The following is a 57,671-nucleotide window of genomic DNA, read 5'->3' as shown; positions in this document are numbered from 1 at the left end:
GAGAATCTCTTATAAAAAACAATTTTGCAGTTGTGAGATATGGAGCGGACGAGTTTTTCGATATTTACGAAGGAAACCGCTATAATATGTATCCAAGTTTTGTTACTGTAGATTCCCTGATGCATACTTACCATCTATATTTTGCATATCTCATGAAGCAGTCTGAGAAAACTTATCTTAGCGATACATTAAAGACTCTGACCAGTGATATGCTTAACGAATTGGCAGATCAGTATGAACAGTTAAAAGGAACTGATTTTGAAAAAGCTGCCCTCAGAAATCTGGCGTTTTTCAATGTTGGAAATATGCTTCTGGATGAGAATGCGCAGGCTCCGATAAATAATGATGAATTCATAAGTATGTGTAAAGATGAGTATGATAAGATAATGAGCGCTCAGGGCATAGGCACATGTCTTTTGAATGATAAGGAAGAAGACTATACTCAGTATAAGCCAAGAGGATATTACGACGGTGACGAGCAGCTTGAGCACTATTTCCGTGCAATGATGTGGTACGGAAGAATTCCTTTCGTGCTTGATAATGAAGATATGGTAAAAAGTGCGCTTCTTCAGACTATAGCAATTTCCAAGCATAAAGAAAACTGGGAAAGCATATATAAGATAACAAGCTTTTTTGCCGGAAAATCAGATGATACAGGCTTTTATGAATTTTCAGAGCTTGTAAATGATATTTATGGAAAAGAACCTGAAGTTTCCGAGCTTTCAGATACCTCTAAAATTTCAGCATTATGTGAAAGCGCTAAAAAACTTAACCCTCCGGCTATAAACTCTATCCCGGTTGAGGACGGTGAAAATCCTGTTATTGTATCCTATAGATTTATGGGGCAGAGATTTACAATCGATGCAGCTATAATGCAGAGACTTGTATATAGCTCAGTTGGCGCAAATAGTAATGGCGATAACAGATATCTCCCTGATACACTTGATACAGCAGCAGCGCTTGGATCAGAGGCTGCTATGACTATTCTTGAGAAACAGGGTGATACTGAATATAAGAATTACACAGATAATCTTCAGCTTTTAAAAGAGCATTTTAATAACGATGAACCGTCTTTATGGAATGCTAGTCTATATGCAGGATGGCTCAACACATTGAGACCTCTTTTTGAGAAAAAAGGCGAAGGCTATCCATCATATATGCAGAATGATGAGTGGGAAAAGAAAAATCTTGAGACATTTGCAGGTTCATATGCAGAGTTAAAGCACGATACCATTCTTTATGCCAAGCAGGTAATGGCTGAGATGGGTGGCGGAGATGAAGAAGTTTATGATGACAGAGGATATGTTGACCCGCAGCCTGTAATCTACAGCAGATTCAAGTTCCTTTCAGAAAAGACTAAGGAAGGCCTTGAAGGCTTTGGAATGCTTGAAACTACAGCAAAAGAAGATCTGGAAAAATTATCAGAGATTGCAGGAACTCTTTTGACAATATCTGAAAAAGAGCTTAGAAATGAAGCTTTAACTGATGATGAGTATGAGTTTATCAGATGCTATGGCGGATATCTCGAACATTTCTGGATGGAAGTAAATAAGGATAAATATGATGGTAATCTTGTATACAGTTACCAGGCACCATGCCCTGTAGTTGCGGATATTGCGACAAATCCTAATGGAGAAGTTCTTGAGGTTGGTTCAGGGGATGTTGATCTAATATATGTTGTATTTCCAATTGATGGAGAATTGCATGTAGCTCGCGGAAGCGCATATTCGTTTTATCAGTTTACCGTGCCAATGGCAGATCGCATGACTGATGAAGAGTTTCAGAGAAGCCTTTCAGGCGGGTATATTGATGATGATTACAACTGGGTAGAATATGAAAATAAGCCTGAGCAGCCTGAATGGACTAATAGTTATCGTATAGGTAAAAGATGATAAAGATACAAAAAGTATCGATATTTAATAAAAATATCAGGTGGCTACTGCTATTCTTAGGAATAGTAGTAGCTATTTGTATTGGAAAAATTTTTATAAAAAACAATTCAATTCCCGGTTGGGTAAAATGGAATGATAAAGAGATAACATTCCAAAATAATGCTTTTACCATTAAGCTATTTGAAAAAAAAATTATTGTATTTGACACACAAAAAAATGAAGTATTTAAAACGGAAAATAAGCTGAAAGTGCAGGATGTAATTCTTTCTGATATAGATAGAGACGGAAAAGAAGAGATAATAGCACTTGTCTGGAAGAAAGGTAAATTTGGAAAACACAGGCCTTTTTGGATAGAAAAGGATGAAGAAAAATACTCTCAGCATCTTTTTATTTATAGAGAAAGTAATGACGAAAAAACAATTGTGCCCATGTGGTTTGCATCCGATACAGGGCTAAGGATTAAGAGAATAAAGCCTTTTGAAAAGAATAATTCCATAATAATGGTTGAAGATATTGATGATGAAACCACACTCTGGGCATGGGATAGCTGGGGACTTAAAAAAATTGACAACACAGTGGAAATTGTGGCTTTTGGCGATAACATCATTCACGAAGCAATTTATAGATATGCTGCAAATGAGAAAAATGGAAGTTTTGATTTTTTATATGAGCCATTTAAGGAGGAAATAAAGAATGCTGATATTGCAGCAGTTAACTGCGAGACAGTTCTTGTGGATAATAAGAATAGCGTGAGTGGATATCCCATATTTGGTTCACCTGTGGAAGTTGGAGAAGCCTTGATAAATGCAGGATTTAATGTTATTTCCTGTGCAAATAATCATGTGTTGGACAAGGGAAAGAATGGAATTGATCTTACAAAGACATTTTTTGATAATCATGGGATAACATGTATTGGAATTCAAAACAGCAATGATACTGAATACAGACCATATGAAATCATGCGTAAAAACGGTATCTCTATATCAATGTTTTCTTTTACCTATGGAACAAATCAGGGAGATACAAGTAAAAAATATCCGAATATGATTCATTATCTTCCAAGAACAGAAAACGAAGAAGAAAAGCTTTTGCAGGATTTAAGAGAAGCTAAAAAAGAATCAGACATTATAATGATATTCGTGCATTGGGGCGATGAGTACAAGGAAGAAATAACAGATTATCAGAAGCATTTCGCTGATCTTTTTGCAAAAGGCGGAGCTGACATTGTCATAGGAAGTCATCCGCATGTTGTACAGAAAGTAGAAACTCTTGAAAGAGAAAATGGTGGCAAAACAATTGTTTATTATTCTCTTGGTAATTTCAGAGCCAATCAGGGACAAAGTGATTCAACCAAAAAAGGAGCAGAGGCAAAGATAACGCTTTCTTATACATTTGATGGAGCCAGGATAACTGATAATGAACTGATTGAGATAAATTCTTATTGGAAGTAATATCTCTCGTAGTTTTACACAAAACAGCTAATTTGTTATACTCTTGATGTTTGCTTGGATGTATTAAGTTGTGATACATCATTTTTAATAAAATAAAAAATAAAGAATACAGCTAATGTTCAGACATAAATGGTTCAAAACAAAAATTGAAAATAAGGGGTTTGGTAATGGGGTTTAATTCCTTTAGATTTATACTTATATTTCTTCCTATTCTTTTATGTGGGTGGTACGGACTAAATAAGATAAAGTTTTATGAGGTTGCTGACTTATTTTTGGTAATGATGTCCATAATCTTTTATGATTCTTTTGGCGAAGGGCTTTATAAGATTCTTTTGCTGAGCATATTTGTAAACTATGGAATTAGCGTGCTTATTTATTATATTGATAACCGAAAGGCTGATTCTAAAGGAAAGGAATCCATAAAGAAGATTATCAAAGTAATCGGTGTTCTTGCTAATCTTTTACTGCTATTTTATTTTAAATATCTTGGATTTTTTACCGAGAATTTAAATGCTCTTACAGGGACGACATTTTCTGCAAAAGAAATACTGATGCCCATTGGAATAAGCTTTTTTACCTTCGGGCAGATATCTTTTATCATAGACAGAGCAAATGGAGAAGCTCCATGCTATTCATTTACTGAATACGCACTTTATACAGCCTATTTTCCTAAGCTTACTCAGGGACCAATTGCTTTTCATAAAGAAATGATAGATCAGTTTAAGGACAAATCATTAAGGCATTATGATGCTGATAAAATGGCTAAAGGAATAATGGCATTTATCATTGGATTGTCAAAAAAGGTACTTCTTGCAGATAACCTGGCGAAGGCTGTAAACTACGGTTTTACCCAGACTTATTATCTTGATACCATCACAGTAGCACTGGTTATGCTGGCCTATACTTTTGAGATATATCTGGATTTTTCAGGATATTGCGATATGGCGTATGGAGTAAGCCTTATGCTTGGATATAAGCTTCCTGTGAATTTTAATTCTCCTTATAAGGCTGCATCCTCCAAGGAATTATGGCAGCGCTGGCATATGACTCTTTCAAGATTTTTTATCAAATACGTGTACATTCCTCTTGGTGGAAGCAGAAAAGGAAAGCTGCGTACCATGTTAAATGTTCTGATTGTATTTGTTCTTAGCGGATTGTGGCATGGCGCCGGTTGGACTTATATATGTTGGGGACTTATGCAGGGATTATTGGTTGTATTTGATAATCTGGGAATAATCGGTATTTCAGATAAAAAGAGATCAGAAGATAATAATAATGTTAAAAAAGAAAAATATCTCTTGGGAGATAAAGCGCTGGTTACAATTCCGCGAGGACTGGGAAATGCAATTACTTTTGTTTTATTCCTGATATCGCTTGTTTTCTTTGGTTCAAAAAATATGACCTATGCACTTCAGATGTTTAAGAGATTTTTCTTCTGGACTTATCCGGGCTTCTTATATAGAACAGTTGAAAATCTGGCAATTCCGGAGAATTACGTTTTCAGACAGCTCCTTACTCAGCTTGGAATGCAAAACGCAGTGATATGGGTGTATATGATCACCTTTATACTACTTCTTGCAATTTGCGCAGTTGTTATGAGAATGAAGAATACTATGGAAATAATTGAAGAGACAACTTACAGCAAAAAAACAGTTGCCGCGTTTGTTATTTTGTTTGTGTGGTCATTCATTTCTTTATCAAATGTAAGTACATTTATTTATTTTCAGTTCTAAGAACAAAGAGTTTTGCCTGCAAAACTCTCGCGCCGAGCGCGGATGCTTTAGCATCACATTCATTTCGCGCGAGTGCGCATCCATAGCGGAGCGTTTTTTATTGAATAGGTATTTCCTATTCAATAAAAAGCCCTTCACTTTAATCGTGAGGGGCTTGATTTTTTATTCATATATTAGCATATCATCCTTTTCATAAGGAATAATATACTGATTTACTACTTTATCAGAGAAAGCTTTTACTTCGTTTAGCTTATCTTCATAATTGTCGGTAGTAAGCTCATTTTCACCGGCAATTATTTTATCCAGCATGTAGCGATTGATTTCCTGTGAAAAATGAATTGAGTCCATGTAATTGTCAAGATTTGTGGCAATCTCTTCCTCAGCCTGGAAACAGTAAATCTTTACATTAGGGTAACTAAGGAGAGCTTTGGTCATTTGTATCTCATTGTAAATGTAGGCATCTCTCTCACCTGTTCTTACTATTCCATCCCACCAAAGCATTGAATATACAGGGTAAAAGAAAATAAATTCAGTTTCAGGATGAGCTTCAACCTGAGATGCAAGGAGCTTTATGTTGGCATCAAGTTCTGACTGATATACAGTTTCAGGCATCATTGGAGTAACATCTTTTTTCCTGTAATAAATTGATAGTGCCTGCACTGTACTGAATGTCTTCCACTGAGCCCAGTTATAGGATGAACCTTCATCATAATTACCTATAAAAGAATTAGCAATCTCGTATGGAATCTTTTCAAAAAGGACATCCTTATTGAAAAGATACTGAACATCGTTAAGCGGATTTTTGTCATACAGGTACATAGGGCATCCGGTTGACTTATAGGTTGTCTCAGCTGAAGCGGACAGCGAAGACGGATCAATATTGTAGAAAACTCTTTTTATATTGTGATTTTCGTAAGCAATATCCATAAGGTAACACAGGTCAGCAGTTGCGCCATAGGATCGGATAGCCTTTATTGACTTAACACCGTAAGCATCATCATACCAGGCATTATTGTTATTCTCCATTACAGATGAACCTACCAAAAGCGCATCATAATCAAAATTTCTAAGTGTTCCTACGCATTGGTATTCTTTATCATTTAGTACTGCCTTTAGCCCAAACCAGGGTTTATGATAATGATAAAATGGATCAAAGATAAAGACTACAGAGGCTATTAGAACTGCAAATATAAGTATGGTACAAAGAAGTTTTTTTATAAAAAAAGTTGGATTATTTTTATTGGTCATTATTATATATCTTTCAAATTTATTTATTATTGGCCTGTTTATTACATGAAGTATGTAATGCTTTATTGATTTTAACACCAATTTCCACAATGCACAAAAAAATGATATACTTATACAGCGAATTATGTATTGTTAAAAAGCCTATCATTTTTTCAATACGAATCGGAGCTAAAAAGGAGTAATCAAATGATATACAAGACAAAAGGTACATGTTCAACTCAAATAGATATCGATGTTGAAGATGGAATAATAAAGCATGTCGAATTTACAAACGGCTGTAACGGAAATCTTCAGGGAGTTGCGAGACTTGTTGAAGGTATGAAAGGTGAAGATGCTATTTCAAAGCTTCGCGGAATTAAGTGCGGATTCAAGAATACTTCATGCCCGGATCAGCTCTCTTATGCAATAGAACAGGCAATGAAGGCAGAGAATTGATTGTGAAAGAAGGTTGAGATCGTGAGTGAATCATTGGCTAAGAAGATAGTTCTTACAGGTGGCGGAAGTGCAGGACATGTAACACCAAATATTGCCCTTATTCCAGCCCTTAAAAAAGCCGGATTTGATATTTATTACATCGGTTCCTATAGCGGAATCGAGAAAAAGCTTATTGAAGATTACAACATTCCTTATTTTGGGATTGCTACAGGTAAGCTTAGAAGATATTTCGATCCAAAGAATTTTTCAGATCCATTCAGAGTATTAAAGGGTTTCACTGAAGCATTAACTTTATTAAAAAAGATAAAACCGGATATCGTTTTTTCAAAAGGTGGTTTTGTAAGTGTCCCTGTTGTACGAGCAGCTGGAGTATTGCATATTCCGTATATTGTCCATGAATCAGATATGACACCGGGACTTGCAAATAAGCTTAGCATGACAGGCGCAAGAAAGATCTGCTGTAATTTCCCGGAAACTATGAGTCTTTTACCGGCTGACAAGGCTGTACTTACAGGAACTCCTATCAGAGACGAACTGGGAATGGGTTCAAGAGAAGCAGGCAAAAAGCTTTGCGGATTTACAGATGATAAGCCGGTTCTTATGGTAATTGGCGGAAGCCTTGGCGCACAGTCTGTAAATGAAACAGTTCGTTTTGCGCTTCCAAGACTTCTTCCGAACTTTAATGTTGTTCATATTTGTGGAAAAGAAAAAATGGATAACTTAAAGCTTTCTGTTCCTGGATACAAACAGTTTGAATATGTAAAGAACGAGTTAAAAGATATTTTTGCTATGGCTGATATTGTTGTATCAAGAGCAGGTGCTAATTCAATATGTGAATTACTTGCGCTTAGAAAACCTAATATCCTGATTCCACTTTCAACAAAATCGAGCAGAGGCGACCAGATGTTAAATGCCCGCTCATTTGAAAAGCAGGGATTTTCTCTTGTGATAGATAATGATGAGCTTGATGAGGATATTTTGGTAGAAACAATAGAAGATCTCTACGAAAACCGTGAGCAGTTCATCGAAAACATGCATCGCAGCAGCTTACATTCAGCAACTGATACAATTGTTGACATAATTGTTGAAGAAATGAATAAGTAATAGATAGCAAAGGTAAAAAGGAGGATTAAAATGGATTTAATACCTAGTTTTTCAGTTGATCACACAAAGATCGTTCCGGGTATTTTTGTCAGCAGACAGGATGTTCTCGGAGATAAGATTATTACAACTTATGATATAAGGGTTACAAGACCTAACAGAGAGCCTGCAGTGGATGTAGCTGCAATGCATACTCTTGAGCATTTGATCGCAACATTTCTTCGTAATGACCCTGATTGGAAGGACGAAGTAATCTACTGGGGACCAATGGGATGCCTTACAGGATTCTATCTTATCCTTAAAGGAAACCGCGCACCTAAGGAGATACATGATCTTCTTCTCAGAGCTTTCAGATCTGTAAAAGATGCTGACAGCGTTCCCGGTTCAAACGAAGAGAACTGCGGAAACTATCTTATGCATAACCTTTGGCTTGCTAAATGGCATGCTGAAAAGTTTGCAGATTATCTTGAGAAAAATGCTGATAATCAGGCTATTTTTGAGTATCCTCAGTCAGAGAGATTAGTTACTGATGATGGTCGTCAGTTCTTCGATTCATGATATTTTGTGATGACAGGGAAAAAGGTTTTTAATTTTACGACACACGAATAAACGATAATAAAAAGAGAATCAAAGGACAGTTGTCTATTGATTCTCTTTTGTTTATAGAATGATTGAGCGTTCTTAAGAACTCAGTGCATATTATACAAGCCAATTTGACTTGCATTTAATAGAGTTTTTATTATTTAAAATATCTGTCAAGAAGTCCCTTGAATGCCTTGCCGTGTCTTGCCTCGTCTCTTGCCATCTCATGAACTGTATCATGAATTGCATCAAGATCAAGAGCTTTAGCTCTCTTTGCAAGATCGAACTTGCCCTGAGTTGCGCCGTTCTCAGCATCTACACGCATCTCGAGATTCTTCTTGGTTGAATCTGTGAGAACTTCGCCAAGAAGTTCAGCGAACTTAGCAGCATGTTCAGCCTCTTCCCAGGCAGCCTTTGCATAATAATCGCCAACTTCAGGATAGCCTTCACGATAAGCCTGACGGCTCATTGCAAGATACATACCAACTTCTGAACACTCTCCGGTAAAGTTTGAACGAAGGTCCTCGATAATGTCATCAGGTGCTCCTTTTGCAACTCCTACAACATGCTCTGCAGCCCATACCAAATCTTCAGCCTGTTTGGTGAATTTGGATGCGGGAGCTTTACATACAGGACAAGCCTCCGGGGGCTGATCGCCTTCATGAACGTAACCACATACCTGACATACCCACTTCATAATCTAGTCTCCTTTCCTGCGCTATGCGCCAAGTGCAAATCTTTGCACAATAATGCCCATATTTAAAAGAAAATAAGAATATATAAAGAAACTCCTACTTCTAGTAGCATACCATAGAACGACAAAAAATAGAGGTCACTTTATAAATATTTTATAGTATCTTTTCAAATTGTTGAAAATTAATTTCGATACTGAAATTAGTTTTAATGTATACTAAATATGTAATTGATATTACGTTTTTAATTTATTGTTTAATTGCGAAAATGTAATATATCAGATCAGTTATTTAATGTAACTGTTATACCGTTCAGTGCGACAATTGCTTGCTAATTTCATAGGAGAGCGTTTATGAACATTGTCAGTGAAAAGATTAAGAGCTGTTACGACAATTTGCCGGCTGCAGAGAGAATGGTTGCAGATTTTGTTCTTGAGAGAAAGGATGACCTTTTTCAGTATCCGATAAAAGAACTTGCGAGATTATCAGGAACAACTCAGGCTGCATGGACAAGATTTGCTCAGGCTATAGGGTATTCCGGCCTTAAAGAATTAAAAAATGCCTATTATTCAGAAGCAAATGTATCTTTACAGCAGGCAGATAAAGGCGGTCCCAAGATTGCTTTTAAGGATGTGAACGAGTATACTTCATTACAGTCGATAGCTGATAATATTTGCGCGACCAGTGTCCAGGCGATTCAGACAACATATAGATTGTTTGATACAGGGACATTCAGTGAGGTTGTCACACGGATAGTTTCTGCCAGACAGATTCAGGTTTTCGGTGTTGGTACTGCCGGAGTTGCTGCATATGATTTTTACTGCAAACTTCTTAGGATACACTATAATGTGGTATTCAATCAGGATCATCATATGAACATGATGACTGTATCACAGATTGGGCCTGATGATGTTGCAATTTTCTTTGTCGACAATGCTAAGAATAAAGAAATCATGCAGATTTTTAACATTGCAAAAGAAAAGGAAGCAGTAACGCTTGCTGTTACTAAACTCGGAAATAATCCTCTTACTACCGGATGTGATTATGTTCTTTTTACAACTTCTCCTGAAATTGATAAAAAAAGCGGTGTAACAAGTTCAAGATTTGCGCAGCTTTTTATGGTTGATACACTCTATACAGCTATTGCCAATCGTGATTATGATAATATACGTGGTTATCTTCATGATTCTTATGAAGTATTCCATGAATCGGGCAGGGAATAAGAGGCCTATCAATATAAAAAAGAAAGTATAAAGGGAATAGTATGAAAATCGGAATTATCGGAGCAATGGAAGTCGAGGTTGAAACCCTCAAGAAAAATATGGAAGTAAAAAACACTGTTAAGAAAGCTTCCATGGAGTTTTATGAAGGAAAAATCGGAAATACAGAAGTAGTCGTTGTAAGAAGCGGAATCTGTAAAGTAAATGCAGGTATCTGTGTTCAGATACTTGTGGATACATTTGGAGTTACACATGTGATAAATACAGGAGCTGCAGGTTCTTTAGATGCAAGAATTAATATCGGAGATATAGTTCTTTCAACAGATGCCTGCTACCATGATGTGGATGCGACTATTTTTGGTTATAAAAAAGGAGAAATCCCGCAGCTTGGAGTACAGTCTTTTAAGGCTGATGATGAACTTAGAGGTAAAGCAAAAGCAGCAATCAGTATTGCAGCGCCTGATCTGGGGGTTTTTGAAGGAAGAGTTTGCAGCGGAGATCAGTTTATTTGTGACCCAAAAGTCAAAGATGCGATAATAAAAGACTTTTCCGGAATTTGCACAGAGATGGAAGGAGCAGGAATTGCTCAGGCATGTTTCCTCAATAATATTCCATTTCTTATTATCCGCGCAATTTCAGATAAAGCAGACGGAAGCGAGATAAAAGATTACGTCGAATTTGAAAATAAAGCAGCCAAAGATTGTGCCGCAGTAACTATGGAGCTTTTGAAATCTTTGTGATATTAAGTTCTATGGAATTGCACAGACAATTTATGAATGGTACACTTGATAAGGCACGGGATACGTTTTTTTATAAATTACATAACGTGAACCACACAGGAGGACTAGAAGATGGTAAATTGGAATAATCTTGACACACTTAAGTCTTATGACGAGCTTAAAAAAGTGGCAAAGGTTGATCTTGTAAGCGCTATGACAGGCGAAGGCGGAGCGGAGAGAGTTAAGAACTATTCAGTTCCTATGGCTGCAGGAATGGCTTTCAACTATGCTGCTAAAGAGGTTGATGACAATGTTCTTTCAGCACTTTCAGAACTTGCATCTGAGGCACAGCTCGTTGAAAAGTATGAAGCTCTTTACAATGGAGAAGTGATCAATACTGGTGAAAAGAGAATGGTTCTTCATCAGCTTACCAGAGGCCAGCTTGGAGAAAAGGTTGTAGCTGATGGTGTAGATAAGCGCGAGTTTTATGTTAAGGAACAGAAGAGAATTGCTGACTTTGCAAATAAAGTTCACTCAGGTGAGATTGCAAATGCAAAGGGAGAGAAATTCACAACTGTTGTTCAGATAGGTATCGGTGGTTCTGATCTTGGCCCAAGAGCTATGTATCTTGCACTTGAGAACTGGGCAAAGAGAACAGGCAATTTCAAAATGGAAGCAAAGTTCATCAGTAATGTAGATCCTGATGACGCATCTGCAGTTCTTAATTCAGTAGATGTTGCACATTCTATCTTTATTCTTGTTTCTAAGTCTGGAACAACTCTTGAAACACTTACAAACGAGTCTTTTGTAACAGACGCACTTAAGAAGGCAGGTCTTGATGCTTCAAAGCATATGATAGCTGTAACATCAGAGACTTCACCACTTGCAAAGAGTGATAACTACCTTGAAGCTTTCTTCATGGATGATTATATCGGTGGACGTTATTCTTCAACTTCAGGCGTTGGCGGAGCAGTTCTTTCACTTGCATTCGGACCAGAAGTATTTGCTCAGTTCCTTGATGGAGCAGCAGAAGAAGATAAGCTTGCAACCAACAAAGATTTGCTCAAGAATCCTGCAATGCTCGATGCAATGATCGGTGTTTATGAGAGAAATATCCTTGGTTATGGCAGCACAGCAGTTCTTCCATATTCTCAGGGACTTAGCCGTTTCCCTGCACATCTTCAGCAGCTTGATATGGAATCAAACGGTAAGAGCGTAAACCGTTTTGGTGATCCTATAAACTATGTAACTGGTCCTGTTATCTTTGGTGAGCCAGGAACAAACGGACAGCATTCATTCTATCAGCTCCTTCACCAGGGAACAGATATTATTCCGCTCCAGTTCATTGGATTTAAGAACAGTCAGCTTCAGAATGACGTTAATATCCAGGACAGCACAAGCCAGCAGAAACTCTGTGCTAATGTAGCTGCTCAGATTGTAGCTTTTGCCTGCGGAAAGAAGGATGATAACCTTAACAAGAACTTCAAGGGTGGAAGACCTTCAAGTATTATTATTGGAGATGAGCTTGATCCTAAGTCACTTGGCGCACTTCTTGCACACTTCGAGAACAAGGTCATGTTCCAGGGCTTTGTATGGAATATCAACAGCTTTGACCAGGAAGGCGTTCAGCTTGGTAAAGTTCTTGCAAAGAAAGTTCTTGCACATGAGACAGATGGAGCACTTGCTGAGTACAGCAAACTTTTGAACATTTGATTATGGAAATATAATGCATTTTTGTGCAACATTGAATGAGTAAGCAAATAGGCATTTAAAGTAATTGACTTCAAATGACTTATTTGAGTACAGGCTTGAGTTTCAAATCCAAGAATATATAAGATAATAAACAGAGACTGCAGTGTCATCTTGATTACAAATTGAGATGACAATACGGTCTCTTTATTTTCGTATAAAACTAGCCGATATATAAAATATATCTATATAAGATAAAAAATTTAAAAAAATTGAAAATTACTAAAATATAATTTAATAAGAAATAACGTATTAACAATCTGTTACATTTTTATGATATACTTATGTTAGGGGTATGGACATTTTGCACATAATACCTTGCTGGATATTACAGCATAGGGGGGAATAAATGCGTTTTCGTACTAAGCTTTTAATTACTTCATTGGCAATAGTCGTTATTCCCATCATACTAGCGATTGGTACATTTTTTGCGCTAGGAAGATATCTGGTATATCAGCAAAAGCTAAATGAATTATCAAAGGGATTTGATTACAGCATGGTTTCAGATCCCAGTGAATCTTTTGCAAATATGGCAGATGTTGTTACAACTGAAATAGAAGTAGCATTGACCTTAGATCCATATGTTTTAGAAGACAGACTTTTTTTAGAGAAGATTGATAGAGAACTTGCATCAAAGTATTCATATCTGTTAATTGTAAAAAATGGTTCGATTTTTTACGCAGCTAATCTTAATCGGGCATATGAAGTAATAGGTGAACTTCCAGGGTATGGTACGGATATTAACGGAATATATTACACTGCTTCCAAGCATTTGGTTAAGCAGCTTGATTATGGCCTTTCTACTGGAGACAGATGGAGTATTTACATTATTTCCGGAATAAGGACAGTTTTAACAGCATCACTATTCATTTATATGGGAATAGCGATAATCGTTATTCTTCTTATCACAAGCTTATTGCTGACAACGTGGATAGGAAACAGTTTCTTTAAGCCGATAGATGAACTTAATATTGCAATGCAGCATATTCAGGATGGTAACTTCGATTATATGCTTCCGACTGATGTCAAGGAAAAAGGCGAGATCGGAGCCATGTATCGTAACTACGAGGATATGAGACTTAGGCTTAAGGAATCAGCTGAGGAAAAGATAGAGAGAGAAAAGCAGAATAAAGAGCTTATCAGTAATATCTCCCACGATCTAAAGACGCCTATCACTGCGATAAAGGGTTATTCACAAGGTCTCCTTGAGGGAGTAGCTGATAATCCTGAGAAACAGATGAAATATGTCAGAATCATTTATAACAAGGCTAATGATATGAATAACCTTATAAATGAGTTGACTTTATATTCAAGTATTGATAATAACAGAATTCCTTATAATTTTATAAGGTTGAATGTAGGAGATTATTTTGGGGACTGTATTGAAGAAATCGGTGCAGATCTTGAAAGTAAATCAATAAAACTTAATTACTCTAATCTTACAGCACCGGATACACAGATTGTTGCAGACCCGGAACAGATAAAGAGAGTAATCAATAACGTAGTAAGTAATAGTGTTAAATATCTTGATAGAGACGACGGCTCCGGCCAGATCGATATCAGGATTTTGGATGAGATTGATTCCATAAGAGTAGAACTGGAAGATAACGGTAAAGGAATTGCACAGGCAGATATACCTAATATTTTCGACAGATTTTACAGAACAGATGCTTCCAGAAACTCCAAGCAGGGAGGAAGTGGAATTGGTCTATCAATTGTTAAAAAGATCATCGAAGATCATGGCGGCTATATTTGGGCTACAAGCCATGAGGGAGAAGGAACCTGCATGCACTTTGTATTACGTAAATATGTTGAGTATGCAGACACTCAGGAAGCAGTTACAGTAGAACATCAAGCAAACTAAATGTTGCACGCAGAACTATACTAAAGAAAGGTAAAGGACGTGTATGAGTAGAATTCTTATTGTTGAGGACGAAGAGGCTATTGCTGATCTTGAAAAGGATTATCTTGAATTAAGCGACTTTGAAGTTAAGATTGAGAACACTGGTGATGCAGGTCTTGAAACCGCGTTGGCTGAGGAATTTGACCTGGTAATTCTTGACCTTATGTTACCGGGGATGGATTTGAAGTATGTAAACACATACGAGAAAAAAAGGATGTTCCGATTCTTATGGTATCAGCAAAAAAAGATGATATCGATAAGATAAGAGGCCTGGGACTTGGTGCTGACGATTATATCACAAAGCCTTTCAGCCCTTCAGAACTTGTTGCAAGGGTTAAAGCACATATGGCAAGATATTCTAGACTTGTTGGTTCAGGCCATGAGAACAATGATTTTGTTGAAATCAGAGGCCTTAAGATCGATAAGACTGCAAGAAGAGTATATGTGGATGATGAGGAAAAGAGCTTCACAACCAAAGAGTTTGATCTTCTTACTTTCCTTGCAGAGAATCCAAACCACGTATTTACCAAGGAAGAACTTTTCAGGAAAATATGGAACATGGATTCAATCGGAGATATTGCGACAGTTACAGTGCATATCAAGAAAATCCGTGAGAAAATTGAATATGACACATCAAATCCGCAGTATATAGAAACTATCTGGGGTGTTGGTTACAGATTTAAAGTATGATAGGAACTCCTGTCCGGTTGATAGCTGGATAGGAGTTTTTTGAGGAATTATAATGAAAGAAATTAAGTACATTTATGAAGATGAAGATATTCTTGTCTGCCACAAGCCGGCTGGTATTGCAACTGAAGGGGCAAGAGCCTACAACATGGATGTGGTCAGCGCAGCAAGAAATTATCTTAGTCGTAAAAATAAGGACAAAAAAGCTACCGGAAAACCTGCATATGTTGTAACTGTTCACAGATTGGACCAGCCGGTGGAGGGAGTCCTTATCCTTGCAAAAACAAAGAAAGCAGCTACAGATATATCGGCACAGATAAAAAACAGAACTACTCAGAAATATTACTATGCACTATGCCATGGCGTGATAGAAGAAAATGAAGGATGTTTAGAAAACTATCTTGCAAGGACTGAAGATGGCTTGGCAAGAGTTGTTTCTGAAGAAGAGAAAAATAACTGCAAGGACAACTGCATAACAGGGGATAATGGCGAAAAGATAAGAATAATCGCAGGAGATATAAAGAAAGCAAAGTTAAACTATGAAGTTGTTGCAAGGGGCGAAGAGGAAACTCTTTTAAGAATAAAGCTGATAACGGGTCGCTTTCATCAGATAAGAGTACAGCTTGCAAATATAGGACATCCGATCCTGGGCGATAATAAGTATCCGACGGAGGCATCAAAGGCTTATTCAGAAGCTAGAGGTATAAACAGTGTCTGTCTTGTCAGTTACAGATTTGAGTTAAAGCATCCGTCCACCAAAAAGAGAATGGAATTTGAGATTGTTCCTGATAATACATTTATCAGGCGGTATCTCGAGGTATAAGAATGCAGTATCTTTTTTCATTATATGCTATTTTGCTTTGTACAGTTCTTCCGCTTTATATGAAGTCGGGGTATTATAACCTTGGAGAGGCAAAAGCTAAATGTTATTTTGCGCTGAGCATACCTTTTTTTATAATATTTTTGACTGGGTATGTTTATGAGTATGTAAAAAATAAGCGGAAAGAACAATGCAAAAATTCTGAAAAATTAACGACAGCTCAGTATTTTTTTTATGGAACTTTGGTGTCTTGTCTGATAACATATATGTTTTCAATTGATAAGAAAACAGCATTTTGGGGCTATGAAGGCTGGAGAACCGGTCTATTTTCAACAATTATGAGCCTTGCTTTTTGCTTCTTTTTTAGAAAGTGGAAAAGACAAGGAAAGCTTATTTTTTATATTGTAATGATAATTCCATTCTTGGAATTTATTTTATCTATACTTAATCGCTTCGGAAATTACCCATTTGCAATTGAAGGAAAGAATCCCTCATTTTTGGCTACTCTTGGAAATATAGGATGGTTTTCCGGATATTTGTCTATATGGGTTCCTGTTGGAATAGGTATCATGTATATTCAAAAAGAATTCTCAATGAATTTTTTTATTAGCGGGGGTTATACAATAGCAGGTCTGATAGCACTTTTAATACAAGGAAGTAATGGAGCAGCCCTTATTATTATGTCTTCCTACCTGCTGCTTTTATGGTGTTCATTATCTGACAGAGAAGCTATAAAAAGATTTCTAATTCAGTTATTGATTCTTGGAATATCAATGACAATAGTTGATATTCTATTACTCTTTTTCCATAAAAAATATAATTATGAAAACAATATTCTCATAGGTCTGTGCGAAAAACATGTCGGACTTGTGCTGATTGCTGTGGCATTTTTTGCTTACAGCCTCTTAAGATTATTTGAAGAAATAAACGTAGAATATAGTGAAAAACTCACAAAAAGAATATACTCTATTGGAATGATATCAGGGGCTGCTACAGCAATATTCTTTTTGCTCAATAATTTTAGTGATAGTTTTGGAAACGGAAGAGGTCTGATCCTTAGATTGAGTGCCAGGGTATTTGAGGGATTTTCCGGATGGCAGAGATTTGTCGGAATTGGACAGGACTGCCTTTATGTATATGCCTTGGAAAATGAAGAATTAAAGGGATTATTTATAGATGCTTTTGGCGGAAGCGCTCTTACAAATTCGCACTGTGAACTTTTTACTATACTGATTGAAAGAGGGATTCTTGGAGCGTTTTTGTATTTAGGGCTTTTTATAAGTATTTTGATAAAGCTTATAAAGGCAAGAAAAAGGGAGAGCGCAGCTATAATCTACGCACTCCCGATAATCTCTTATTTTGTTTATAATCAGGTTTCTTTTGCACAATTGACATCCACGCCATATATCTACCTTATAATTGGTATGGCGATGACAATATAGCATTAGACATTCATTGTTGCAAAAATGGTTAAAGTTCACTCGCTCCAGTAACTAAGTTGTGCAACATCAATTCAGATCAGGAATCTTTATTGATGGATCCAGATCATGGAAAAATGTTCTGGTTTCTATTATTCCGTACAATGCTTCATTGTATTCATAAAGAAATCTTTCATTTATATTCTCTTTTCCATACATCCGTACACGCCCAAGATATGCGTTTAGAATTGAACAATAGCGCTTATCAAGGTCAAATTTTTTGATAATTTCGTCCATTCTGCGACGCGGATGTTTAGACGCAAATTTTCTTATATCAATCTGCAAATCTACGGGTATTTCTTTTTCTCTTTCATGAACAGAATGAAGATAGCTGTCGTAGGTCTCTTCATCAATTGGTTCAAATCTGTCGGTGAACTCAAGACAGCAAGCATTGTCCGGGAGTAATAATCTTACCCTGTCCGGCCCGTAAACATCTTCGATTTCCGCAACAACGTGTGGAACCAAAGGTTTTCCATTATAATCCAAGATGATAACTTTATCGCCCTTTTTGTACATAAGCATCCTCCGGAAAAAAGAATTTTATGTAACTATTATACGATATACATCACGTTATAACCACTAAAAACAGCCTTTTTTACGAAAAAAACATGTATTTTTATTTCTTCTTTGGCGCTTGTATTGGCAATGTGACAACAAACCTGATAATTTTATCACCATCTTTAACTGCTTTGATATTTCCGCCATGGGAAATTGCTATCGCCCTTGCCACAGAAAGACCTATGCCATATCCGCCGGTATCACGGCTTCGCGATGAATCTGCCCGGTAAAATCTGTCAAATAATCTGTCAAGATTTCCTTCGGGAACTTTGTCACAGGTATTTGAAATATCAAGCACAATGTTTTTTTCTTTTGTGAGTGATAAACTAATGACTCCGTTTTCACTTGAATACTTCATGGCATTGTCAAGAAGCAGTGAGGTTAGCTGATTCATTGAGTTTTTGTCACCGGTAATATGAATATTATCAGTAATATCAAAAGTATATTTTTTATTTTTTGATTCAGCGATAGCCTGAAAAGAAATCGCAGTTTCTCTTACAGTGTTACTAAGATCAAAGTCGCTAAATACCACATGCATCCTCTCTTCATCCATTCTTGATAAAGTCAGGAGGTTTTTGACAAGACTGTTCATGCGTTTTATCTGATTTCTTACGCTGCTTGTCCATTCATTTTTACCGGATTCAAGTTCCAAAACATCTATGTTTGCAGAAATAACTGCAAGAGGAGTTTTAAGCTCATGTCCTGCATCAGTAATAAATTGCTTTTGCTTTTCAAGTGACTCAACAACAGGAGCAACAGCCTGACTTGAAAACAGGTAAACCAGTATGAACATGGCAACAAGCGCAACGGCACCGATAAAAAGCGTCTGAAGAAGAAGTTTAAAAGCACTTATCAGGGCGGAACTGAGGTCTACAAAAACAATCAGAATTGAGCCATTATCAGTTTCTTTTTTACTGTATCTGTATGAGTGGTAAAAACCGGAATTCTTTTTCCCATTAAATACAGCTGTTGCAATGGTACTTGCATCAGAGAGAGAGACAGCGGCAATATGTGTCAGGTTCTCCTCTGTGATCATGCCTTCAGAATTAAAACGGACAAAGAAATATCTGGACTGATAGGGCATTTCCATAGACCTGGTGTTATTTAGTCTGTCGAAAGTAAAAATTTTCTGTTTAATAAAATCATCAGAAATAGGAGGTGGAGCCTGAACCTCTGATAAATCCTGATTGTTGTCGTTATCTTTATTAAAGATTCTAGGATCAGTTGGCGCTATAAGTCCCGGAAAAAAACCATTATTGGAAGTCAGGGTATAAAGAATTTTATCGGCATCGCTTACCATGCTAAAAATATTTGCAGCATTTATGACACTGATCATTACGATGATTATTACTAAAAGAGACAACATTGCAGTTATTACAAATTTTTTCCTAAGCTTTTTTACCATAGAAAGACCTCTGCAAAAAAATGATCTGCCTTACAAGTTATTATTCTTTAATTGCATTGATAGAATATCCAAGTCCACGGGAAGCCTTGATTTCACAGCTAGCTTCCAGAGATGTAAGTTTTTTTCTTAAATTTGAGATGTAAACCCATACAACATTTACATCTGCTTCACCATCCGACCATATACGATCCATAAAAGTATCGACAGAAATAATTCTTCCGGGAGATGTCATCAGCATTTCAAGCATCTGAAATTCTCTTCCTGAAAGTCGGATATTGTCGTGATCAGGGGTAGATAATTCATATCCTGAACGGTCAAGAGTAAGATTTCCGCAGGTTAGTTTTGGCTGGGAAAAATCTGATTTTCTTCTGAGCATTGCGCGAATTCTTGCAAGAAGTTCTCCCATATCAAAGGGTTTTGGAATATAGTCATCTGCTCCAAGGTCAAGTCCCTTTATCCTGTCATCAACTTCTGTCTTGGCTGTTAGGAATAGTACCGGTGTAGAAATTCCTTTATCACGGAGCATCTTGAGAACTTCGGTTCCATCAAGACCGGGCATCATGATGTCAAGAATAATTCCGTCATAATTGCCGCTAAGAGCGTAATCCAAAGCATCTTTTCCGTTGTAAACAGCATCTACGGAGTAATTTGAATGTTTAAGTATTGCAACAAGAGCATTAACGAGTTCTACCTCGTCATCAGCCAGTAATAATCGCATAATATTGATCCTTCCATAATTATCTAATTATTTATATGTGTTTATTGTAACATATTCGTTTAAAAACAAGAGTGTACTAGTGTACGGACACATTCATGATTTAACAAATTCTTTATATATTAGTTATTGCACGTTCCAAAAACATGACAGAGTATTCTTTATCTTTTTTTGTTTATACATACAAGTACATATTCTATTTGATTTGTTAAATAACAAGCAGGTCAGGATAATTTTAATGTTGTGATAAATGTACAAAATGAAGATGAAATTAAATATAATAAACAGATAAACTACACTAAGAAAATATAATTTAAAATGAATTATACATTGAAAATGTATATAAATTGTGAATTATTTTCTTGTTTTTGTACATTATGCGTTCATATTTGGATTGTAAAATTATTTTGAGGGGATATTTGGGAGGGGTTTTATGGTAAAAGGAAAGAAAGCTTATTCTTTATGGGTTATTATAACAATCTTTTTATGTATTATTTTTAATCTTATCTCATGGATTAGTCAGGATTTTTCTGATTACTATGTCACACATATTTTTCCGGTGATAACAAGTATATATGGACGCATTACAAGCAGATTCCCATTTTCAGTGGGGGAAGTTATGCTTGTTGCTATTACTATATATTTAACATTTACAATTCTATTCATTGTTGTGCATACAATATTTATAGTTTATGACAAGGCAGCAAGAAGTCATAAGAAAGTTTTTTTCTCTGTGAAAAGAATTTTTTCTTCCATATCAGATGTTCTTTATATTCTGACACCAAGAATCCTTGCAATAACCTGTGTTGTCATGTCTCTCAATTGCTTTGTGTTATATCACTGTTCAAAACTTCATGTAATAAATACTTATGCCAAAGAAGATTATACATTGGAAGAGCTGGCGAATCTCAGAGATTATGTTGTAAAAAAATGCAATGAATTATCAGCACAGGTTCCACATGATGAAAACGGTAATGTAATGTTTGATGGGAACATGCAGCTTACCGCAATTGAGTCAATGTCAAAACTTTCAGATGATTACCCCAGACTTGGAGGATATTATGTGACGCCCAAGGCACTTTATTTTTCGGATTTTATGTGCCAGCAGTACATGCAGGGCTATTACTTCCCATTTTCAATGGAAGCAAATTATAACGATACTATGAATCTTATGAACAAGCCTTTTACCATGTGCCATGAACTTGCACATACTCATGGTTATATTTATGAAGATGAAGCAAATTTTTTTGGTTTTTTAGCCTGCATCAACTCTGATGACATTGTTTTTCAGTATAGTGGATATCTTGGGGTGCTAAATTATATAAACAATGATTTCTACAAGGCTGTAAGTAAAGAAGAATACGATTCACACGTAAAGATCTCAAAAAGAGTAAGGTATGATAATGAATTTCTTTCTCAGGATGGATGGAAGCAGGTTGAAGCTAAGGCAGTGCTTAAGACTGAGGTCGTAAAAAAAGCAGCAGATGCTTTTATAGACACTAACCTGAAAGTAAATGGAGTATCCTCTGGAAAAGTAAGTTATACACATGTTGTTGGACTTATCATGGATTACTATTATCTTAGCAATTGTTTGTTGGCAGATGCAGATTAAAGGTTATAATAGGACTAGACTTAATAAAAATTGGAGGACTAAATGAAAAAGAAAAGACTAGTACTATTGCTGCTTTTGACCATGGTAACCATGCTTGCCGGCTGTAAGCCATCTGAGGAAAAATTAAGCGAAGCTGAAGATGCAAGAAATAAACTAAGTACCGTTAGAGAAGCTGCAGAGGAAAGATATCTTGATATAGCTGATACTTCGTTAAGATCTGAGCTTGATGCCCTTGGTGTTAAGTATTCAGAAATTTTGGCGATAGACTTTACAAATATGAGCAACAAAAAGATTGATGAAGTATTGCCTTCAATAACAGAACTTATCGCAGACTATGGCGTTGTACAATCAAAACTCGATGGAACTTATAAGCAGGAGTCTCAGAAGAATGCTGAGGAAGCAAAAAATATCTTAGTTGACGCATATGTAGTAAATAAGATGGGTGTAGATATTACAAGCATTATGCTTCATGATGTGACTGCGGGTACATATTCAGATAACTATCTGAGTGATGGAGAAATATTGCAGGCGGGATATACCCTTATGGGAGTGAAGATACAGATCCATGCTGACAGCGATACATGGGAATTTGTTTTAAAAGATTCTAATGATATATCCTACAATGTGTTAGCTGAAAATCTTAAAGACGTTTCAGAAAATGGAGTTTCATTAGTGTTTGGAATGGACTCTGAAACAGGTTCTGCAACTATGAGTTACGGTGGATATTTTTCGGAATAGAATAAAAAACAAAGAATTTTTGTGAAAATCTGACAAAAAAAAGAGAAAATGTTCTGATAATATGCACAACTTTATTCGTGACATTGACTAATTCGGAGTATATAATCTTATTCGTACTGAAGCAATTGGCTTGCAATCAGGATTGCAAAGTATATGTAAGAAGAGGAGATTATATATTATGAAGAAGAATATCGTAACATTACTTTCAGCTTTAACACTTTCAGTAGCAGTTCTTGCTGGATGCGGTGAAGCAGCAGTAGAGACACCTGCAGAGGAGACATCAGTAGAAGCAACTGTTGAGACATCAACAGAAGAGACAGCAGCTGAAGCATCTTCAGAAGAAGTTGCTACAGAAGCTACAACAGAAGAAGCAGCTGAAGAAGCTACAGAAGCAACAACTGAGGAATCAGCAGAGGCTTCAACAGAAGCTACAACAAAAGAAGAGGCAGCTACAGAGGCTTCTTCAGATGAGAAGGCTACAGAAGCTACAACAGAAGAGTCTACAGAGACTACAACTGAAGCATCAACAGAAGCTACATCAGAAGCTTCTAAAAACTAATTCAATTAGATTTTTAACATTAGTTTATAATCAATTGCTTTAGTCAGTACATAAATAAAGCCATCGCACGCTGATGCGTGCGGTGGCTTTTCTGTTATATCTATAATTATTCTGATTTACAGTCATTACAATATCCATATATTTCCAGGGAATGACCTGTGACTTCAAAACCCGGAACGGTATCTTCTATATCATGCATAATGTCATGCAAAGGACATGTCTTTATAGGTATTCTTTTGTGACATTTAAGACAAATAATAAAATGACGGTGTTTTCCACTTTTTAATTCATAAAGAGCATTTTCTTCGGTTGATGAAACTGTCTTTGTGACCACGCCTGCTTTTTCAAAGGCAATAAGATTTCTGTAAATTGTGGAAAAAGCATATTTTTCTGAAGGATGTTCCTTTATCAGAGTATCATAAATATCAGCTGCGGAAATGGGCAGATCTTCTTTGTAAAGAATTTTAAATATATCAATTCGCTGATGAGTTTTCTTTATTCCTTCAGGCCAGTTTCTTTCAATGATGTCGTCATAAGATTCGGGATGAATTTTTTGATTCATGATAATTTTCCTCATTAAGCTATCAAATTGTAATATTCAGAAGATCCATCAAAAGACCTGAAATAGTTCCGATCACAAACAACAAAACAGTAATGTTTACATTTTCTTTTTTATCATCATTAACTCTGAATAATACAAGCAGTCCTATTCCGGCTCCGACAAGAAGTCCGGACATCATTGTTCCAAGAGTGATCATCTGATCCAAATAAAGCTTTGTAATTATTACAGATGCGGCACAATTGGGGATAAGCCCTATGAGACCTGCAAGTATATGACTGATAACAGGACTTGTCTTTAGCAAACGAGAAAGATTATCTTCTCCTACAATAGTAATAGCCGCATTTAAAAAGAGTGTAAGAACAAGTACAAATATAAAAATGTGAATTGTGTGAACTAAAGCTGATTTAATGATTCCGAAAGCTCCGGAGGATTCTTCATCGTCGCAATGACAATGCTCTTTTTCACATAATGCCTCAATCCTTACAGGGTCATTTGCAGTCTTTGAATGAGCTTTGTGATAAGCATGAACGATAAGGTCGATCGCAAAACCTGTGATGATTCCAATAAGTGCTTTAATTGCAAGAATCTGAATAAGTGTAGAGATTGGAACCTGTTCGGAAATAAATAAAGGGACCATCTCATCTGAAGTTGAAAGGAAGATGGCAATGAGTGTTCCTAATGTGATAACTCTTCCTGCATATAGGTTTGAAGCAGCCGCAGAAAAACCACATTGAGGGAAAACACCGATCAGACCGCCCCATAAAGGACCAAAATGCTCTGTCTTTTCAACTATTGAAGATGTAAAATCCTGAGTTTTGTGTTCAAGATATTCCATAATCAGGTATGTTATGAACAAAAATGGTAATATTTTGAGTGAGTCGATAAGAGCATCAATTACAATATCAAAAATAATTTCCATGGTACCTCCTTTAATAAGTATTAAATGCAAATGCAATTCATTTGCATTTAGAAAAAATGCAAAAAAAATATCAGAAAAGCGGGTGATGGGAATCGAACCCACGTATCCAGCTTGGAAGGCTGGTGTTCTACCATTGAACTACACCCGCGTGTTACTGACAAGATTGTATTTTACTCACTTTTATATGGTATGTCAAGTCTTTTTATGATAAACTATTTTTGTTTGTCATTTGACTTTAAAAAATGGCAATGTTAATATAATTCCTATTAACTTAGTAGGGAAATAAAAACATTGATATATACATATATAGAAAGGAATTATTGTTATGTCAGAGCAGTCTTTGTTGCAGGTTAAAGATTTATCGGTTTCAATTGATAATGAATTACCTATTCTTAATAAGATAAATTTAGACATAAAGCCGGGAGAGACACATGTACTTATGGGACCTAACGGCGCAGGTAAGTCAACACTTGGTTTTACACTTATGGGAAATCCACATTATCAGGTAACCGGTGGAAATATTATTTTCGATGGCCAGGATATTACAGATTTTTCCACAGACAAGAGAGCTAAAGCGGGAATGTTTTTATCTTTCCAGAATCCTTATGAAGTTCCCGGAATCTCACTTGGAAGTTTTATAAGAAATGCATATCATGCTCAGACAGGAGCACCTGTTAAGCTTCTTGCCTTCCAGAAATCATTAAAGGCAGCAATGCAGATTCTTTCAATGGATGAATCCTATGCAGACAGAGATCTTAATGTAGGATTTTCTGGTGGTGAGAAAAAGAAGGCTGAGATTCTTCAGCTTCTTATGTTAAATCCTAAGTTTGCTATTTTGGATGAGACTGATTCAGGACTTGATGTAGACGCTGTAAGAACTGTTTCGAAGGGTGTTGAAGAATATCAGAAAAAGAAAGACGGAGCTCTTTTAATAATCACACACAGTACTAAGATTCTTGAATCCTTACATGTAGACTATACACATGTACTTGTTAAGGGGAATATAGTTCACACCGGTGATGGTTCACTTGTTGATGAAATTAATGAACATGGATTTGAGAAATATATTTCTGCTAGCAATGAATAAACGATAGAAAAAATAAGTGTGCGAAAATATTCTGATAAAAGATATTAAAGCATACGAGCCATTCGCGGAGTTTGGATAATATGAGTGAAAATAAGCAGATAGTGGCTGATATAGACCACAGTTTATATGATTTTAAAGATATAGAGAACGAGCAGGACTTCTATCGTATGAAGGAAGGTCTTACCGAGGAAACAGTTTTAAAGGTTTCTGAGGAAAAGAACGATCCTGAATGGATGAGAGATTTCAGATTAAAGTGTTTGAAGTTGTATGAAGAAATCAAGATGCCGAACTGGGGACCAAGCATAGAAGGTCTTGATATGGACAGAATATCTTCCTATGTAAGACATAAGTCTGATATGAAGGGTAAATGGGAAGATGTTCCGGAGGATATCAAGAATACTTTTGAAAAACTTGGTATTCCACAGGCAGAAAGAGAATCTCTTGCCGGAGTAGGAGCTCAGTACGATTCAGAGCTTGTTTATCATAATGTAAAAGATGAGGTTGCAGCTCAGGGAGTAATATATACAGATCTTGAAAGCGCATTACATGGCGAATACGCTGATATGATAAAAGAACATTTTATGAAACTGGTTCCTCCTACTGATCATAAATTTGCAGCGTTACATGGAGCTGTGTGGTCAGGCGGTTCATTTGTTTATGTTCCTAAGGGCGTTAAAGTAGATATACCGCTTCAGTCTTATTTCAGACTTAATGCGGCAGGCGCAGGACAGTTTGAGCATACACTTATCATTGTAGATGAGGGCGCAGACCTTCACTTCATAGAAGGCTGTTCGGCACCTAAATATAATGTAGCCAATCTTCATGCGGGATGTGTTGAGCTTTTTGTTGGTAAGAATGCAAGACTTCGTTATTCAACAATTGAGAACTGGTCTAAGAATATGTATAACCTTAATACCAAGAGAGCTGTTGTTGAAGAAGGTGGAATTATGGAGTGGGTTTCAGGATCATTTGGTTCCCACACTTCATATCTTTACCCTATGACCATTTTAAAGGGAAATGATTCCAAGATGGAGTTTACCGGAATAACATTCGCAGGAAAGGGTCAGAATCTTGATACCGGAGCAAAAGTTGTTCATGTCGGAGAGAGAACTTCTTCTGTGATTTCTACCAAGTCAATTTCAAAAGATGGTGGAATAGGAACTTACAGAAGTAGTGTAACAATACAGAAAACTGCTAAAAAAGCAAAAGCATCTGTTTCTTGCGATTCACTGATGCTTGACAGTATTTCCAGAGCAGATACTATACCTGCGATGGATATTCGCACCAATGATGCAGATGTAGGACATGAAGCTAAGATCGGAAGAATCAGTGATGAGGCTGTTTTTTACCTTATGTCCCGTGGCATAAGCGAAGAAGATGCCAAGGCAATGATCGTCAGTGGATTTGCCAATCCGGTTTCAAAGGAATTGCCGCTTGAATATGCAGTTGAGATGAACAATCTTATCAAGCTTGAAATGAGCGGACACTGATATATGCGGTTTGATGCATTTTTAAAATTAAGTCAGGAGCATTGTACATGAATACAGATTTAAATATGAAAGTAAATGTACTGCCGGTTTATACATATAATTTTTTACATGTAAATGACAGCACACTTTCTTTTTCGGATATCAGTATTGATACCTGTTCTGGACCGGAGGCTGATGAGGTTCCTGTGGGAGTTTCATTGGAAAGGAAAATTCCTTTTGACAAAGCCGGTGATGTGTTCAGAAAAAACAGATCAAGAATAATGAGTATTTCCGATGACTTTGTGATGCCAAATGGAGATACTTCAGATAGAGATGCAGAGCAGGCTGTCAGAACCGGTTTGGGAATTGATGTTGACAGACTCTTTGTTGATCTTTCAGCCACAACAGATATTTATACAGTCAGTGAAAATACTGTCGTTTCAAAGCCTGTTATCTTGCGTTTTAATATGCAGGAGGGACAGGGGAATCTTGCTTCTTATGTGATTCATGCTAAAAAGAATTCAGAAGTAACAGTAATAATGGATTATTCATCTGAGCAATCTTCCTCAGGATTTCTTGGTGTGAGTACCAGACTTTTAGCTGAAGAGGGTGCAAAGATTAACCTGATTAAAACACAGCTTCTTGGTGATGGATTTATTCATTTTGATGATATCGGCGGAGCTTGCTTTGAAAAAGGCCAAATAAATGTAGTTTCATTGGAGCTTGGAGCTAAGAATGTATGGACAGGCTGCTACACAAATCTTGTGGGAAAAGAAGCTGTATTTAACTGCGAAATGGGATATCTTTGCAGAGAAGGAAGGTTCCTCGATATCAATTATGTAACTGACCACAGAGGAAAAAAGACTGATGCTCAGATGCAATTTAAGGGCGTTCTGATGGATAATTCGCAGAAGACCTTAAGATTTACAATTGATTTTAAGAATGGCAGTTCAGGTTCAGTTGGAAACGAGCAGGAAGACACACTTCTTCTTAGTGAGGATGTCATCAATCGATCAATGCCTATTATTCTTTGTCAGGAAGAGGATGTCGATGGAAGGCATGGAGCAACTATTGGCCAGCTCGGAGAGGATTTACTCTTTTATATGCAGTCCCGTGGTATTGATGAAGAAATGGCAAAGAGCATCATGGTAAAAGCAAGACTTGAAAGCGTTGCAAGGTTAATACCGGATCCGCAGCTTGCACAGAAAGTACAGTATTATATACAGAATGTGATCTGATGTTACGCAGGATTGTGAGTGTGCATTGTGCGAAACAATCCTTGATATCATTTTTGACCTTTGCGTCATATTTTACACTGTTATATTAGCGTTAATAGAGGAGAATTATTATGAGTTCACCGGAAATATTTCGCCAGGATTTTGATATTTTAAATTCCGGGGATTATATATATTTTGATAATGCGGCTACTTCACAAAGACCAAGACAGGTCTTAGAAGCGGTTGAGCATTTTTATAAGACAGCAAATGCCAATCCTCTAAGAGGATTATATGACTGGAGCGTTGCTGCTACAGATGCATATGAAGATGCCAGAAAACTTGTGGCTGACTTTATAGGCGCTGCAAGAAGCGAAGAGATTATATTTACAAGAAACACAACTGAATCATTAAACCTCGTTGCTTATAGTTATGGAATGGATAATGTATCTGAGGGTGATGAGATAGTAGTATCCGTTATGGAACATCATAGCAATCTTCTTCCATGGCAGATGGTGGCAAGGAGAAATGGTGCTAAGCTCGTATTTCTAGAGCCAGATGGGGAAGGCACAATTTTACCTGAAGAATATAAGTCCAAGATTACCAATAAAACAAAGATTGTAGCAATAGGACACGTTTCTAACGTTATGGGCGTGACTAATCCTGTAAAAGAAATTGCTGAATATGCCCATTCAAAAGGTGCAATAGTAGTTGTTGATGGAGCACAGTCTACTCCGCACATGAAGGTTGACGTTAAAGAGCTTGGAGCAGATTTCTTTGCTTTTTCCGGACATAAGATGCTGGCACCAATGGGAATCGGTGCACTATACGGAAGAAAAGAACTGCTTGAGAACATGCAGCCATTTCTTACCGGCGGTGAGATGATAGAATATGTGACAAGGACAGATGCGACTTATGCAGAGCTGCCGCATAAATTTGAAGCGGGAACAGTAAATGCAGGCGATGCAGTTGGCCTTGCAGCAGCAATAAAATATATTCAAAATGTAGGATTTGACTTTATACAGGAGCAGGAACACAAATTGACAGCTCTTTTGATGGACGGATTGTCAAAGATGCCTTATATTAAAATATATGGATCTAAGAACCCAAAAAAGCATTGCGGAATAGTTACGTTTACAATGGACGGGGTTCATCCGCATGATATGGCATCAGTTTTAAATGATGACCATGTATGTGTAAGAGCAGGTCACCACTGTGCTCAGCCGCTTATGCAGTTTATAGGCGCCGGTTCTACAGCAAGAGCAAGCGTGTATTTTTATAATACTGAGGCTGAGGTAAAAGATTTTATTGAAAAGCTGTCTAAGGTTAGAGAGGTTATGGGTTATGGAGCTTAAACAGTTATATAGAGAAATTGTAAATGAACACAATCTTCATCCTGTTCACAAAGGAAAACTAGAGAATGCAGACCTTGTTCTTAGAGGTGTAAATCCAAGCTGTGGAGATGATATTACTCTATATCTTAAGATAAATGGCGATGTTATAGAAGATGCTTCCTATGATGGAAGTGGATGCGCTATTTCGCAGGCATCAGTTGATATGATGGTTGATCAGATTCTTGGTAAAAATAAGGATGAAGCCATCAAATTAGCAGGAACATTCATGGGAATGATCAAGGGTGAAATAACAGATGAGGAGAGCATTGAAGCTCTTGACGAAGCTGCAGCCCTTCAGGACGTTGCACATATGCCTGCCAGAGTAAAATGCGCTGTTCTTGGATGGCATACAATGCAGGAAATGCTTGAAAATCCTGAGAAAGCAAATCCGGAAGCACAGTAAAAATATAGAAAACAAATAAAACTAATGGCTTAGAAATGCGTTAAATGCATAACTAAGCCATTTTTATGTTCAGGCTCTTTTTAAAGAATGTTTGTAAACAAATCTATTTGCAAATTGTATGAATATGGAGTTTGAATTGCAGAATATTTGTCCGCACACTCGTGTGAGAATTGGCGTATTTGATTGAATAAAAGTATAAACAAAAAAATACCATCCCCATGAGTTATACTCACGAAAACAGTACTCGGCGTGCACCGCCAGGGTCTCGAACCCTGGACAACCTGATTAAGAGTCAGGTGCTCTACCAACTGAGCTAGCGGTGCATATTATTTTGTGTCGCGTTGTCTCAGCGACAAGTGATATAATACTACCAATTAAAATAAAATGCAAGCAAAAAATAAAAAAATTTAAAAAATAAAAATTACAGTAAAAAAGATACAAAAAAAGTACCATCCCCATGGGCTATACCCACGAAAACAGTACTCGGCGTGCACCGCCAGGGTCTCGAACCCTGGACAACCTGATTAAGAGTCAGGTGCTCTACCAACTGAGCTAGCGGTGCATATTATTTTGTATCGCGTTGTCTCAGCGACAAGTGATATATTACTACCTCCAGAATCAAAATGCAAGTGTTTTTTGAAAAAAGTTTTGAAAAATTTAGATAAATTTTATTTTTGCAGTATTTACGCGGTTTTCATGAGGTGTTTTTTGTGTTAAATTAGATGGTGCAGTTGGTTTTTATTCATGAGAAATGAGATATTAGGATTGATAATATAGCAATTATTGCGAATAGAATGTTTTTATTCGTGGAGGACAGATGATATTTGATACACATGCTCATTATGATGATGAGCAATTTGATACAGATAGAGAAGCTCTGCTTGCAAGCTTTATAAGCGCAGGAATTGGAAATGTGGTCAATGTGGGAGCAAGCATTGATACTTCAGAAAAGGCTCTTGAACTTGCACACCGATATGATTTTATATATGCAGCCGCAGGTGTTCACCCAAGTGAAGTTACAGAGCTGAACGAGGATAGTATAAGACAGATTGAGACTATGTGTGATGACGACAGGTGTGTTGCAGTTGGAGAAATTGGTCTTGATTATCATTGGCCGGAACCTGAGCCTGATCTTCAGAAGAAATGGTTTATAAGACAACTTGATATAGCCAGAGAAAAGAAGCTTCCGGTAATAATTCATTCAAGAGATGCTGCAGCGGATACGATGAATATAATGAAAAGTGAGCATGCTGAAGAAATTGGCGGTGTAGTACATTGCTTTTCCTATTCTAAAGAAATTGCTGCTGAATGCGTTAAAATGGGCTTTTATATAGGAATTGGCGGAGTTCTTACTTTTAAGAATGCCAGAAAAATGAGAGAAGTAGTAGATCAGACACCTATCGAGAAGCTTTTACTTGAAACAGATTGTCCGTATCTTGCGCCTGAACCATACAGGGGCAAAAGAAACAGTTCTTTATATTTGCCTTATGTTGTAAAGGCAATGGCAGATATCAAAGGAATCAGTGAAGACGAAGTAATAAGAATCACTACAGATAATGCTCAAAGGATGTATGGATTATCAGAGCATTAATAAATGATATATGTGATTTATCAATAAAAAGATTTATTTTAACTTAACGATTTAAATTACTTTTAAACATTAGATTATAGATACTAATATATAATGTAATTTAGTTGAAAAAGATAACATAGATAATTCCGGTTTTTTATAAGAAATCGAACGGAGGATATAATGGCATATCTTGGAAATAGTGCGCGAACAAAAGAAGTACTTGCTAAGTATGGAATGAGCGCCAAGAAAAAATTTGGCCAGAACTTTTTAATAGACAGTAATGTACTGGATGGAATAGTAAGCGCAGCGAATATTACTGATAATGACTGTGTCCTTGAGATTGGTCCCGGAATCGGAAGTCTGACACAGTATCTTGCAGAGGCGGCAGGGAGAGTTGTAGCTGTAGAAATTGATAAGACACTTATTCCGGTACTGGCAGACACTCTTTCAGAATACACAAATGTTACTGTAATAAATGAGGATGTCTTGAAGGTTGATATCGCGGAAATAGTGAAGGAATACAATGATAATAAGCCTATAAAAGTAGTTGCAAATCTTCCTTACTATATTACAACGCCTATCATCATGAAGCTGTTTGAAGGTGGTGCACCGATTGAGAGTATTACAGTTATGGTGCAAAAAGAAGTGGCTGATAGGATGGTAATGGGGCCCGGAAATAAAGATTATGGTTCACTTTCTTTGGCAGTTGGATATTATGCAGAAGCCGAGGCTGTTATGGATGTTCCGCCGAGCAGCTTTATTCCTCAGCCGGGAGTGGGCTCAGCTGTTGTTAAGCTAAACAGATTTAGTGAGCCGGCTGTTAAGGTGAATGATGAGAAATATATGTTTGAGATTATTCGTACATCATTCAATCAGAGAAGAAAAACATTATCAAATTCTCTTTCAAATAACCCATCTCTTAGGGTTTCAAGACAGCAGGTTCAGGATGCACTAGTAAAAATGGGAATTGATGAGAAAGCCCGTGGGGAAATTCTGAGTTTAGAGCAGTTTGCAAGGCTTTCGGATATTTTACAAAGCAGTAACGCTATGATAAACTAACACTATATGTAGTATAACGGTACCAAAGAGGTAAAGGTTTTGGATAAAGTCGAATATAGAATTCGAGCCGATGAGATTAAGGCTTTGATTGGGGATGGCAGATATGCCGAAGCTGTTAAGATCGCGGACACGATAGACTGGAAAAAAGTCAGAAGTGTCAGTATGCTATGCAAGATCAGCGATCTGTATAAAATAAATCGTAGATATGAAGAGAGCCGGGATGTACTTGTTATGGCGTATGCCAAACATCCGACCGGCAGATCTATTGTATATTCACTTTGTGAACTATCCTTAAAGCTTGGAGAATTTGTTCAGGCTGTTGAGTATTATAAAGAATATTCCAAGATAGCGCCGAGAGATTCCAGCAGATTTATTTTACAATATAAAATATATGAGGCACAGGATGTAAGTCTTGAAGAACGAATAGCTGTTCTTGAAGAATTTAAGAGACATGATTATAGAGAAAGATGGGCTTATGAGCTTGCTTATCTTTATCACAGGGTTGGACTTACAACTGAATGTATAGAAGAGTGCGATGAGATCTTTCTGTGGTTCGGAGAGGGAAGATACGTTATGAAAGCCCTTGAACTTAAGGCGCTTCATGAACCACTTACGCCGGAACAGCAGGACAGATATTCAAGGTACAGAAATAGAAACGGTGGCATGATGGATGCCCCACAGGAACCTGAGCAGGAGGAAATTAAAGTAGTAGAGCCTGATCAGGTTATTTATAGTGATAAGCAGCCAACAAAGGAGATGCCACCTGTTACAGATGAAGTAATAAGGGCCTATAATGCAGGTGAATATAATGGTTATGAGGAGCAACAACACCAGGATGTAGTTTCTTACCAAAACTATGTTGAACCTCAGTATGAAACTGATGCCACCGGTCAGTATGTGCCAGAGAGCGAGCAGAATCCGGAGCAGGTTCAGTACGAGGAACAGATAGATTATCCGCATATCAATGAGATAAAAGAGCCATCGGTTGATGTCAGTGCATATAACACGATGAATCTTCAGGAAACTTTGGCTCAGGGGTTAAAAGATATAATTGCAGAGGAAACAGTTCCTGATGATAAGGCAGAAGTATTTTTTGATACTCAGACTGTTGAAATTCCATCTGCTCCTCAGATGGGAATTGACATTAAGTATGGCGGAAATGGTCCGATTCTTGGAGAAGCTAAGTATTCAGAAGATAACAGTGAGCAGAGACAAGTGTTTACGGGCGATGCTGCAGTTGGAACATATCCAGGCGCAGAAAGTTCTTACTTTGAAGTCAGAACCTATGAAGAAAAGCCATTGGAGGAAGAAGTTCCCGGAGCTGTTATCCATCCTAATGCAAGTTATCAGATGCCGTCTCATTTTGAGAAAATTCTTTCTCAGGAATCAGATGGACAGATCAGTATGGCTGTTGAACCAGAACCAGAAGTTGAACAACAGGTAACTGGTCAGATAAGTATTGACGAATACATGGCCAACTGGGAAAAGTTTAAGCAGGATCAGAAGGAAAAACAGTTACAGGCCGTTAAGCGCAGAGTGGCAGATGAAACAGGAAATATGTTTTCTGACTATGATGTCAATACTAAGGCCGGTCTACAGGAGAAATTAGAAAAAGCTATCGATGATGCCCTTAAAAAGGAACAGTATGATAAGGCTTCCGGAAGAGGTAACTGGGAAGTTAAAAGAGAAGATATCATTAGCGAAGCTGTTGACAATGTAATGGGCAGTGAAGATGTGGATAATACACTTTCTGAGGATACAGTACAAGACGCTGAAGCTCAGGATGAGACAGTTCAGGCAGAGGAAACTATTCAAGAGGCGATAGCAGAAGAACTTGTCGAGGAAACAAAGCCGGTTAACGAAGAGGTCGTTGAGGAAACTACAGAGCCTCAGAGTGATGATAAGGCTGATGAGACAAGTAATGAGCCTGCCATGGATACAACAGAGCAGGTAGTTGAGAATCCTGAGAATAACAGCGCTGAAAAGACTGACGAAGAAACTGTATCAGAAACGGATGCTGCTAAATCACATTCCAAGAATAAAAAGAAGAAAAAGCATAAGCACGAAGAAAATAAACCACAAGCAGATAATAATGCAGACACTTCTATAAAGAAGCATATTGGAACCAGAGAAATTGAAGAGAGAGTAAGGGCGATGACTCCGGAAGAGAAGGAGCTGTTTGGACCTTACATCCACCATAAAAAATCAAGACGCCAGATAATCAATGCTATAGATAATCTTAGTATGGATGCGTTTACCGGCAATGCAATTGTCACTGGTGAAGAGGGGGCTGGCACAGTTAATCTTGCAAAGGGTCTTATAAAGGCTGTACAGGCATCAGACTCTAATTTCAGTGGTAAAGTAGCTAAGATTACAGCTAATACTTTGAACAAAAAGAGCACTTCGGGAATATTTGATAAGCTTGCAAATGGTGCGTTGATAATCCAAAGAGCAGCAGATCTTGAGCCGGATACAGTAACTGAACTTATAGGAATTCTTCAGGAAGAGAACAAGGGACTTATTTTGGTCATGGAAGATGCCAAGGAAGACATGGACAAGTTCCTTGAAAGAAATCCTTCTTTAAAACAAAGCTTTAATGTTCGCGTGGATATTGAAGCACTTGATGATGATTCACTTGTTGCCTATGCTAAGCAATATGCATATGAAAAAGAGTATGCGATTGATAATCTCGGAATTTTGGCATTGCACACAAGAATTTCAGAGAGACAGACACTTGATCATGAAGTGACCGTTGCAGAAGTCAAGGATATTATCGATGATGCAATCTATTATGCAGAGAAGCGAACAGTTTCTCATTTTGTAGACGTCATAGTTCATAAGCGCTATGATGAAAATGATATGGTAATTCTTAGAGAAAAAGATTTTATGCACTAAAAAATATAAACATACACTAGAGGGGGTAAGTATGGGTCATAAAGTTTTTATATCTGAAGATGATGAATACTTATTTGGACAGGGAACACATTACGAGATATATGAAAAATTAGGTGCTCATCCATCGGAAGAAAATGGCAAAAAGGGTTACTTTTTTGCTGTGTGGGCTCCGAATGCGGCTGATGTTCATGTGGTTGGAGATTTTAATAACTGGGATGAAAATGCCAGTGAAATGAAACGTACCAAGACAGGTAATATCTGGACGATTTTTATTCCGGGAGTTGCTATCGGAAGTCTTTATAAATATCTGATTACTACAAGTGACGGAAGAAAGCTATATAAAGCAGATCCTTATGCGAATTATGCCGAGCTAAGACCCGGTAATGCATCCAGGACAACTGATCTATCAGATTTTACATGGTCAGATGAAAAATGGTATGAATCTCATAAGGGAAAAGACTTAAATCGTCAGCCACTTGCTATCTATGAGTGTCATATCGGTTCATGGATGAAACATCCAGACGGAACTGAAGATGGTTTTTATACCTACAGACAGTTCGCAGACAGAATAGTTGAATATTTGAAAGAAATGCAATACACCCATATAGAACTGATTGGAATTGCAGAGCATCCATTTGATGGTTCATGGGGATATCAGGTAACAGGATATTATGCGCCAACTGCAAGATATGGTGAACCTACAGATTTCATGTATCTTGTAAATAAGCTCCATGAGCATAATATTGGAATCATTCTTGACTGGGTACCGGCACATTTCTGTCCTGACGAATTTGGACTTGCTTGTTTTGACGGACAGTGCATCTATGAAGATCCGGACCCACGTAAAGGAGAGCATCCTGACTGGGGAACCAAGATCTTTAACCTGGCAAAGCCTGAAGTAAAAGACTTCCTTATTGCAAATGCTCTTTTCTGGATAAAAAAATTCCATATTGATGGACTTAGAGTTGATGCAGTAGCCTCAATGCTATATCTTGATTATGGTAAGCAGGAAGGTCAGTGGGTAAGGAATAAATATGGTGATAATAAGAACCTTGATGCCATTGAATTCTTTAAGCATTTTAATAGCGTAATAAGAGGAACATATCCAAACGTTCTTACAATTGCAGAAGAGTCAACCGCATGGCCAAAGGTAACAGCACCGCCGGAAGAAGACGGATTGGGATTTGCTTTTAAATGGAATATGGGATGGATGCATGATTTTTGTGAATACATGAAACTTGATCCATATTTCAGGCAGGGAGCTCATTATATGATGACCTTTGCCATGAGCTACAATAATGCTGAGAATTATATCCTGCCATTGTCACATGATGAAGTTGTTCACCTTAAGTGCTCAATGGTTGAAAAGATGCCGGGATACAAGATTGATAAGTATGCTAATCTGCGTGTAGGATATACTTATATGTTTGGCCATTCAGGCAAAAAACTTTTGTTCATGGGACAGGACTTTGGTCAGGAAAGAGAGTGGAGCGAGAAGCGAGAACTCGACTGGTTCCTCCTGGAAAATGAGCTGAACAGAGGAATGAAGGATTATGTAGGAAAACTCCTTGAAATCTACAGGAAATATCCGGCACTATATGAAGTTGATAATGACTGGGGCGGATTTGAATGGATAAATGCAGATGATAAGGAACGCAGCACCTACAGCTTCTACAGAAGAGCAATCAATGGCAAAGACAATATCCTCTTTGTTCTTAACATGACGCCTGTTGAAAGACAGGGATTTATGGTAGGAGTTCCTTTTGAGGGTACATATACCAAGATACTTGACAGCGCACAGAAGTGCTATGGTGGCATAGGAAGTAATGTTCCTGACAAGATTACTGCAGTAAAAGGACTTTGCGATTACAAAGATTACAGTATAACTATGGATCTTCCTCCATATGGCGCTGAAGTATTCGTATTCCAGAATCCTAAGAATAAGCCTGAGAAGCAGTCTTCATCTGCAAAAAAAGAAAAAGCAGTAAAGAAGACTTCCAAAAAGACAAAGAAGTAAGAATTAAAGATTTTATATATATAAGCCGAAATAGAAGGTGATGAGTGGATACTCATCACCTTTTTTGGTATAAGACCGGCAGGCGACATTCTATTTAATTCAGCTTTTAAACATTCATTTGAGGTAATCCATGAATATTAGTTTTCAGACTATAACAAGCAGAAAGCACGAAGAATCATTAAATACCCTTGGAACAGATTCAAGATATTCAAGGGAAATAGCTGCTAGTTCAAAGCAGGCAAATGTTGAGTCTGTATCAATACAGCTTGATTCAAGTTTTTTTAGCAATGAGGCATATTCAGACCATACTAAAACTGCAGAAGATATCCGTGAAATGGCTGAGAATACTGATGTTATGACTCAGCACAATTATATGGCGCTGTTGTCAAATACCATGTCAAAAGAGGATTTTGCAAAAGCTGTTGAAGATGGTTTTGATATAAAGACTATCAACAGTGCAGAAACTGTTACAATTCTCGATAAGATAAAAAGCGTTTTATTGCAGGCAGGAACTATGGTCACAGGATACAATGATGATCTTAGTCTTGAAAAACTTGCAAAAATTACGGGAAGCATGGCTTTTGCAAAAGAACTGTCTAATGACTTTCATGAGTCTGATGTTCCTGTGACTTTAGAAAATGTAAAGGCTGCCGGAATAGCATTCAAAGAAATTTCAGAGATAGATAATCTTGATGACAGTGCAATCAAATATATGGTCACTAATGAGCAGCGACCTACAATCGAAAATATTTATTTTGCTGCTCACAGCACTAACGGTCAAAACATAGCAGGAAAGGGGTATTATGCCCAGGATGCAGGCGGTTACTATGCTCAGAAAGCTGACAGCTATAACTGGGAGCAGCTTGATGAACAGATAAGCAGGATAATAGATGAATCTGGCCTTGATAGTAAAGATGATGAGGTCAGAGAAGAAGCAAGATGGATTGTTAAACAGGGAATACCTCTAACTCCAAAATCATTGAAAGCAGCTCATGAGATAAAAGCCATCGATTTTCCTATATCAGAAGAATTAAGCGCGAAGGCTATAACTGCAGCCATAGCGAATGGAACAAAAGCAACTAATGCTGATCTTGCAGATCCCAGAAGCAACTATGAAAAGGCATCTGACTACAAAAAGGCAGTAGAAGAAATAAGCGATAATGACATAAGAACAGCCATTGAAGGGGAAAAAGAACTAAATATTAGAAACCTTTCTGAGCAGACAAGGTTAAATATAGAAAACCCAAAGCTACCTTTGGAATGTGAAATTACAGAGCAGGAGCCAAGGTTTATAAAGGCGAGACTTCAGCTCGAGGAAATAAGGCTCAGAATGACAACCGAAGCTAATAAACAGCTTCTGGACAGTGGTTTTAGCATTGACACAGAACCAATGGAGAAGCTGATAGAAACATTGAAGACTATTTTAGGCCAGGCTTCGGATGAGGCAGCAGGAGATGCAATAGACGAGATTACCGGCGTAACACCGCAGAACAGAGAATATATTATTTCTGCAACGATAAGCAGCGTTTCAATAATCAGTAATGGCCCTATAGGAATTACAGGCTTAATGCTAGATGAGATGGAAACAGCGCCATTGTCACAGATAAGCGATAATTCCAGGAAGATGGTGGCTGATTACCAAAGAGCCGGACAAGAATATGAAACTATGATGACAAGGCCCAGGGCAGACCTTGGAGATAATATAAAGGATGCATTCAGGAATGCTGATGAGTTGTTAAAAGAACTAAATATGGAAGTTACTGAGGATAATAAAAGAGCAATAAGAATCCTTGGTTACAATCAGATGGAGATAAAGAAAGATAATTTCGAAAAGGTAAGAGCCTGGGACCAGATGCTCAAAGTAACACTTGAAAGGCTAAAGCCAGGGGCAGTTCTTGACCTTATAAGAAATGGGAAAAATCCTCTCGGTATGACAATAGATGAACTTGCTGCAAATCTTAATGAGAATGAATCAAATAAAGATGGCAGGGGAAGTAAACGCGATTCAAGAGGAGAAGAGAAATATTCGAGATTTCTTTATAAACTTGAGCACAAAAAAGAAATAACTGAAAAAGAAAAGCAGGCATTTATTGGAATCTACAGACTTTTTTCAACGATAAAGGCAAATGATTACCAGGCAATCGGATCAGTTTTAAAGACTGGCCTTGAAATGACATTGGGTAATTTGCTACAGGCTACAAGAACTCAGAAAACTGCAAAAAGAGGTATGGATTACACAGTTGATGATGCTTTTGGCGGAATTTCAGTTGAAAATAAAGAATTCGGATTAAAAATTGATGAACAGATAAGTTCAGCATTTAGGTATTACAGTGCGCAAGCCGATATAGTATATGAGAATCTTGAACCCGAAAAACTGATGGCGGCAAAACCTGATGAGAGTACTCTTTTACCGGAACTTGCAAGGAAACTTCAGGAAGAGGAAAAAGATAAGGAACTCGATGAAGACTATAATGCTAATCAGGTGAGGTACATAAGAGAGAACATTGCTGCAAAGGATACGGATGGGGCTGCAGAAGAATTAAGGTCGCTTGGAATAGAAGTGAATTTCAATAACCTTGAAGCTATGATCTCCAATAGAAGAGAGCGTAGATCCGGAAGTATCTGGGATAAGGCACAGCAGCTTAGCAAAAAGGAAATATCAAAAGAGCAGTCATTGCTGGTGGATGCTCTTGGAGAAGATGACTATGAGGAAGTATATAAGGATAGTCTGGAAAATATTTCCGATAAGCTTAGTGAACTTCTGATGAATGATGACGATACATATATCGACGTCAGAGCAATTTCTCTTATGCAAAGAAGACTTTCTATAATGAGTCAGAGCTCAGATAAAGGAAGTTTTGATGTACCGGTAGAAATAGACGGGGAAAAGATTACCATGCACATTACCTTAAGAAGTGATGACAGCATGGATTCAAGGATGGAAGCCAGTATTCAGACTTATGAGTTTGGTCTTTTGACAGCAAACTTATACGAAAAGAATGGAATCATTAGTGGAATGCTTACAACAACTAATGCCCAAAGCTCAGAAGAAAGTGAATATCTGGAAAGCGTTAGATCAAAAATGTGCGTTAATTTGGCTGAGAAATTAAAGGATTATGGTGTAGCCCAGGATAAAATAGCAATCCTTTACCACGCGCAGAGACAGCCTATCTCAGTAGGGAAAACTAATGCAAATGCCACGGATGGCAGCAATAAAAAAACTACAGACACAAAAGTGCTTCTGACCATGGCAAAAGCGTTTATAGAAGCGCTTTAAGGAGGTATAAATGAGAGTAAACTACAATGTCTCAGCGATGATAGCTAATAACGCGCTTAAAAGAACAGATACAAAATTGTCAGATTCCCTTGCAAGATTATCAAGTGGTATGAAAGTAGTAAATGCCAAGGATAACCCATCAGGACTTGCGATGTCAAGAAGGATGAATGCCCAGATAGAGGGAATGAATGTGGCAAATGACTCTGCAAATGACGGCATTTCAATTGTACAGATTGCAGATGGCTCTTTATCGTCCGTACATGAGATTCTTCAGAGAATGAATGAGCTGGCAGTAAAGGCTAGTACAGATTCTTTGACAAATGATGACAGAAAGGTAATCCAGTCTGAAATAACACAGTTAAAAGATGAAATCGAGAGAATCGCTCAGACAACTCAGTATAACGGACAGAATCTTTTGGATGGAAGCTTTGACTTAAAAGGCTATGCAACCGTAGGAAATGATCCTGCTACAGCAAAAACAGATGTCGATGCGGCAATCAAAGTTATTGGTTTTTCTGACGTTATGGAAGAAGGCCAGTATGTAATATCAGGCCTTAATATAACATACGAAGAAATAGGGCCTAAAGGCGCTGAGAAAAAGAAAATAGATATTCAAAATCCGGCAAATGTTACGATAACAAGAGATGGCGTTGATTACATGAACCAGAATATGAACGTGGAATGTATGGAAGATGTTCTTGTTATCAGTGACAGTACAGGAAAAAGCATAAAGATAAAAATAGACAAGGATTTAAGTGAGAACCTCAATATTGATCTTACCACCACTGGTTCTATGACTATGCAGGTAGGAGCAAATGAAGGACAAAAGCTTGATATCAGAATCCCTAAAGTATCCCTTAATACCCTTGGAATCTACAACCTTGATGTATCACCAAGTAGTGATGAAGCAAGATTTGGAGTGGATAAGATTAAGAATGCGATTTCAGAAATTAGCAGTATCAGAAGCCGACTCGGCTCATATCAGAACAGACTTGAGCATACCGCAGGCAACCTTGATATTTCCGTTGAGAATATGACGGCTGCATATTCAAGGATCATGGATGTTGATATGGCAGAAGAAATGACATTCTATTCAACACAGCAGGTTCTCTCACAGGCAGGAACATCGATGCTTGCACAGGCAAACGAGAGACCTTCACAGGTATTGCAGCTTCTGCAGTAATGGAGTGTATCACCACACTTATATTGTAGCTAATAATGATTTATATTAGGTTAGAAAACGATATAACAGTATATTTGTTTTCGATTAACCCGACTTAAAGCGTTGTCATCAATCGTCAATGTTGCAATTGCAATGAGTTCTACAGCTTTTTGAGGAAAAGAAAATGACACAGGAGAAAAAACAGGAATTAACACTTAGAATTTCACAGGCAAATAAAACACAGATGATAACCATACTGTATGAAATGGTGATCGAATACCTTTCTGACTCAAGGGACGCCATAAGTCTTGGTGAAAAAGAACTTTCAGAAAGATATCTCACCTATGCCCAGTCCTGTATAGATGAGCTGATACGGTCAGTGAATCGAAGTGTTGAACTTGGAAGAAACCTTCATGAGATTTATATCTTTTCCAAGAAAGAACTATTGCTTGCAGGAGTAACCGGAAATATTCACAGAATATGGAAGGTGGAAAATAATTTTAAGTCACTTCACGATGCATACCTTGAGATTGAAAATACCGATACAAGTGGTCAGGTTATGGGAAACACACAAGCGGTTTATGCGGGGCTTACATATGGCAGACACAGTTTAAATGAAGCTGTTGCGGCAGGGCAGATGAACCGCGGATTTATGGCATAAACCAAATTCTTAAGAAAAGATTAATAATATTAATTTTAGGCTGGTATTTAATATTGAAACGACTGATAAAAGTCGAAATTAAAAAGGAGCGGATACAGATGATTGCAATAATAATTGTCTGTAATCCGCTCTATTTGCTGAAAAAAATGAGATAAAAAGTGTTCGATTTTAATCGAACAAATTATTAATCTCGCTTGAAAATATGCGGGAATGCGGGTATTTACAAAGTGATAACAAGGTGATAAATTCTATAAACGCGAGCTCGAAATACGATGTTCGAAAGGAGTGAGTTGTAATTAAAGCAGTAGTACTCTTGTTTTTGTCAGGAGCTGTATTAACTGATCTATGTAAAGACAAGATATATAATTTATGGGTTGTCCCGGGAATGCTAACCGGTCTTATCATCGCCCTTTTCCAGGGAAGAGGAAGACTTTTAGATGCACTTTTTACAGTGGCGGTGTCATTTCTAATCCTGATTCCGGTATATCTGGTGAAAGGTATTGCGGCGGGCGATGTAAAACTATTATTATCTACAGCATCTTTTTTATCATTGCAGGAAATGTATTCCTGTCTGCTATTTTCTTTCCTCATTGCAGGAGCAATTTCATTGGCAGTTCTTGTTTTTTCACGTAAAAAGAAAAAAACAATACACTTTGCTGTTCCGGTACTGGCAAGCACATTTTTGGTTTTGGGAGGTTTAGTATGAGTAAATGCAGACTGGCTATATGCGATACTGATGAGAATTATTGTCGCAGATTGGATCTGTATCTGAGAGAACATTTAGGACTATCCTTTGAGATTTTTTCTTTTACAGATTATGAGATAATGAAAAATTTTGCAAAAGAAAATGAAATCTCTCTTTTGATGCTCTCAGAAAACATTTACGAAGATATCATGAACTTTGGAATGAAGGCATTTAGCAAGAATATTATGGTGCTGGATGAAGGCCTTGGAACGGTGAATATGGTATGCGAGAGCATGATAGATGAAAATGCTTCGATAAAGCATGTGAGCAAATTTCAGCCCGCAGCGAAAATTGTACAGGGTATCATTGATTACTGCACGGAATCTTCCGAAGATTTTGAAGGGCTCGGAACGGAAACTCTTTCAGGAAAGGGACAAATTATCGGATTGTATTCACCAATCAGTAAATGCGGGCAGACCAGATTGGCAGTAAGCATTTCAGAAAAACTTGCGCAAAAGTCGAAAGTAATATTTTTAAGTCTTGAGAGCTTTTCATCCCTTGCAGTAGATCTTGGGATTGATGGAGAAGATGATATTACTGACCTGTTGTATTATGCAGATTGTGAGAAAAATAAGATTGGTCTTTATCTTGAGAAAATAAAGAAAACGAGGAATGGAGTAGATTTTATACTCCCTGCCAAAACTGCAATGCAGGTAAGAGAAATCAATTCGGAGAGATTAAAGGAACTGTTATTTATTCTTATCAATGAGTGTGGATATGATTACTGTATAATAGATATGACTGAATATGTGGAAGACTTTTTCGAAATTGAGAAAATGTGTCATAAGATTTTTACTATTACAAAACAAAATCCGTCAGATGAGCATAAGATAAGAACATATGAGGAAGTCTTAAAACAGAGTGAACAGGATGAAATTATCGCAAAAACAGTTAAATGCCCGCTTCCGGAAATGAGAGATATCAAGGGCTTTGACCTATTTACTGAGAAACTCCTTGAAAGCGAGGGTATCATAATTGAACAAGAGCCTTGAAGACATTAGAAAGTCAGTACGGCAGCAGGTTCTCAGTACTATTGATCTGTCAAAAGATATATCTGATGAAGAAATGTTCGAGCTTGTGGATAAAGAACTGTCAGAGACGCTAAGGCATATGGTCATTTCTGTAGCTGATAGAAAACGGCTTAGGATACAGATTTTTCATTCGATTCGAAAACTGGACATATTACAGCAGCTCTTAGATGACCCTGAAATCACAGAAATAATGATAAACGGCACAGAAAATATTTTTTTGGAAAAGAAGGGAGAGATTACAAAATTTGATGGCAGATTCGAGTCGCGTGAAAAACTTGAAGACGTAGTTCAGCAGATTGTTGCATCTTGTAACAGGGTAGTTAATCAGTCGCAGCCTATAGTTGATGCAAGACTATATGGAAGCCGAGTGAATATAGTAATGGAGCCGATAGCACTTAATGGACCTATCATTACCATAAGACGGTTTCCTGACAAGCCTGTCAATATGGAAAAACTAATTGAATTTGGCTCAATATCCCCTTATTTGAGAGATTACCTTTCTGTCCTTGTTAAAGCTGGTTACAATATTTTTATTTCAGGTGGAACCGGATCCGGTAAGACCACTTTTCTAAATGCATTATCCGATTTTATTCCCAAAGATTTACGAGTAATTACCATTGAAGATTCAGCGGAACTTCAGATTCTTGGTGTGCCTAATCTTGTAAGGCTTGAAGCTAGAAATGCAAATGTTGAAGGCTGCAATCCTGTAACGATAAGGGATTTGATCAAGTCATCCCTTAGAATGCGCCCGGATTGGATTATCGTTGGAGAAGTAAGAGGTGGAGAATGCGTTGATATGCTCCAGGCCATGAATACCGGGCATATGGCGATGTCAACCGGTCATTCCAACAGCGCTCACGATATGCTTTACAGAATAGAAACAATGAGTCTCATGGGAATGGGAGAACTCCCGCTTTCTGCGGTTCGAGGTCAGATATCTGCGGGAATAGATATAATCGTTCATCTTGGAAGATTAAGGGATAAATCCAGAAAAGTTTTGGAAATATGTGAAGTGGGAAAAGAGCTTGATGAAAACGGGAAGATACCGATGAATACACTTTTCAGGTTTGAGGAAAAAAGTTGTGGAAATAACAATAAAATAGTTGGGGAATGGAGGCAGATGAGTGAATTACAGAATATTGAAAAGCTTGCGGCAGCAGGCCTTAGCTTACCCAATATCCAGAAATGACATCTTGTTTATTGTTCAGGGAATCATAATAGTAGTACTTTTCGGAAAACTTTTTTATGATTCATGGATTGCCACTTTTCTCTTTTCACCGATGATAATTCCTTGGGTAATAATGCAAAAGAAAAATGAAAGCAAGAAGAAATGCAGGATTTTGGGGATTCAGTTTAAAGATGCAATTTTTTCTGCTCTTACAAGCTTAAAAGCCGGTTACTCAGTGGAAAACGCATTTATCGATGCAGTTAAAGATATGGAGATGTTGTATGGAAAAGATAGTGATATTTTAGCGTGTCTTACAAAAGTAAACAAAGGTCTTCGTAATGGAATACCTTTAGAAAAGCTGATCATGGACATAGGCAGAGAGAGTGGAAATGAGGATATTCAGGACTTTGCATCAGTTTTTCTTGTAGCAAAAAGAAGCGCCGGGAATATGACGGAAATAATTGAGAGAACGATTGATATTATTTCACAAAAAATAAACGTTGAGAAAGAAATAGATGTCCTTATTAGTGCCAAACGACTTGAAGCAAGGATTATGAACTGCGTTCCGTTTTTTATTATTTCCTATATCAGCATTACCAGCCCGGGATTTTTTAATGCGCTCTATCATAATGTTTTTGGAATTGTGATAATGACAATCTGTATGATCATATATTGCATCTCGTACCTTCTTTCTGAGCGTATTGTGAATATTTCAGTGTGAGGTTTTTATGATTGTTTTTATCTATTTTATTGTCCCATGCGCCGTCGCAGTCTTATGGTTTTTATCCAAAGATATAGAAGATTTGCAGGAAATTAAAGAAAAAGGAATATCAAGGCAGCTATATAGAATATCATTATTTGTTTACCGTACATTAATGAAACAAAAGAGACTCACGCAAACTCATAAAATTCGTGAATTTATCAAGAGCCTTGGAACTGAAAAAGGACTGGAATTGGCAGAAGAAAAATACTATGCGCAAAAGATAAGCATAGTGATACTTATAAGTCTTTGCGGAAGTTTTCTGGCATTACTATTATTCATTTCAAATAAAAATGCAGGCGAAATAAGAGATGGATTTTATATTTCAAGAAATCTACCTGGTAAAGGAGAAAAGAGATTAGAACTTGTTGCAAATGACAGTGAGGGAAATCCTCTCGGAGAATTCGAAGTATGTGTTGATGAAATGGTCTATACACGAAAGGAACAGAATAATCTTTTTGAAAAAGCAAGTGCTGAAATGGAATCTCTAGTTCTGGGTGATAATGAATCTTTAGACTATGTAACGGAAAATCTTAATCTTGAAAAGAAAATAGAAGGATATCCCTTTGAAATATCCTGGAAAAACGATAATTTGGATGTCCTAAGTTATAGTGGTGAGCTACAGAAAGACAACATTCCTAAAGAGGGCGTGATAGTAACGCTTTATGCAACTTACAAATATGATGGTAATTCATGGGAACAGGTATTATATGCTCGCATAATGCCCCAATTACTAACTAAGGCAGAGATTGTTTTTAGACAAATATCAGATCTTTTAAGTGCAAATGCAGAGAACACTAAATATGAAGAGGATATGTTACTGCCAAAGAATTGTGAAGAGAGTGAGATAATCTGGCACGAAAAAATAGAGGATGACAGCCTTCTTCTGTTGATAATCACGTTAATAGGCGCGGCCTTGACTTTTGTATTAAAAGACAAGGAATTAAAAAGAAAGGCAGATGAAAGAAACAAAATCCTTGAGTATGAATATCCTAAACTGGTTTCGCAACTTGCACTCTATCTTGGAGCGGGAATGACAATGAGAAATATTTTCTTTAAGCTCTCTGAGAATTATACGGCTAAGAAAAAATCAGGAAGCTCTGAAAATTATATGTATGAAGAAATACTGCGAACAACAAGAGAGCTTTCAGCCGGTAAATCGGAAGCTGAAGCCTACGAAGGACTCGGATACAGGTGCAAAGGGCAGCAGTATACAAGACTTAGCACTCTTCTTTCACAGAATCTGAGAAAAGGTAACAGTGAATTGCTTACTCTTTTAAATGAAGAGACCAAACGCTCTTTTGCAGAAAGGCTCGAAAGAGTGAGAAAAGAAGGTGAAGAAGCGGGAACAAAACTTCTTTTGCCAATGATACTAATGTTGCTGATCGTCATGATAATAATCATGATACCGGCATATATGACATTCTAATGAAATACTGATTAAATCAGTGATTCTTAATACAAGATCTAAACGACAGATGAAATCAGTGATTCATAAAACAGGATTTGAATGACTAATGAAAACATTGTTTCATAAAAAGATTTATATGACTAATCAAATCAGTGTTTTACAAAATAAAATTTGAAAGGAAAAGACATGAAAAATATTTTAAACACAACAAAAAACACAGGAACAAAATTTATGAACGGAGTAAAAGCATTCTGGCAGGATGAAAACGGGATGGGAACTGTTGAAGTTATCCTGATTATCGTTGTGCTGATCGGACTTGTAATTGTCTTTAAAAAACAGATAAACACTATTGTAGATGATATCTTTAAGGCAATCAGGGAAGAAACACGTGAAATTACAAATTAAAGGATATATTACAGTCTTTTTATCGCTATCAATAATGATAATATTGTCGCTTGTTCTGGCTCTTTTTCAGGGAGCCAGGATTGGCGCTGTAAGAATGAAAACGGAGTGTGTTGCAGATATAGCAATGAATTCCGTTTTGGCTGAGTATAGCAGAGAATTATATGATCAATATGGACTTTTAATGGTGGATACATCCTATGGAACTTCATCTCATTCAGTTTTAAATATGAAGGAGCATTTGAAAAATTATGTTCAGAAAAACTTTGATAGAAGTTTAGTGGGAGGAATAACCAATGCCCAGACAATGACAGCTATGAAGTGCAAGGATGTAAAGATTGAAGGTTTTTCTGTGGCGACGGATAATAACGGAGCTGTTCTTAAAAGACAAATACTTGCATATATGGCGGGCAATCCTATAGAAGGACTGCTTACTGATGTTCTTGATAATACAAATAAGCTTAAGGATAGTAAACTTGATACAACTGATGTGGCGAGTCTTGCAGAAGAAAATCAGGAGCTCATAGATTCAGTTGAACTTCCAACAGTGGAAAATGATGAAGGTGAAGAAGAAACCCTATCAATAGGAAATCCGGCAGATGCAGTGAATTCACAAAGGTCGGTAGGAGTGCTTAGCCTGGCTATTCCTGATAAGGATAAAATTTCCCGGGCTGTGGCAGATATAGCATCTTTGGCATCGAAAAGGGAGCTTAGTAAGGGAACAGGGCTTGATGATGAAGAAGAAATATCAGCTACTGAGAATCTTCTTCTGGATGAGTATTATTATGAAAAATGCAGCAGATATTCTAAAGAACTTGAAAAGTCGGCTTTAAAATATCAATTGGAATATCTTGCTTTTGGTGAAAACAGCGATTGGGCAAATCTTGAAAAAATGGCGCAGACTCTGCTTATGTGGAGAGAAGCGTCAAACATGATGTATTTATTTTCCTGCCAGGAAAAAGTGAAAATGGCAGAAACCTTGGCAAATACTCTTTCAGTTCTTTTGTTTGTGCCGGAACTTGCAGTACCAATCAAGTATTCAATTCTTTTCGCATGGACATTTGCTGAATCAATATCAGATCTACATATTCTCTTTGGAGGCGGGAAAGTGCCTCTTTTCAAAAGTGATTCCACATGGAAACTATCAATTTCTAATATGCTTTCATTTAAAGAACATTTGGATTCTTCAGGTTCGGAAGAGGGTCTGGATTATACAGGGTATCTAAGAATGAAACTTCTTATGACGGATTCGGATAAAAAAATATCAAGAATGATGGATGTTATCGAAATGGATGTCAGGAGAACTGATGGTAATTCCCAGTTCATGCTTGATTATTGTGTTGATATTTTCAAAGCAGAAATTGATGTTGAGACAAAATCCGGATATGAGTGCACGATTGAGAGGGCATATGGGTATGAAAGATAGTGAATGCATGAGTGGAGATAAGGGCACTTCTTTGTTGTTGAAAAAGATAAAAAAAATAAGAAGAAAAATAATGTCACTCCAGACAATCAGAAAGATAAAAGAAGTGTCTTTGTCTGCATCCATGACATTGGAAGCATCCATCATTCTTCCGCTTTTTATTTTTTTCTTTATCAATATCATAGCAGTAATTGACATTATATATGTTCAATCTGAATTGGAAGCCTGTCTGCATCAAGTGGGAAATGAAACTGCGATGCTGGCTTTTGATATGAGAACCGGTGAAGAGGTTTTACAGTTAGATGAAGATAGCAGAGCAAAGAATATTACTGAGATGGGAACACTTGGGCTTCATGCAGTAAGTGAGATTCGTGAAAGGCTTGAAGACAAGCTTTCTGGCAGCGCAGTAATGGATGGAGTAAAGTCACTCAAATTTTCGTCATCCAGGATAATGTACGAGAATGACATCATAGACATAGTGGTTGATTATAAGGTTCATCCCATAATAAGACTTGCGGGTTTTAAGGAATTCCCGGTGGAGGCGCGTTTTTATGGCCATGCCTGGACCGGATATGATATTTCAGGTGGAACTGATATAAATCATAATGAGGAAGAAGTTGTTTTTATAACCGAGCATGGAACTGTTTATCACAGAGATTCCGGCTGTAAATATCTAAATCACAAGATCGAAAGCATACGTTATGAAGATATTGAGAACAAGAGAAATCTTGATGGGGCCAAGTACTATTCCTGTGAGTATTGTGGAAAAGGTATTGCAGGCGGGAATGTTTTTATAACAAATTATGGGAAGAAATATCATACAAGGCTTAATTGTCCGGGATTAAAAAGAAATATATATGCTATACCAATTTCTGAAGTTGGAGGAAGGAGTCCATGCCATGGATGTGGGTGACAATATTATTTTTAAGATACTGATAATAATTCAATTTTTGATAATGATCTATGCATCTATAAAAGATATGAAAAATAAGGTGGTTTCGATTTGGGTTCCGGGTTTGTGCGGAATGATTTCAATAATAAAAACAATATTGGATTTGCTTAATGGAGATTTGGAACCAACAAACATCGTACTTTCGCTGATTCCAGGGTTGCTTTTGATAATCATGAGCTTTATGACTTCCGGGGGAATCGGGAGCGGAGATGGAATTGTGCTTTTAGCAATAGGGCCTTTATTTGGATTAGAAAAAATATATGGAGGAGTTCTTTTGGCTTTCGCATTTTGCAGTTTGATGTCTATTTTTTTGCTGGCTACGAAAAGAGCAAATAAGCAAACACATCTTCCATTTATCCCTTTTATTACATTAGGAATGGGAGTGATCTTATTTGCGTAAATTTAATGGATACATGACAGTTGAAGCTTCATTTGTTGTTCCTATAGTTGTCTGTGCTTTTATTTTTATCATATATATTTCGAATTATATGTATGCAAGGTGTATTTTGGCGCAAGACAGCTATATTCTTGCTTTTAGGGCTGCAAATGAATTGGATGAATATGGAAATCCGCAGGCTTATATTCAGGAAAAGAGTGAACTTATATTTGCAAAAAAGTATTTTGGAAACAGAAAACCAAAATTTACTGCTAAGCAACAAGGAAAGACGGTTGTAGTGACAGGCGAGACAGAAACAAAACATTCATTTGGAAGATATTTTGGACTGCCTGAGAATGGATGGAAGCTTGAGGCAAGAGAAAAAGCGAAAGATACTGAATATGCAAAGCATATCAGGACAATAAAACGTTTAAAAGATATTGGATTAGGAGAATGATCATGGATTACAGATATTGCAGAGAGTTAAAACATAATTATCTTATTGTTAAGAGTGATGAAAAAGAATCAGGGAATAAACAGAACTATCAGATGAAAATAATGGAAAAAAGCAGGATTGACAGTTTTATTCCATTTGATAAAAGGGTTATTAATGGTGAAACATTTCTTTATTATAGAATAAATTCAATGCAGAGTATAAAGGATAGATTTTCAGCAAGAGGAATGAGCAAAGATCAGCTTATTAAGCTCTTTTCTTCGTTAAAGCAGGCTTTGGAAAGTCTTGAAGAATATTTACTTGGAATAGAAAATGTGATTCTTGATTCAAAGAGCATTTTTATGGATTTTACCAAGGAAAACTATAGATTTATGTATTATCCATTTGGCAAGACGGTTGATATTTCAAAGTTTGTGGATGAATTGTTTGAACTTGTGGATCATGAGGATGAAGACGCTGTTGAGCTGATATATGATTTGTCAGAAAAATCCCAGATGGAAAGTTTTTTACTTCTTGATTACATAGAACAAGTAATTTCAGAATCTCAAAAAGAAGAAAGTGTTTATCAAAGTATGTCAGAAGATTATCGTTATAGTCAGAGTCTGTCTGAAGAAAAGGATTTCTTTTCGGAACAAAATACAGATTTCGATGAAGAACAATATGAAGAAAAACTTGAGATCAGGAATAAGGAGACCAAAAAGACCGGAGTAGTACAACTAATATTTGCAGTTCTTTTTCTTCTATTAATGATTGCAATGATGTATATAAGAATGAACTATATTTTGACAAGAGAAGAGAATTCTCTCTCAATGATAGTACTTGCAGTTTCAGTAATTAGTGGTCTTGTTGCGTTTGTTTCAGGGATTAAAGATTTTTTATCAAAAGATGATAAAAAAATAGTAAGTAAAAAAACTGTGATTGACGATGAGACGGAAGGCATAAAATATGATTATTATAATGAAATTCAAGATACGGATAGCGAATATATAAATATTGAAGGGTATAAAAAGTCAGTTTCTGTAAAACCAGCAGATGCATCAGAGATAAAAATGTCAAATTCAGATGAAACTGTAGTTCTTGATATAGACGATGAAGAGGACAGAGGAATTACTTTATACAGTAGCAACACTGACAAAACTTTCAAGATTGTTCTTGATAAATTTCCCTTAACTGTTGGAAAACTTGAGGAGTGTGTTGATAAAGTGATAAGTGATATGAGTATTTCAAGAATTCATTGCCGCTTTTCAGAAAACTCTGAGGGTAAAATTACGATAACCGATCTTAATTCCACAAATGGAACATTCAGGAATGGTCTTAAACTCAAGCCTCAGGAAGAAAATGTAATAGAAGAAGGCGATGAAATAAGGATAGGCAGAATTTGCTTCGACTGCAGGTGAATTGTGGTATAATACCTATAAACTAGTTGGAGGGGTATTTTCTTATGAAAATCAATATCTATTATGGCGGCAGAGGGATAATTGATGATCCTACTTTGTACGTAATATCACAGATCACAGCAGTTTTAGAAGAATTAAATGTAAAGGTACAGCAATACAATCTTTACGAACAGAGGAATGGAATAACCGCTCTTCCTAATACTCTCAAGGACGCTGATGGCGTCATCCTTGCATCAACAGTAGAATGGTACGGAGTTGGCGGATATTTAATGCAGTTTTTGGATGCATGCTGGCTTTACGGCGACAAGGATAAGATTAAAGAGACATATATGGCGCCTGTTGTAATGTCAACAACTCATGGCGAACGTGAGGGTATGATGAGTATAGCCGCAGCCTGGGAAATGCTTGGTGGACTTCCTTGTGATGGTATGTGCGGATATATTGCGGATACCACTAAACTAGAGAATAGTGCAGAATACTCTAAGATAATCGAAAAGAAAACGGAGCATATATATAGAACAATTAACCAGAAAATGCCTGTTTTCCCTGCCAGCAATCAGGCAGTTATCAATAAAGTTGCAGTTGCAAAGGGCATCGATCTTACACCACAGGAGTCAGAGCAGCTTTCTGAATATGCATCTGACGATAAATTCGTGCGCACGCAAAAAGAGGATCTGCAGGAGCTTGCAAGCATATTCCGAGATAAAATGGGCCAGGAAGAATCTGCCTCAGGTAATTCTGATGAGTATATTAAAAAACTCACAAAGAAGTTTACTCCGGTGGCAGGAGTTTGTGCAAAGTATAAGATTTCATTTCTGGATAATGCAAAGCTAAAACCCATCGTTATTGATGTAGATAATAAGAATTGCGATCTTCGAACCGGAGATGAAGATGAATGTGATGTGGTTATTTCTACAGACCAGCATATTTTTGAAGATATTCTCAGTGGAAGAATGACTTTCCAAAGAGCATTCATGGCGGGGAGTATTAAGATGAAGGGAGATTTCAAGCTTCTTAGGAGCATGGATCAGCTGTTTGAACTCATGGCTGAGTGATGTACCGGCGTCTTGAAAAATATCACATGCCTGATAATATTAGAAACGATGAATTTGTAAAAAGACAACAGCAGATATACAAGTCAGGAATTATTACTATTATTCTACTTGCAATAAATATTATTGTATTCTTGCTTAGCAATACACTTATGCATGAATTATATTCTGAAGGTGTGATGTTTACTTCCGCAGTGGTTATTGATGGGGAATTATACAGAATTGTAACAGCAATGTTTCTTCATGCTGATATTAATCATCTTTTTAATAATATGATCATGTTGCTATTGGTAGGGGCAATCATTGAAAATTATCTTGGACATGCCCCATATCTTTTTATGTATTTTTTGGCGGGAATATTTGGAAATCTTCTATCAATGTCATATGAGATAAGAAATGACCTTACCTGGGTATCACTTGGTGCAAGTGGCGCCGTTATGGGACTTGTCGGCTTTATGTCAGTATGGATAGTTATTAATAGAAAGCAGCTGGTAAAAGATAAATCCATGCTGATAAGACTTATTTTACTGCTTCTTTTTGTAATTGAATCCTGCTTTTTCCAACAGGGAGCAAATACAGTAGCGCATTTTGGCGGCTTTTTAACAGGTTTTGTATTTGGAATAATTAATATAATATTGTTTAATAATAGGAAAGATATGGAGGGAATAGCTTAATGGACGGATGTATTTTTTGCAAAATTGCTAATGGGGAAATACCTTCAAACACAATTTTTGAAAACGATGAATTTAGAGTAATTTTGGATAATGGACCTGCAACAAAAGGACATGCTTTGGTACTTCCCAAGAAGCATTATGCAGATCTTTTTGAGATACCTGAAGAAACTGTTGCAAATGCAGCTATAGTTGCTAAAAAAGTAGCGCAGAATATCAAGGAAAAGTTGAATTGTGACGGTCTGAATCTTGTTCAGAACAATGGTGCTACTGCTGGACAGACTGTTATGCATTTCCATTTACATATTATTCCAAGATATGAAAATGACGGTCAGCACATTCTTTGGAAACCAACGAGCCCTTCAGCAGAGGAACTTGTTGATATAAAGAACAAGATTGTAGGTTAAAGTTTTTAAGGAGTAGGAACTATGCGTGACATTCATGTATCAGAAATCTCAGATACGGTTAAGAATATGTGCATCGATGTTAATTATGAGCTTTCTGAAGATATGAAGAGAGCTCTTACAGACGCACAGGAAAAAGAGGAATCTGAACTCGGAAAACAGATTTTTTCTAAGCTTCAGGAAAATTTAAAAATAGCAAAAGAAGACCAGATACCTATCTGTCAGGATACAGGAATGGCAGTATTCTTTGTGGAGGTCGGACAAGAGGTTCATTTTGTGGGCGGAGACATTACTGCTGCTATAAATGAAGGCGTAAAAAATGGCTATACCGAAGGATATCTAAGAAAATCGGTTGTTGGAGATCCTTTGATAAGAAAGAACACCGGTGATAATACTCCGGCTGTCATTCATTACAGCATAGTCCCCGGAGATAAGGTTAAGATAACATGTGCCCCCAAAGGCTTTGGCAGTGAGAATATGAGCAGAGTTTTTATGCTTAAGCCTGCGGATGGTGAAGAAGGTGTTAAGAATGCAGTGGTCCAGGCTGTCAAGGACGCCGGACCAAATGCGTGTCCTCCGATGGTAATAGGTGTGGGAATTGGCGGAACCTTTGAAAAGTGTGCCCTTCTTGCGAAGGCTGCGCTTCTTAGACCCGTTGGAGAATCATCTGAAATAGAATATGTCGCTGATATGGAAAAAGAGATTCTGACTAGAATAAATGAGACAGGAATAGGCCCTGCAGGTCTTGGTGGAAAGATTACAGCTCTTGCAGTTAATATCAATACATATCCGACTCACATTGCTGGATTGCCGGTAGCAGTAAATATTTGTTGCCATGTGAATAGACATATAACCAGGATACTGTAGAATAAAGTCAGACTATAGATACAATTATTTTTGCAAGGAGATAATAACATTGACTTGCAAGTTGAAATTACATTAGCACTATTCAAACCAAGCATATAAGGGAGCTTTTTAATTATAAATATTTGATAACTTGCAATTTATTTGTTTTTTAGAAAGTTTACTTGCAAAATCAAGGCTAAAAATAGTTGCAATTACGTCGTATATAAGTGGTAAGGAAATAATATATGAATTGTGTTAAAAAACACAACAATAGTAATAGCATGGTTGAATGATAAGTGTTTTACATATGTGGATTATTCTTTTTGTATTAAATAATTACAATAAGACAGTGTAATAGTAATGAAAGTGAGATCATTATGGAGAAATATCTTTCGCTTCCAATCTCGAAAAATGAATTATTAGAATTGAATGCCGGTGATATGGTATATATCACTGGAATAATTTATACAGCAAGAGATGCAGCACATAAAAGAATGTCTGAAGAAATTAAAAATGGAAGATCATTACCTTTTGATGTTAATGGAAACATTATATATTATATGGGACCATCACCGGCCAGAGAAGGAAGACCAATAGGATCCGCCGGACCTACAACAGCAAGCCGTATGGATAAGTATAGTCCACAATTACTTGATATGGGACTTGTGGGAATGATTGGAAAAGGAAAACGATCCGGTGAAGTAATTGCTTCAATAGTTAAAAACGGAGCAGTGTATTTTGCTGCTATTGGAGGAGCAGGAGCACTTCTTTCAAAATCGATTTTCAAATCAGAAGTTGTTGCATACGAAGATCTTGGTACTGAAGCAATAAGAAAATTGGAAGTTGAAAAATTTCCTGCTATAGTGGTTATTGATTCAAAAGGCAATAATCTCTATGAAAATAATACACAAATTCAGAAATAATAATTGTTAATGCCTATATTTTAAAGAATAATTTAATGTGGAATTTAACTTTTCACTTCAGTGTTCAAAAATTATTTAAACAGTTTAAAAAATATAATTGACAAAGCTAATAGTACTTTGTATAATAACACTTGTGTCTTAACTGTTTGCACAAGACACAAGAATTCAAAACCGCATATTGGTAGAGGAGTTCAGACATGGAGAAATACTCAAGTGGCTGAAGAGGCGCCCCTGCTAAGGGTGTAGACCGTTCGCGCGGTGCGCGGGTTCAAATCCCGCTTTCTCCGTTGAAATCAAGTGATAATTACTAATATAGTAATTATCACTTTTTCTTTTGCTATAAAACTATTCATGCATGATTGTGTATATATAAGTGAGCTATTGTTTCTTTGATTCAGAGTAATAAAATTCTATTCCAATATATAATTCGATATTGATTCGTATTTGCGCGATAGAAATATGTTGCATATATGAATCTGTGATCAATGGGAGAGTGCTTCTGGTGGAATCGTTTCTTAAATGAATATGCATTGTGTAAAGATGTTGAAATATAATCTAGTGTACTGTCTAGCTCATATTCAATCAAATAACTTGTATCTCAATTTCATATGCTACGTCTGAAAATCTTGACAATGCCCGCATTGCCTGCGATTTATCATCCTTGCCT

At 37.0% G+C, this 57,671-nt stretch carries 50 protein-coding genes, 4 tRNA genes and 1 pseudogene (1 of these 55 running past the window's edge); 45 read left to right on the top strand and 10 right to left on the bottom strand.

What is annotated here, in order from left to right; all coding sequences use genetic code 11:
* The 3 genes from BM086_RS16230 to BM086_RS16220 all read left to right on the top strand — a co-directional run.
* Positions 1-1,892, top strand: partial view of a DUF3160 domain-containing protein gene (locus tag BM086_RS16230; protein WP_092329498.1) — the 3' portion only. It extends 382 nt beyond the left edge of the window; the window shows 1,892 of its 2,274 coding nt (coding positions 383-2,274); its start codon lies off the left edge, out of view; its stop codon occupies positions 1,890-1,892.
* Positions 1,889-3,343 carry a CapA family protein gene (locus BM086_RS16225; RefSeq protein ID WP_092329494.1) on the top strand — a complete coding sequence of 485 codons (1,455 nt, stop codon included), beginning with the start codon at positions 1,889-1,891 and terminating at the stop codon, positions 3,341-3,343. Before BM086_RS16230 ends, BM086_RS16225 begins: the two co-directional genes overlap by 4 nt.
* 167 nt (positions 3,344-3,510) lie before the next feature.
* Positions 3,511-5,076, top strand: coding sequence for an MBOAT family O-acyltransferase (locus BM086_RS16220; protein WP_092329489.1), 1,566 nt, complete (start codon positions 3,511-3,513; stop codon positions 5,074-5,076).
* Positions 5,077-5,238: 162 nt separating this feature from the next.
* On the opposite strand, the gene BM086_RS16215 is transcribed toward BM086_RS16220, so the two are convergent.
* Positions 5,239-6,324 carry a hypothetical protein gene (locus BM086_RS16215; RefSeq protein WP_092329620.1) on the bottom strand — a complete coding sequence of 362 codons (1,086 nt, stop codon included), beginning with the start codon at positions 6,322-6,324 and terminating at the stop codon, positions 5,239-5,241.
* Between the two features lie 186 nt (positions 6,325-6,510).
* On the opposite strand from BM086_RS16215, the gene BM086_RS16210 reads away from it, so the two are divergent.
* From BM086_RS16210 to BM086_RS16200, 3 genes are read left to right on the top strand one after another with little or no spacing between them, the layout of a single operon-like run.
* Positions 6,511-6,759: a TIGR03905 family TSCPD domain-containing protein gene (locus tag BM086_RS16210; RefSeq protein WP_092329484.1), complete on the top strand. Its 249-nt coding sequence runs from the start codon at positions 6,511-6,513 to the stop codon at positions 6,757-6,759.
* Between the two features lie 21 nt (positions 6,760-6,780).
* Positions 6,781-7,863 carry an undecaprenyldiphospho-muramoylpentapeptide beta-N-acetylglucosaminyltransferase gene (locus BM086_RS16205; protein ID WP_092329479.1) on the top strand — a complete coding sequence of 361 codons (1,083 nt, stop codon included), beginning with the start codon at positions 6,781-6,783 and terminating at the stop codon, positions 7,861-7,863.
* Between the two features lie 30 nt (positions 7,864-7,893).
* Complete coding sequence (locus BM086_RS16200) at positions 7,894-8,418, top strand: S-ribosylhomocysteine lyase (RefSeq protein WP_092329474.1); 525 nt, start codon at positions 7,894-7,896, stop codon at positions 8,416-8,418.
* Between the two features lie 181 nt (positions 8,419-8,599).
* Here BM086_RS16200 and BM086_RS16195 read toward each other — a convergent pair whose 3' ends face one another.
* The gene (locus BM086_RS16195) at positions 8,600-9,142 is read right to left on the bottom strand and encodes an NADH peroxidase (RefSeq protein ID WP_092329470.1); all 543 of its coding nucleotides are present in this window, start codon (positions 9,140-9,142) and stop codon (positions 8,600-8,602) included.
* A 345-nt stretch (positions 9,143-9,487) separates the two neighbouring features.
* On the opposite strand from BM086_RS16195, the gene BM086_RS16190 reads away from it, so the two are divergent.
* The 7 genes and pseudogenes from BM086_RS16190 (at position 9,488) to BM086_RS16160 (ending at position 17,674) form a co-directional block, all read left to right on the top strand.
* The gene (locus BM086_RS16190; RefSeq protein WP_092329466.1) at positions 9,488-10,357 is read left to right on the top strand and encodes a MurR/RpiR family transcriptional regulator; all 870 of its coding nucleotides are present in this window, start codon (positions 9,488-9,490) and stop codon (positions 10,355-10,357) included.
* A 41-nt stretch (positions 10,358-10,398) separates the two neighbouring features.
* Positions 10,399-11,094, top strand: a complete 696-nt coding sequence (locus tag BM086_RS16185) for a 5'-methylthioadenosine/adenosylhomocysteine nucleosidase (RefSeq protein WP_092329462.1) — start codon at positions 10,399-10,401, stop codon at positions 11,092-11,094.
* 111 nt (positions 11,095-11,205) lie between these two features.
* A complete protein-coding gene (locus BM086_RS16180) occupies positions 11,206-12,786 on the top strand; it encodes a glucose-6-phosphate isomerase (protein WP_092329457.1) in 1,581 nt (526 codons plus the stop codon).
* A 385-nt stretch (positions 12,787-13,171) separates the two neighbouring features.
* Complete coding sequence (locus BM086_RS16175; RefSeq protein WP_092329452.1) at positions 13,172-14,686, top strand: sensor histidine kinase; 1,515 nt, start codon at positions 13,172-13,174, stop codon at positions 14,684-14,686.
* 43 nt (positions 14,687-14,729) lie between these two features.
* Positions 14,730-15,415, top strand: a pseudogene (locus BM086_RS16170) (response regulator transcription factor).
* A gap of 52 nt (positions 15,416-15,467) precedes the next feature.
* Positions 15,468-16,235, top strand: coding sequence for an RluA family pseudouridine synthase (locus BM086_RS16165; RefSeq protein ID WP_092329448.1), 768 nt, complete (start codon positions 15,468-15,470; stop codon positions 16,233-16,235).
* Between the two features lie 2 nt (positions 16,236-16,237).
* A complete protein-coding gene (locus tag BM086_RS16160) occupies positions 16,238-17,674 on the top strand; it encodes a hypothetical protein (protein ID WP_092329443.1) in 1,437 nt (478 codons plus the stop codon).
* Positions 17,675-17,740: 66 nt separating this feature from the next.
* On the opposite strand, the gene BM086_RS16155 is transcribed toward BM086_RS16160, so the two are convergent.
* The 3 genes from BM086_RS16155 to BM086_RS16145 form a co-directional block, all read right to left on the bottom strand.
* Complete coding sequence (locus BM086_RS16155) at positions 17,741-18,226, bottom strand: hypothetical protein (protein WP_092329440.1); 486 nt, start codon at positions 18,224-18,226, stop codon at positions 17,741-17,743.
* 100 nt (positions 18,227-18,326) lie between these two features.
* On the bottom strand, positions 18,327-19,673 hold the full coding sequence (locus BM086_RS16150) for a sensor histidine kinase (protein ID WP_092329436.1): 1,347 nt from the start codon (positions 19,671-19,673) through the stop codon (positions 18,327-18,329).
* 40 nt (positions 19,674-19,713) lie between these two features.
* On the bottom strand, positions 19,714-20,391 hold the full coding sequence (locus BM086_RS16145) for a response regulator transcription factor (RefSeq protein ID WP_092329431.1): 678 nt from the start codon (positions 20,389-20,391) through the stop codon (positions 19,714-19,716).
* A gap of 430 nt (positions 20,392-20,821) precedes the next feature.
* Here BM086_RS16145 and BM086_RS16140 point away from each other — a divergent pair, with 430 nt between their 5' ends.
* From BM086_RS16140 to BM086_RS16130, 3 genes are all read left to right on the top strand, one after another.
* On the top strand, positions 20,822-22,000 hold the full coding sequence (locus BM086_RS16140; RefSeq protein WP_092329427.1) for a DUF3810 domain-containing protein: 1,179 nt from the start codon (positions 20,822-20,824) through the stop codon (positions 21,998-22,000).
* 42 nt (positions 22,001-22,042) lie between these two features.
* A complete protein-coding gene (locus tag BM086_RS16135; protein WP_092329423.1) occupies positions 22,043-22,738 on the top strand; it encodes a hypothetical protein in 696 nt (231 codons plus the stop codon).
* Between the two features lie 178 nt (positions 22,739-22,916).
* Positions 22,917-23,297, top strand: coding sequence for a hypothetical protein (locus BM086_RS16130; protein ID WP_092329419.1), 381 nt, complete (start codon positions 22,917-22,919; stop codon positions 23,295-23,297).
* 106 nt (positions 23,298-23,403) lie between these two features.
* On the opposite strand, the gene BM086_RS16125 is transcribed toward BM086_RS16130, so the two are convergent.
* From BM086_RS16125 to BM086_RS16115, 3 genes are all read right to left on the bottom strand, one after another.
* Positions 23,404-23,859 (bottom strand): Fur family transcriptional regulator, encoded by a 456-nt coding sequence (locus BM086_RS16125; protein WP_175560328.1) that lies wholly within the window; start codon positions 23,857-23,859, stop codon positions 23,404-23,406.
* Positions 23,860-23,881: 22 nt separating this feature from the next.
* Positions 23,882-24,778: a putative manganese transporter gene (locus BM086_RS16120; RefSeq protein WP_092329410.1), complete on the bottom strand. Its 897-nt coding sequence runs from the start codon at positions 24,776-24,778 to the stop codon at positions 23,882-23,884.
* Positions 24,779-24,855: 77 nt separating this feature from the next.
* Positions 24,856-24,926: transfer RNA gene (locus BM086_RS16115), tRNA-Gly, on the bottom strand.
* 177 nt (positions 24,927-25,103) lie between these two features.
* On the opposite strand from BM086_RS16115, the gene sufC reads away from it, so the two are divergent.
* The 5 genes from sufC (at position 25,104) to sufU (ending at position 30,345) form a co-directional block, all read left to right on the top strand.
* Positions 25,104-25,865 carry a Fe-S cluster assembly ATPase SufC gene (sufC, locus tag BM086_RS16110; RefSeq protein ID WP_092329405.1) on the top strand — a complete coding sequence of 254 codons (762 nt, stop codon included), beginning with the start codon at positions 25,104-25,106 and terminating at the stop codon, positions 25,863-25,865.
* A gap of 80 nt (positions 25,866-25,945) precedes the next feature.
* The gene (gene sufB, locus BM086_RS16105; protein WP_092329400.1) at positions 25,946-27,355 is read left to right on the top strand and encodes a Fe-S cluster assembly protein SufB; all 1,410 of its coding nucleotides are present in this window, start codon (positions 25,946-25,948) and stop codon (positions 27,353-27,355) included.
* 47 nt (positions 27,356-27,402) lie between these two features.
* On the top strand, positions 27,403-28,572 hold the full coding sequence (locus BM086_RS16100) for a SufB/SufD family protein (RefSeq protein WP_092329395.1): 1,170 nt from the start codon (positions 27,403-27,405) through the stop codon (positions 28,570-28,572).
* A gap of 110 nt (positions 28,573-28,682) precedes the next feature.
* Complete coding sequence (locus BM086_RS16095; RefSeq protein ID WP_092329391.1) at positions 28,683-29,903, top strand: aminotransferase class V-fold PLP-dependent enzyme; 1,221 nt, start codon at positions 28,683-28,685, stop codon at positions 29,901-29,903.
* A complete protein-coding gene (gene sufU / locus BM086_RS16090; protein ID WP_092329387.1) occupies positions 29,893-30,345 on the top strand; it encodes a Fe-S cluster assembly sulfur transfer protein SufU in 453 nt (150 codons plus the stop codon). Before BM086_RS16095 ends, sufU begins: the two co-directional genes overlap by 11 nt.
* A gap of 250 nt (positions 30,346-30,595) precedes the next feature.
* On the opposite strand, the gene BM086_RS16085 is transcribed toward sufU, so the two are convergent.
* Both BM086_RS16085 and BM086_RS16080 read right to left on the bottom strand, forming a co-directional pair.
* Positions 30,596-30,668, bottom strand: a tRNA-Lys gene (locus tag BM086_RS16085).
* A 166-nt stretch (positions 30,669-30,834) separates the two neighbouring features.
* Positions 30,835-30,907, bottom strand: a tRNA-Lys gene (locus BM086_RS16080).
* Between the two features lie 255 nt (positions 30,908-31,162).
* Here BM086_RS16080 and BM086_RS16075 point away from each other — a divergent pair.
* The 24 genes from BM086_RS16075 to BM086_RS15960 all read left to right on the top strand — a co-directional run bounded on the left by BM086_RS16075 (position 31,163) and on the right by BM086_RS15960 (position 57,291).
* Complete coding sequence (locus BM086_RS16075; RefSeq protein WP_092329383.1) at positions 31,163-31,936, top strand: TatD family hydrolase; 774 nt, start codon at positions 31,163-31,165, stop codon at positions 31,934-31,936.
* Between the two features lie 162 nt (positions 31,937-32,098).
* Positions 32,099-32,977, top strand: coding sequence for a 16S rRNA (adenine(1518)-N(6)/adenine(1519)-N(6))-dimethyltransferase RsmA (gene rsmA, locus BM086_RS16070; protein WP_092329378.1), 879 nt, complete (start codon positions 32,099-32,101; stop codon positions 32,975-32,977).
* A gap of 39 nt (positions 32,978-33,016) precedes the next feature.
* Complete coding sequence (locus BM086_RS16065) at positions 33,017-35,872, top strand: hypothetical protein (protein WP_092329373.1); 2,856 nt, start codon at positions 33,017-33,019, stop codon at positions 35,870-35,872.
* Between the two features lie 31 nt (positions 35,873-35,903).
* Positions 35,904-37,889, top strand: a complete 1,986-nt coding sequence (glgB, locus tag BM086_RS16060) for a 1,4-alpha-glucan branching protein GlgB (RefSeq protein WP_242952243.1) — start codon at positions 35,904-35,906, stop codon at positions 37,887-37,889.
* Between the two features lie 130 nt (positions 37,890-38,019).
* The gene (locus BM086_RS16055) at positions 38,020-41,166 is read left to right on the top strand and encodes a DUF6240 domain-containing protein (protein ID WP_092329368.1); all 3,147 of its coding nucleotides are present in this window, start codon (positions 38,020-38,022) and stop codon (positions 41,164-41,166) included.
* A 10-nt stretch (positions 41,167-41,176) separates the two neighbouring features.
* Complete coding sequence (locus BM086_RS16050) at positions 41,177-42,349, top strand: flagellin N-terminal helical domain-containing protein (protein WP_092329363.1); 1,173 nt, start codon at positions 41,177-41,179, stop codon at positions 42,347-42,349.
* 163 nt (positions 42,350-42,512) lie between these two features.
* Positions 42,513-42,989: a flagellar export chaperone FliS gene (locus tag BM086_RS16045; protein ID WP_092329358.1), complete on the top strand. Its 477-nt coding sequence runs from the start codon at positions 42,513-42,515 to the stop codon at positions 42,987-42,989.
* Positions 42,990-43,302: 313 nt separating this feature from the next.
* Positions 43,303-43,695, top strand: coding sequence for a prepilin peptidase (locus BM086_RS16040; protein WP_255367856.1), 393 nt, complete (start codon positions 43,303-43,305; stop codon positions 43,693-43,695).
* Positions 43,692-44,726 (top strand): hypothetical protein, encoded by a 1,035-nt coding sequence (locus BM086_RS16035; protein WP_092329348.1) that lies wholly within the window; start codon positions 43,692-43,694, stop codon positions 44,724-44,726. The genes BM086_RS16040 and BM086_RS16035 overlap by 4 nt, the downstream gene beginning before the upstream one ends.
* Positions 44,710-45,954: a CpaF family protein gene (locus BM086_RS16030; RefSeq protein ID WP_242952242.1), complete on the top strand. Its 1,245-nt coding sequence runs from the start codon at positions 44,710-44,712 to the stop codon at positions 45,952-45,954. Before BM086_RS16035 ends, BM086_RS16030 begins: the two co-directional genes overlap by 17 nt.
* The gene (locus BM086_RS16025) at positions 45,890-46,654 is read left to right on the top strand and encodes a type II secretion system F family protein (RefSeq protein ID WP_141107768.1); all 765 of its coding nucleotides are present in this window, start codon (positions 45,890-45,892) and stop codon (positions 46,652-46,654) included. The genes BM086_RS16030 and BM086_RS16025 overlap by 65 nt, the downstream gene beginning before the upstream one ends.
* A 7-nt stretch (positions 46,655-46,661) precedes the next feature.
* Entirely contained in the window at positions 46,662-48,122 is a 1,461-nt protein-coding gene (locus BM086_RS16020; protein WP_092329339.1) for a type II secretion system F family protein, read from the top strand.
* A 213-nt stretch (positions 48,123-48,335) separates the two neighbouring features.
* Positions 48,336-48,509: a Flp1 family type IVb pilin gene (locus BM086_RS16015; protein WP_092329614.1), complete on the top strand. Its 174-nt coding sequence runs from the start codon at positions 48,336-48,338 to the stop codon at positions 48,507-48,509.
* Positions 48,493-49,932 (top strand): DUF5702 domain-containing protein, encoded by a 1,440-nt coding sequence (locus tag BM086_RS16010; RefSeq protein ID WP_092329334.1) that lies wholly within the window; start codon positions 48,493-48,495, stop codon positions 49,930-49,932. The genes BM086_RS16015 and BM086_RS16010 overlap by 17 nt, the downstream gene beginning before the upstream one ends.
* Positions 49,922-50,842 (top strand): hypothetical protein, encoded by a 921-nt coding sequence (locus BM086_RS16005; protein ID WP_141107767.1) that lies wholly within the window; start codon positions 49,922-49,924, stop codon positions 50,840-50,842. The genes BM086_RS16010 and BM086_RS16005 overlap by 11 nt, the downstream gene beginning before the upstream one ends.
* Positions 50,829-51,281 carry a prepilin peptidase gene (locus BM086_RS16000; protein ID WP_175560326.1) on the top strand — a complete coding sequence of 151 codons (453 nt, stop codon included), beginning with the start codon at positions 50,829-50,831 and terminating at the stop codon, positions 51,279-51,281. The genes BM086_RS16005 and BM086_RS16000 overlap by 14 nt, the downstream gene beginning before the upstream one ends.
* On the top strand, positions 51,274-51,714 hold the full coding sequence (locus BM086_RS15995) for a TadE family protein (protein ID WP_092329320.1): 441 nt from the start codon (positions 51,274-51,276) through the stop codon (positions 51,712-51,714). The genes BM086_RS16000 and BM086_RS15995 overlap by 8 nt, the downstream gene beginning before the upstream one ends.
* Before the next feature lie 2 nt (positions 51,715-51,716).
* Positions 51,717-53,108 (top strand): DUF6382 domain-containing protein, encoded by a 1,392-nt coding sequence (locus BM086_RS15990; RefSeq protein WP_175560325.1) that lies wholly within the window; start codon positions 51,717-51,719, stop codon positions 53,106-53,108.
* Positions 53,109-53,152: 44 nt separating this feature from the next.
* Positions 53,153-54,163, top strand: a complete 1,011-nt coding sequence (locus BM086_RS15985) for an SCP2 sterol-binding domain-containing protein (RefSeq protein WP_092329312.1) — start codon at positions 53,153-53,155, stop codon at positions 54,161-54,163.
* Between the two features lie 26 nt (positions 54,164-54,189).
* Positions 54,190-54,834, top strand: a complete 645-nt coding sequence (locus tag BM086_RS15980; RefSeq protein ID WP_175560324.1) for a rhomboid family intramembrane serine protease — start codon at positions 54,190-54,192, stop codon at positions 54,832-54,834.
* Entirely contained in the window at positions 54,834-55,238 is a 405-nt protein-coding gene (locus BM086_RS15975) for an HIT family protein (protein ID WP_092329303.1), read from the top strand. Before BM086_RS15980 ends, BM086_RS15975 begins: the two co-directional genes overlap by 1 nt.
* 21 nt (positions 55,239-55,259) lie before the next feature.
* Positions 55,260-56,102: a fumarate hydratase gene (locus BM086_RS15970; protein ID WP_092329298.1), complete on the top strand. Its 843-nt coding sequence runs from the start codon at positions 55,260-55,262 to the stop codon at positions 56,100-56,102.
* A 356-nt stretch (positions 56,103-56,458) separates the two neighbouring features.
* Positions 56,459-57,004, top strand: a complete 546-nt coding sequence (locus BM086_RS15965; protein WP_092329293.1) for a Fe-S-containing hydro-lyase — start codon at positions 56,459-56,461, stop codon at positions 57,002-57,004.
* Between the two features lie 199 nt (positions 57,005-57,203).
* Positions 57,204-57,291: transfer RNA gene (locus BM086_RS15960), tRNA-Ser, on the top strand.
* The last annotated feature ends 380 nt before the right edge of the window (positions 57,292-57,671 follow it).

It is taken from the genome of Butyrivibrio sp. YAB3001, from assembly GCF_900112195.1.
Classification (GTDB): Bacteria; Bacillota; Clostridia; order Lachnospirales; family Lachnospiraceae; genus Butyrivibrio.
The sequence above is the reverse complement of the archived record's forward strand: the minus strand, read 5'-3'. Positions and strand labels throughout refer to the sequence as shown.

Excerpts from the sequence above, each read along its gene's own strand:
- BM086_RS16225 (WP_092329494.1), top strand. The coding sequence starts at position 1,889 with ATGATAAAGATACAAAAAGTATCGATATTTAATAAAAATATCAGGTGG.
- BM086_RS16220 (WP_092329489.1), top strand. The coding sequence starts at position 3,511 with ATGGGGTTTAATTCCTTTAGATTTATACTTATATTTCTTCCTATTCTT.
- BM086_RS16215 (WP_092329620.1), bottom strand. The coding sequence starts at position 6,324 with ATGACCAATAAAAATAATCCAACTTTTTTTATAAAAAAACTTCTTTGT.
- BM086_RS16210 (WP_092329484.1), top strand. The coding sequence starts at position 6,511 with ATGATATACAAGACAAAAGGTACATGTTCAACTCAAATAGATATCGAT.
- BM086_RS16200 (WP_092329474.1), top strand. The coding sequence starts at position 7,894 with ATGGATTTAATACCTAGTTTTTCAGTTGATCACACAAAGATCGTTCCG.
- BM086_RS16190 (WP_092329466.1), top strand. The coding sequence starts at position 9,488 with ATGAACATTGTCAGTGAAAAGATTAAGAGCTGTTACGACAATTTGCCG.
- BM086_RS16185 (WP_092329462.1), top strand. The coding sequence starts at position 10,399 with ATGAAAATCGGAATTATCGGAGCAATGGAAGTCGAGGTTGAAACCCTC.
- BM086_RS16180 (WP_092329457.1), top strand. The coding sequence starts at position 11,206 with ATGGTAAATTGGAATAATCTTGACACACTTAAGTCTTATGACGAGCTT.
- BM086_RS16175 (WP_092329452.1), top strand. The coding sequence starts at position 13,172 with ATGCGTTTTCGTACTAAGCTTTTAATTACTTCATTGGCAATAGTCGTT.
- BM086_RS16165 (WP_092329448.1), top strand. The coding sequence starts at position 15,468 with ATGAAAGAAATTAAGTACATTTATGAAGATGAAGATATTCTTGTCTGC.
- BM086_RS16160 (WP_092329443.1), top strand. The coding sequence starts at position 16,238 with ATGCAGTATCTTTTTTCATTATATGCTATTTTGCTTTGTACAGTTCTT.
- BM086_RS16155 (WP_092329440.1), bottom strand. The coding sequence starts at position 18,226 with ATGTACAAAAAGGGCGATAAAGTTATCATCTTGGATTATAATGGAAAA.
- BM086_RS16150 (WP_092329436.1), bottom strand. The coding sequence starts at position 19,673 with ATGGTAAAAAAGCTTAGGAAAAAATTTGTAATAACTGCAATGTTGTCT.
- BM086_RS16145 (WP_092329431.1), bottom strand. The coding sequence starts at position 20,391 with ATGCGATTATTACTGGCTGATGACGAGGTAGAACTCGTTAATGCTCTT.
- BM086_RS16140 (WP_092329427.1), top strand. The coding sequence starts at position 20,822 with ATGGTAAAAGGAAAGAAAGCTTATTCTTTATGGGTTATTATAACAATC.
- BM086_RS16135 (WP_092329423.1), top strand. The coding sequence starts at position 22,043 with ATGAAAAAGAAAAGACTAGTACTATTGCTGCTTTTGACCATGGTAACC.
- BM086_RS16130 (WP_092329419.1), top strand. The coding sequence starts at position 22,917 with ATGAAGAAGAATATCGTAACATTACTTTCAGCTTTAACACTTTCAGTA.
- BM086_RS16125 (WP_175560328.1), bottom strand. The coding sequence starts at position 23,859 with ATGAATCAAAAAATTCATCCCGAATCTTATGACGACATCATTGAAAGA.
- BM086_RS16120 (WP_092329410.1), bottom strand. The coding sequence starts at position 24,778 with ATGGAAATTATTTTTGATATTGTAATTGATGCTCTTATCGACTCACTC.
- sufC (WP_092329405.1), top strand. The coding sequence starts at position 25,104 with ATGTCAGAGCAGTCTTTGTTGCAGGTTAAAGATTTATCGGTTTCAATT.
- sufB (WP_092329400.1), top strand. The coding sequence starts at position 25,946 with ATGAGTGAAAATAAGCAGATAGTGGCTGATATAGACCACAGTTTATAT.
- BM086_RS16100 (WP_092329395.1), top strand. The coding sequence starts at position 27,403 with ATGAATACAGATTTAAATATGAAAGTAAATGTACTGCCGGTTTATACA.
- BM086_RS16095 (WP_092329391.1), top strand. The coding sequence starts at position 28,683 with ATGAGTTCACCGGAAATATTTCGCCAGGATTTTGATATTTTAAATTCC.
- sufU (WP_092329387.1), top strand. The coding sequence starts at position 29,893 with ATGGAGCTTAAACAGTTATATAGAGAAATTGTAAATGAACACAATCTT.
- BM086_RS16075 (WP_092329383.1), top strand. The coding sequence starts at position 31,163 with ATGATATTTGATACACATGCTCATTATGATGATGAGCAATTTGATACA.
- rsmA (WP_092329378.1), top strand. The coding sequence starts at position 32,099 with ATGGCATATCTTGGAAATAGTGCGCGAACAAAAGAAGTACTTGCTAAG.
- glgB (WP_242952243.1), top strand. The coding sequence starts at position 35,904 with ATGGGTCATAAAGTTTTTATATCTGAAGATGATGAATACTTATTTGGA.
- BM086_RS16055 (WP_092329368.1), top strand. The coding sequence starts at position 38,020 with ATGAATATTAGTTTTCAGACTATAACAAGCAGAAAGCACGAAGAATCA.
- BM086_RS16050 (WP_092329363.1), top strand. The coding sequence starts at position 41,177 with ATGAGAGTAAACTACAATGTCTCAGCGATGATAGCTAATAACGCGCTT.
- BM086_RS16045 (WP_092329358.1), top strand. The coding sequence starts at position 42,513 with ATGACACAGGAGAAAAAACAGGAATTAACACTTAGAATTTCACAGGCA.
- BM086_RS16035 (WP_092329348.1), top strand. The coding sequence starts at position 43,692 with ATGAGTAAATGCAGACTGGCTATATGCGATACTGATGAGAATTATTGT.
- BM086_RS16020 (WP_092329339.1), top strand. The coding sequence starts at position 46,662 with ATGATTGTTTTTATCTATTTTATTGTCCCATGCGCCGTCGCAGTCTTA.
- BM086_RS16015 (WP_092329614.1), top strand. The coding sequence starts at position 48,336 with ATGAACGGAGTAAAAGCATTCTGGCAGGATGAAAACGGGATGGGAACT.
- BM086_RS16005 (WP_141107767.1), top strand. The coding sequence starts at position 49,922 with ATGAAAGATAGTGAATGCATGAGTGGAGATAAGGGCACTTCTTTGTTG.
- BM086_RS16000 (WP_175560326.1), top strand. The coding sequence starts at position 50,829 with ATGGATGTGGGTGACAATATTATTTTTAAGATACTGATAATAATTCAA.
- BM086_RS15990 (WP_175560325.1), top strand. The coding sequence starts at position 51,717 with ATGGATTACAGATATTGCAGAGAGTTAAAACATAATTATCTTATTGTT.
- BM086_RS15985 (WP_092329312.1), top strand. The coding sequence starts at position 53,153 with ATGAAAATCAATATCTATTATGGCGGCAGAGGGATAATTGATGATCCT.
- BM086_RS15980 (WP_175560324.1), top strand. The coding sequence starts at position 54,190 with ATGCCTGATAATATTAGAAACGATGAATTTGTAAAAAGACAACAGCAG.
- BM086_RS15975 (WP_092329303.1), top strand. The coding sequence starts at position 54,834 with ATGGACGGATGTATTTTTTGCAAAATTGCTAATGGGGAAATACCTTCA.
- BM086_RS15970 (WP_092329298.1), top strand. The coding sequence starts at position 55,260 with ATGCGTGACATTCATGTATCAGAAATCTCAGATACGGTTAAGAATATG.
- BM086_RS15965 (WP_092329293.1), top strand. The coding sequence starts at position 56,459 with ATGGAGAAATATCTTTCGCTTCCAATCTCGAAAAATGAATTATTAGAA.